This window comes from Enterococcus sp. DIV1083b (genome assembly GCF_051713705.1).
GTDB lineage: Bacteria > Bacillota > Bacilli > Lactobacillales > Enterococcaceae > Enterococcus_D > Enterococcus_D casseliflavus.
This window is the reverse complement of record NZ_JBIOQJ010000001.1, coordinates 3177700-3235370: the sequence shown is the minus strand read 5'-3', so window position 1 is coordinate 3235370 and position 57671 is coordinate 3177700. Positions and strand designations below refer to the sequence as shown.

Below are 57671 nucleotides of genomic sequence, written 5' to 3'. Positions count from 1 at the left end.
GCGTCTTTGTCTGGGGCATTAGCGCTGGCTGAAAGCATGGATTCCTTGCTGCAGCTGCGAAGCCAAGCTTATTGGGAAGGAATTTTTGGACCATTAGAGCAATTCAAAGGGTCAGAAAATGATTTGATCCATCTGATTGAGACCATCGATCCAAGCACAGCGCCGCGCTTTTTTATTAGCTGCGGAACCGAGGATCAGCTGTATCCGGCAAGTGAATATGCGGTGGATAAGCTGCAAAAACGCAAACTAGCCGTAACGTTTGAATCGGGAACTGGGGATCATGATTGGAATTTCTGGGATCAATGGATCCAACGAGTCCTGCAATGGCTTTTTAGTGAATAAAAAAAACATCAGTCGATCGACACCTTAACGTGCCGAGGACTGATGGTTTTTTCGTTCGATACAAAATAAGATCGGCGGCTGGTTGCGCTGATTGATAAATTGATAGGAAAGGACATTGAATGCCTCTTGCGGCAGCTGCTGACAAAAGGAGTGGACTTCTTTCAGCTCTGCTTCGCCGCCAGCGTGTCCATAATAGCAGACGAGGATGATTCTACCTTTCGGGGCTAAACGTGTCAGTAAAGCTTCTAAAGCCGTTTTCGTTGTATCAGGCAGCGTGATGATCGCTTTGTCCCCTTTCGGCAAGTAGCCTAAATTGAAAATGGCGGCGTGAACCGGACCACTCACAACATCTGCCAACGTCTCATGGCCTTGATGGATCAGCTGGACTTGCGCCAACAGCTCTTTTTCAGCCAACCGCTTTTTGGTAGCTTGCAGGGCTTGTTCTTGAATATCAAACGCAAACACCTGACCAGTTGGGCCAACTAAGGAAGCCAGTAATTCCGTGTCAAAGCCGTTGCCCATCGTGGCATCAACGGCGGTTTGTCCCGGTTGTAGAACTTCTTTTAAAAGGGTGTGGCTATAGCGCATGGCGGTCGGCAGCATTGACAGGCTCCTTTCGCACGTTGAATTTTCCTTGATAGGAGTTGCGGCGCAGCATTTCTTGATCGATCTCATTCAAGACTTCCCATTTTTTCAAACTCCACATTGGACCTACCAGAGAATCCCATGGTGCATCGCCTGTCAAGCGATGAATGATGATCTCTGGGGGGATCATTTCTAACTGATCGCAGATCAATGACACATAGGTATCGCGCCGCATCAATTGCAAACGTCCTTCATGATAATCCCGCAGCATCCGAGTATTGCGCATCAAATGCAGCAGGTGCAGTTTGATGCCTTGGATATCAGAATCTTGAATGGTGCGGCGGACATTTTCTTGCATCATCTCGATCGTCTCGCCTGGCAGGCCATTGATCAAATGGGTACAGACACGAATATTGTGTTTGCGCAGGCTGGCGACGCCGTCTAAGTAAGTTTGGTAATCATGGGCGCGGTTGATGGCATTGCTCGTGGTTTCAAACGTCGTTTGCAGTCCTAATTCGACCCATAAATAAAAGCGTTGATTGAGCTCTGCTAGATAGTCAACGACATCTTCTGGTAAGCAGTCTGGTCGGGTCCCAATGGAGATTCCAACAACACCAGGTAGTGTCAGCACTTGCTCGAAGCGCTCGCGGATCACTGCCACCGGTGCGTGGGTGTTCGTAAAATTTTGAAAATAGACAATGTATTTGTCCACTTGCGGCCACTTTTTGTGCATCATGGCGATCTCTTTTTCAAACTGCTCTGGCAGTGGGGCTTCAGGAGCTACGATCATATCGCCAGAACCGGACACACTGCAAAATGTACAGCCGCCTTTGGCAACGGTGCCGTCACGATTGGGGCAGTCGAAGCCCGCATCGATGGGGACTTTAAAGATTTTTTCGCCAAATTCTTGCCGCAAAGCAAAGTTCCACGAATGGTATCGTTTGTTTTTATCTTCTGCATAAGGAAATGGATTCATTTTTTTACCTTCTTTTATAATTGTTTACGCGTGAAGCGCCAGACAAAGCGTTTTTGCAAGTAGTAAGGATAGGTCAACAGCAGCCAAGACAGGCCAACACAAAAACCACCTAACACATCGCTGGGAAAATGCACACCAACATAAATACGGCTGATGCCGATGCAGCCAATCAAAAGGCCCAGCAAAAGGCGGATGCCCCATTGCCCAAAAGGCTGCTTAAAGAAAACTGGGACCAAGAAGAGCAAGGTTCCATAAAAAATCATACTGCCCGTTGAGTGTCCACTGGGGAAACTGAAACTTGATTCCGTGACTAAGTGTTCAAGAGTTGGGCGCTCCCGTAAAAAGACCAGTTTGATCAATGGATTAAAGAGCCCAGCAATCCCGATGGTACCAATACTGAGCCATAGAGCTTCAGCATAATACTTGTTGATCACTAAGACAGCTAAAACAGCGAGAAAGAGCAAGATGATCGTGGTAGGATTCGCAAATTTTGTGACCCATAGAAAAAACGGTGTCCAAAACGGGTAGCCGCTGCGGATGATGCGAGTCAAGGTTTCGTCAAAGGAGACCAACCAAGTAGGGTAAAATTTCACGACATAGCCGAGAAAAACGAACAGCAGTAAAAAGCAACTGCCTGCAAATTGAAAATAAAGTTTTTTATGCATGGATAAGCCTCGTTTCTAGAGAATTTCTGTCAATTATTGTCATTAAGTCAAAGAGACATCTAGAAGGTATTATAGCATTTATCACAAGTCGGAAAAAGCAGGGAACGAGCAAGGGGTTACTCGTCTGAGCAAGCGATACGTTTATCGGGAGCAGGCCAATTGCTTCATTGCAATAAATGTTCGTTTGATTACAAAGAGTTTACAGTTTCTGAAATCGGCTCAAATACCTTTTATAAATTCTTAAGAAATTGTATACTAAACCTACGTTCACTATAAGGAAAAAACGGAGGAATAACGGACATGAACACGAGTCAATCAAGAAAAGTACATCGTCAAGCAGACCAATCGGGCGATAAGTATCGAGTGATCAAAAAAAGTGCAGTTGTTTTAGGAACAACACTGACTGCTTGCTCTGTTGTAGCTCCATTGGTGTCATCGGTTCAAGCAGAAGCCGTAGAGACCTCGATTGCCCAAGTTTCTACTAGCAATTTTGCCGCGCCGAATACTTCCGCGTTTATTGCTGAAATCGCTACGTACGCCCAACCTGTGGCAAACGCCAACGATCTATATGCTTCTGTGATGATCGCGCAAGCCATTTTAGAAAGTGGTTGGGGCCGAAGCAGCTTATCAAAAGCACCGAATTACAATCTTTTCGGAATCAAAGGCAGCTATAACGGTCAAACCGTTTATATGAGTACCTTAGAATATTTGAACAACCAATGGTTGACTATGAATGAACCCTTTAAGCGTTACCCATCTTACACGCAATCATTTGAAGATAACGCACGTACTTTACGCTCAACTTCTTTACAAAGCGGTGTCGCGTATTATTCTGGCGCTTGGAAAAGCAATACGACTTCATATCTTGATGCAACCGCATGGCTAGCAGGCCGTTATGCGACTGCACCAAACTATGCCTCTTCACTGAATGCCGTGATCCAGCAATTTGGGTTGACGAAATATGACACGCCAGCTTCTGGCAATGCCGGTGGTGGCGCCACAGCCAGTGCTTCAACGAGTACGACGACCACGACATCAGCTGTCAGCATGAGCGGCAGTCAAACCTATACAGTCGCTTCGGGGGACTCGGTCTGGTCGATCGCCAACAAACATGGCATCTCCATGGATCAGCTGCGCAGTTTGAACAATATCAAAAACGATTTTGTTTATCCAGGACAAACCTTGAAAGTCAACGGCAGCGCCCAAAGTACTTCGGCAACTTCAGCGGTATCGATCGTCAATCGCAATGCTTCAGCAACTACATCAGGCAATACCTACACCGTAGTTTCTGGCGATTCCGTTTGGTCGATCGCCAATAAGCATGGCATTTCGATGGATCAATTTCGCAGTTTGAACAACATCAAAAATGATTTTGTCTATCCAGGGCAAAAAGTTGTCGTTAGCGGTGGTTCGTCTACGAATACCAGCAGTACTACGACCGTCAGCACAGCATCAACGGCTAGCCAAAGCAGTGGCGGCACCTACACGGTAGCAGCTGGCGATTCAGTCTGGTCGATCGCTAACAAGCATGGCATCTCGATGGATCAGTTCCGCAGCTTGAACAATATTAAAAACGACTATGTTTATCCAGGTCAAAAGGTGGTTGTCAGCGGTAGTTCTACCCGTACAAGTACAACGACGAGCACGACCGTCAGCAGCCAAACCAGCAGCAGTGCTGCAGGCAACACCTATACGGTGGCTTCTGGTGATTCAGTCTGGTCAGTTGCCAATAAACACGGGATTTCGATGGACCAATTCCGCAGCTGGAACAACATCAAAAATGATTTTATCTATCCAGGACAAAAGGTGGTCGTCAAGCAAGGCGGCACGGCAGCTACTACCAGCACTTCAGCGACAAATGGTACGTACAAGGTCGCATCGGGGGATTCTGTTTGGGGGATCGCAGATAAGTTCGGCATCACGACGGATCAATTTATCCAATGGAACAATATTCAAAATAACTTTATTTACCCAGGACAAACAGTTAGGGTAAAATAGATTGCTATTCCTAATGATTTTTGTTAGGATAAGTGCAAAGAAACTTTCACGTTTGAGAAGGAATAGTAGAAGTACGGTGGGACTTTTAGAGAGTGCATGGTTGGTGGAAATGCACAGCACACCTTTCGAACTCGTCTTCGAGTGATATCTGACTGAACCTGATTTGGCTAGGCAGATACGGCGATGGCCGTTAAAACATCGAGGTCTGCTTTTTTGAGGAGCAGATAAACTTAGGTGGTACCACGTTGATAACGTCCTATAAAAATCATAGCGATTTTTATAGGACTTTTTTTAAGTTTTGCTGGTTGATTTGACGAGCAAAACACCAATTTTTTAGGAGGAGTCCATCGTGAATTACAATCACAAAGAAATCGAAAAAAAATGGCAAAAATATTGGGCAAAGAAAAATGAATTCAACACCCATGATGAGCCGGACAAACCAAAATTTTATGCGCTAGATATGTTCCCATATCCATCTGGACAAGGATTACATGTCGGACATCCAGAAGGCTATACAGCTACGGATATCTTGAGCCGCTTCAAACGCAGCCAAGGGTACAATGTACTGCACCCAATGGGCTGGGATGCCTTTGGTCTGCCTGCCGAACAATATGCACTAGACACTGGAAATGATCCAGCGGAATTCACGAAGAAAAATATTGAGACCTTCCGCCGTCAAATCAATGCGCTAGGATTCAGCTATGACTGGAATCGTGAAATCAATACGACAGATCCCGAGTACTACAAGTGGACGCAATGGATCTTTACCAAGCTTTATGAAAAAGGGTTAGCTTATGAAGCCGAAGTTCCAGTAAACTGGGTACCAGAGCTTGGGACCGTGATCGCCAATGAAGAAGTCATTGACGGCAAAAGCGAACGGGGCGGCTACGATGTGATCCGCAAACCGATGCGCCAATGGATGCTGAAAATCACAGCGTATGCTGATCGTTTGTTGGACGATTTAGAAGAAGTTGATTGGCCAGAAAGCATCAAAGAAATGCAACGCAATTGGATCGGACGTTCGGTCGGAGCCAACGTTACGTTTAAAGTGGCAGGGATGGAAAAAGACTTTACCGTCTTTACGACTCGCCCAGATACCTTGTTTGGTGCGACCTACGCCGTATTGGCACCAGAACATGAGCTAGTGGCCCAAATCACTACACCAGAACAAAAAGCAGCCATTGATGCCTATGTAGAAGAAGCGTCGAAAAAATCTGATTTGAACCGAACAGATTTGGCCAAAGAAAAAACTGGTGTATTCACAGGTGCCTATGCCATCAATCCCGTGAATGGTAAAGAGATCCCGATTTGGATCGCCGATTATGTTTTGGCTTCTTATGGAACAGGTGCGATCATGGCGGTTCCTGCCCATGACGAACGTGACCACGAATTTGCCAAAACATTTGGCTTAGAGATCATTCCTGTATTGGCAGGGGGCAACGTGGAAGAATCTGCCTATACCGAAGATGGACTGCATATCAATTCAGACTTTTTGGATGGGCTAGACAAAGAGACAGCCATCGAAAAAATGGTCGCATGGTTGGAAGAAAACCACGTTGGGAAAAAAGAAGTCAGCTATCGTCTTCGCGATTGGTTGTTCTCTCGCCAACGGTATTGGGGAGAGCCAATCCCAATCATCCATTGGGAAGATGGTACGACTACGACGCTTCCTGAAGATCAGCTGCCGTTGCGTTTGCCAAAAACCGACAATATCAAACCAAGCGGTACTGGTGAATCGCCATTAGCCAATGTCACAGATTGGGTCAATGTCACCGACCCTGAAACTGGAAAAAAAGGACGTCGTGAAACCAATACGATGCCGCAATGGGCTGGAAGTTCATGGTATTTCTTGCGCTTTATCGATCCTCATAATAAGTCTGTTTTGGCAGACTACGACAAATTGAAACGCTGGATGCCAGTCGATATTTATATCGGTGGCGCAGAGCACGCTGTCTTGCACTTGCTTTATGCTCGCTTCTGGCATAAATTCTTGTATGATATCGGTGTCGTGCCAACGAAAGAACCATTTGAAAAATTGTTCAACCAAGGGATGATCCTTGGGGAAAACAATGAAAAAATGTCGAAATCCCGTGGCAACGTCGTCAATCCAGATGATGTCATCAATCAATACGGTGCGGATACTTTGCGTCTATATGAAATGTTTATGGGACCATTGGATGCATCGATCGCTTGGAATGAGAATGGCCTTGAAGGCAGTCGTAAATTCTTGGATCGTGTGTGGCGCTTGATCGTCGATGAAAATGGCAAAATGCGTGACCGCATCACGACATTCAACGATGGCAAATTGTCGAAAGTTTACCATCAAACCGTTAAGAAAGTGACGGAAGATTTTGAGCAGCTGCACTTCAATACGGCGATTTCCCAATTGATGGTCTTTGTCAATGAAGCGTACAAAGCCGATGCCTTGCCTTACGAATATGTCGAAGGATTTGTGCAGCTATTGGCTCCAATCGCACCACATATCGGTGAAGAGCTCTGGTCGATCCTCGGAAATGACCATGGGATCTCTTATGTGCCTTGGCCAACCTATGACGAAAGTGCCCTAGTGGAAGATGAGATCGAAGTCGTCTTTCAAGTCAACGGCAAAGTTCGGGCTAAAGCAATGGTGCCAGCGGATGCCGAAAAAGCAGTGCTTGAACAATTGGCGCAAGAAAACGAACTTGTCCAAGAACAGCTCCAAGGAAAAACGATTCGTAAAGTGATCGTCGTACCGAACAAATTGGTCAATATCGTTGCAAACTAAACGCTAAAAAATAGCTGCCTAGCAGATCGAGGGTCTGTTAGGCAGCTTTTTGGTGACGACAAAGAAAAAAAGTGTTACTGAGTAGTTCTCAGCAACACTTTTTTGTTATTTTTTGCGAATGATCCCATAGAACAAAGCGGCTGTTGCGACCAATGGAATCAAGATCACTAGTAGAAAGCCGTTTGGATACGTAGCGCGAGTGAAAATTTCTGATGAAGCATCACTTCCGCCAAATAGATGATTGGAAATCATGAACTGAGCCATCATAGCAACGATTGCGACAAAACCAATTGCAGCACCAGTACCGACGAAAATTTTTTTCTTTGCGTTGTTCATTACATTTGCCCCTTTTATAGTCTCTATGTATCATTATACAAAATTTGGATGCGTGTTCAATCTGATTTTGTCAAATAATTGATTCGTAATACACTTGAAATGTTTCTGACATATTTAAGCACCAGAAGAGTAAAAATTCCCCTGTAGACCGATCATATTATTCGCTGATCCTCACGGACTCTCGTATAATAAAGTAAGAGAAAAGAAAGAGGGGACTTACATGGAGTATCAATCATTTGAAGGCCAGTCGGCTTTTTTTGAAGATTATTCACGGATTGCCAAACCTGGCTATGAGGAAGAGGCAGTCACTGCCGATGTCTTAGAACAGTTGAATCAACAATTAACAGAAGAAGAGCTGTTTTATCGTTTAGCAGCCGAAGATGCCAAAGAAGGGCAAGTCTTTTTGTTTCCTTTCAGCAAACGAATGTTTACCGAAGACCTTGACGCCGCCATTTCAACAGAATTCCGTTATGATGGCGCACCCTATGTCTATGAGACTTACGAAGACGAACAACCTTAGTCACGCAGAAAAAAAGCTTTCAGATGATCTGTTAAATCATCTGAAAGTTTTTTTGTTGAGGCAACTTGTTGCTATTGGTGTTTGGCTTGCTGCTGCGCTAAGGTCAAGTCACCGATGTAAGGGACTTTTTTTCCAGCGACTTTCAAGTATTGTTCGGCACCTTTGCCCGCAATAATCACGATATCCTTACTGTCTGCTTCAGCAATCGCCGATTTGACGGCTTGAGCCCGATCCATCTCATGAATGATGGCAACTTCAGGATTGGTGATCGCAGCTGCGATTTCTTTTGCGATCGCAGCTGCTTCTTCAAAATCAGGATCATCGCTGGTCAGGTAGACTTTGTCCGCATATTCTCCTAGCGCTCGTCCCATATCTGCTCGGCGAGATTGGGCTTTGCCGCCAGCACTGCCAGTGACAAAAAGCAGGCGGCCTTCTGGGCGCAATTGGCGGGCAAGTTCACTTAATGATTGGAAGCTAAGGTAATTGTGGGCATAGTCAACGATCATGACTGCGCCATTTTCTTTTTCTAAAACGATCATTCGTCCAGGGATGATCACTGTCGGCAGGACTTTCTGAGCGTCTTCACGAGAGGCATCCGCTAAGCAGGCAGCTAAAATCGCAGCTGCAGCGTTCTCATGGTTGAAAGAACCTAAGATCCCCAGTTGATATTCACCAGAGACTTGCAAGACATCAGAAGCAGCTGACAGCGCAAAGCCTTTTAGATCTGTCCCTTCTTGGACGACATAATCGGCGTCTGAACGTCCGTAGGTAATATAAGGAACTTGATGGACTTCACAAGTTTCTCGCAGCAAGTGGTAGTGATCGCTTTGGCGATTTAAAATCATCTGTTTGCTGTTGCGGATCAGTTCTCGTTTGCAGTAAAGGTAATCGTCATAAGTTGGATGTTCCACTGGTCCAATGTGATCAGGCGAAATATTCAAGAACGCGCCAATATCAAAGGTAATACCGGCGACCCGTTTGGTTTTATAGGCTTGGGAAGAAACCTCCATCACAAGATGGGTCATGCCGTTTGCGACAGCCTCGGCCATCATCTTATAAAGATCCAGTGTTTCGGGGGTCGTCAACACTGCTTCATTAAAGGTTTTTCCGTCGACTGAGTTTTCCTCAGATGAAAAGAATGCTACTTTTTGACCCGTCGATTCTGCTAAAATCGCCCGAGCAAAATAGGCGCAGCTGGTTTTGCCTTTTGTTCCCGTGATGCCGATGGTCACCAGCTGTTCTTGCGGGTTACCATAAAACGCTTGAGCGATCACTGCCATCGTTTCTCGAATGTCGGTGACGATGATTCCATAAGTTCCAAAGTTGTCATAGGGCGTTTCTGAAATGTAGCACTGAATCCCTTGGTCAATGGCGGCAGCCAGGTAGCTTTCTTTAAAAGAAGCCCCTTTACAGAAAAAAAGCGTCGCCGCATCGGCTGTTCGCGAGTCGTAGCTTAATGAGGTAAAGGCAAGATCAGTCATTTCTTGCGGCACGGTATAAACCCAATCAGTGGGGGTGATGATTTCTTTCAATAGGTTTTCCTGCAATAAGAGCTTGCGGATCTGTGGCACGGTAATGAGTTCCTTTTGCATCGTTGTTCTCCTTCATTCCTCTAAAGATTTCTCTTATTATAGCATAACTCCTAAAAACCGCCGTTTGGGAGGGAAAAGTTTTCTTTTTTTTCTCCTTATTTTGAAGAAACTTTAAGATGTTGCAAAAATAGATTGCGACCAACCCTTTTTCGAATTAAAATGGAAGGGATATGTTTGTAGAAAGTTGGAGATAATGGCGATGGATAAACACATGCGTTCAGTGTCAAAAGAATTAACTACACAAGAAAAAATGGCTCAAGGATCTGCTTGGATGACGATGGGAAATATCGGCTCACGCTTGCTTGGCGCTATTTACATTTTACCCTGGTATTATTGGATGGGCGCAAATGCGGATAAAGCAAATGCGTTGTTTGGAATGGGCTATAATGTTTACGCCTTATTTTTAATGATCTCCACTGCGGGGATCCCTTCAGCAATTGCCAAACAGATTTCTTTTTACAATTCTCGCCAAGAATACCGCACGAGCCAGAAGCTCTTTTTACGAGCGTTTCAATTGATGGCAGGTTTTGGCGTGGTGACCGCTGGAATCATGTATTTGGCAGCCCCATGGTTGGCAACGGCTTCAGGCGGAGGCGCAGAATTGATTCCTGCAATGCGCTCATTGAGTATTGCTTTATTGGTTTTTCCTTGTATGAGTGTCATGCGAGGGTATTTCCAAGGAAACCAAGACATGAAACCTTTTGCGATCTCGCAAGTCGTTGAACAAATCGCTCGTGTCTGTTATATGCTTTTAGCGACCTTCATCATTATGCGGGTCATCGAAGGCGAATACACGGCAGCCGTGACGCAATCGACCTTTGCCGCCTTTATCGGTGTCTTAGCCAGCATTTTGGTATTAGGCTATTACTTCCAAAAGCAGCGGGTGCGGATGGATGTTTTAGTCGATATGAGCAAAGAAGAAACGGTGCTGCAAACCAAAGAGTTGGTTTTAGCGACCATCAAAGAAGCGATCCCTTTTATTATCGTAGGCTCAGGGATCACGATTTTAAAATTGGTGGATCAGTACACCTTTGTTCGAATGATGAGCAGTTTTACCGAATTTTCAAATGATCAGCTCTTAGAACTAATGGCGATTTTCGGCAGCAATCCTGATAAGTTGACGATGGTGGTTATCGGATTAGCTACTTCCATGGCTTCAACGGGCCTGCCTTTGATCAGTGAAGCAGTCGCCAAAAAAGACAAAAAGAACTTAGCCAAATTGATCAGCAACAACTTGCAATTGTATTCCTTTGTAATGTTTCCAGCGACCTTTGGGATGATCGTACTGTCTTATCCCCTATACACCTTGTTTTATCGTCCAGATGCGTTAGGGGCGAGCGTCTTAGTCGCTGCCTGTCTGTCTGGTCTGGTCTTAGGCTTGTTTATGCTTAGTTCGAGTATGCTGCAAGGGATGTACCACAACAAAGAAGCGGTTGTTTTCTTCTTTGTAGGGTTACTGGTGAAAGTGATCTTGCAGTATCCAGCGATTCGTTTGTTCCAAGTCTACGGTCCATTGGTTTCTACCACGATTGCCTTAGGGATCGTCTGCTGGTTAAATATTCGCAAAATGATTCGCAAAGGCCATTTCAATGTAAACTTAACGTTGCGACGGACATTATTGATTGGCGCGATGACGATCATTATGGTGATCGCAGCGTTGATCGCTCGCCAACTCTTTGGGCTTGTCTTGAGCTCTGAAAGAAAAGTCCAAGCCTTTATCTTGAGCTTGCTAGTAGCAGGAGTCGGCGGCAGTGTATACATCTACATTGCGCTGAAATTGCGTTTAGCTGAAAAATTACTCGGCTCATCAATGGTTCGTTTACGCCAGAAATTACACATCAAATAAAACTAGAAGCAGCCGCTGAGCCTCCTTTGTGAGACCTTGGCGGCTGTTTTATATGAAAGGAAGAAACCGATGCGTTTAGACAAATTTTTAGCGGATATGGGCTATGGCTCCCGCAAAGAAGTGAAACAGTTGATCAAAAAAGGGCTCGTGACCGTCAATGGACAAGTCATCAAAAGTGACAAAGCACAAGTACAAGAAACACAAGATACCGTTTGTTTTGAGGGGGAACCCATCGCCTATCAAAGCCAGTTTTATTATTTGCTGAATAAACCCGCCGGCGTGATTTCGGCAACCGTCGATTCCTATGAAGAGACGGTCTTAGATTTGTTTTCTGAAGAAGCATTTCGCGAAGATCTGTTTCCAGTAGGACGGTTGGATAAAGACACCGAAGGCTTTTTGCTGATTACGAACGATGGCGGATTGGCGCATCAATTATTGTCGCCTAAAAAGCATGTGGAAAAAGAATATTATGCCCAAGTTGAGGGAATCATGACAGCGGAGGATCAAAAAATCTTTGCCAAAGGCATCAAATTAGACGGCGAGTGGACTTTGCCGGCTGAGCTGCAGATCCTCAACGTCGATGAAGACGAAATGCGCAGCGAGATCAAACTGATCCTCCATGAAGGCAAGTTTCATCAAGTCAAACGGATGGTCCATGCAGTAGGAAAAGAAGTCGTTTATTTGAAACGGATTCGCATGGGAGGCCTGTCCTTGCCAGATGATTTGGCATTAGGCGAGTATCGGGAATTAACGTCTGAGGAATTGGCGAAGCTGCAAGAGCGAGGATAAGTATACGCTTTGATAGAGATACTAAATGATTAAAAGCCTCAAACTCATTGCAGAGTTTGAGGCTTTTATTAAAATAGTGTTTTTTTCATCAAAATTTTGTTTACACCTTGGTGTCCCACATGAACAAAACCGAATTTTTGATAAAATTCTTTGGCTTGTTCGTTTGAGGCGTTGATCGACAAAGTTATGTCTGGTACTCCTCGATGGAGAAAGTGATTGATGATTATAGGCATTACTTTTGCAGCATAGCCTTTACTTCGATCACTTTTCTTAATAGTATACTGGCATAACCAGTTTCGATTCTCTGATTTTAAATCAGTTTCATCGAAAGCAAGAGAAGTATAACCGACCACTTCGTTATTTAAGCAAATCAAGTATGAGATCATAGTAAGATTTTTACTCGCTTCTTTGATTGCCTCGGGTACGGATAATGCAAAAGTAGCATCTGTTTGTTTTTCTGAAAGAATCAGTTCACTTCTCGATAAATTATTTACTCTTTCAAAAGGCAGCAGAAGGACAATATCCTTCTCATGAAATGAATAATTTTTTTGTAGTTCAAGTTCTGTTGAAAACGACCCAATTTCGTCGGGCTTATAAACATCGATGATTTTGTCAAAACCGACTGATTGCCAGAACTTTAGACCAACAAAGTTTACGCCAGATACGACCAATTCAGCTGTTTTTAATTGTTGATTGTAGTAGCTGTTTTCAAGTTCCCTAAGAGCAAGTTTGCCAAAACCTAAATTTCTATATTGTTCACTGATATAAAAATGCAGAATATAGAAACTTGTCGGAGAGTCATCAAATACCCATAAATAACCGATCAGTTGCTCAAAGTAGTAAATACTCAAACAGTGGCAGGCTTCTTTGGGAATCTCGGGAATGACTTTGTTAATATCAACTAAGGGAGCAAGAGGCTCGCGTCCTTCTATTTTAAAAAAATGTTCTTTTGATTCAATAAACAATCGTTTTAATAATTTATTCTCAGATAAAGTAGATTCATTAAGTGTTATCAGTTTCATGTCGTTTCTCCTTGTTAAATAATGTGGAATTATTTAACAGAAAATGTTGGTCTATCCATATTTTTCTCCTTTCAACGTGATCTCTTTCCCCATTCTACGATACCCACGACCTTTTGAAAACCTTTTCTTTTCCAGGTGTTAGAATATTCGTTTTTTCATCGATAAGAAAGACCATTAGGCGAGCTAAAGAAATTCTTATAAAAGTTGTTATTCGGCTGCAATATTTGTAAAAAAAGCCCGTTTTATAGGTAATTTACATGAAAATTTGCAACAATAGACTTTAAACTGTTGGAAAAACCCTCTTTTTTTTCATGAATAAGCATGTTAAAGTAGCCAAGCTACTAAAAAAAAGAAGGAGTTGCCTCATTGAAGAAAAAGATTTTTTTATTGCTCGCCCTTACGTTGCCGCTTTTCCAGCCAGCTGTCAGTTATGCTGCTGAAACGAAGAGCACTGAGGAACTGACGGTTTTGACTGCAGAACTTGCAACGTATGAAGAGGAAGTCACCACTAGCCAACAGAAAGTCACAGCGCTGGAAAGTCAATTAGCGGATTATCAGGAAGAATTAACCCAATTAGCACAAGAAAGCCTGGAAGTTCAAACGCAGATCGCTGCTCTGAATGACCAAAAAGCCCAGCATCAAGAAAGCCAAGCGCTAAGCAGCCCAGTAGTCGACGGACCACAAGCCACGATCCAACAACTACGCAAGTTTAGTGAACAACAAGCGGCTTTACGGGAAGTGAACCAACAATTGGCGGAAAAAGAAGCCCAACAGCAACGAATCACTTCGTACCAAACCTTGACGCAAGCCCAATTAGTACATAGTAAAGAACAACTAGCAACAGCAAAAGAAGAATTGCAGAGCCAACAAGAGCAGCTGCAGCAAACGCAAACGCAAGTACAAGACTTGCAAGAAAAAGTGGACAAAGAAGCAAAAGCCGCTGAAGAAGCAAAACAAAAAGCCAAAGAAGCAGCAGAGAAAGCAGCAGCCAGTGAATTTTCACTGCCAATCACGGGCGCCGTGTCGATCTCCAGCGGGTTTGGCACTCGAGCTGACCCAACTGGTTTTTCTGGGACGCAGCATGACGGGATCGACTTCACAGGTCAAGCGGGGGAGAAGATCGTCGCCGCTCGGGATGGTCAGGTAGAAGATGCTGGTTATGGTCCAAGCACGGGGAATTACGTGATTTTGGCTCATGATAACGGCTTTTACTCGTATTATTTTCACTTAACAGCTGTCAGTGTCTCGAAGGGGGCAACCGTTGCAGTTGGCGAGCAAGTAGGTACGATGGGGACGACTGGAAACTCGACTGGCGTCCATTTGCACTTTGGATTGAGTAAGACGTTGTGGTCGGATTTCGTTGATCCAGCAGCTTACTTACCGCTATAAGCCGAAGCACCGAGTAGAAACATTGAAAAAAACATCTGAAACCAAAAAGCATGACTGACAAGAGGGGGTCCTCAAGTCGTCATGCTTTTTTTGTTTACCACAAGCCCGGTTGAGCGATGATCACTAACTGTTCTTTGGTAAAGGGATGCTCCAGATGCAATTCATAGCCATGCAGCAGCAAACGCGGCGCTGGTTTGTTTTGGTAAAGCGGGTCACCGACGACTGGATGACCGATACTGGCAAGGTGGACGCGAATTTGGTGGGTCCTCCCCGTATCTAACACACAATACACATCGGTCGTCTTTTGTTGGGTGTGGGCGATGGTTACATGGGTGACGGCTGACTGACCGTTGCGGGGGTCAATGATTCGCTTGCGACGATCGTGACGGTCACGACCGATTTTTTTGGCGATCGTTTGATCTTGCGTAAGTTTGCCCCAAACTGTGGCTTGATAGCGGCGGAAAATCTGTTTGTTTTCCAACATTCGACCCAAGATCGGCAACACCAAAGGATTTTTTGCGAATAAAACGACACCGCTGGTTTCTTTGTCTAGACGATGGACCACATAAGGCTGCTGCTGTTTCGGCGCAAGGTAAGCAGCTGCATCATTCAATAGGGTATCTGCTTCTAATGGCTGATTGGGGTGCGTCTTGACCCCCGCAGGCTTGTTCAGCACCAATAAGTGCTCATCTTCAAAAAGTACGTCGACTTTGTCTGCTTGGCCTAACTGGATCGGCTGATAGCTGTAATCACTGTCTTCAATGATCAAAGTGATTTGATCGCCGCCACGAACTTCTTGATGAAACATCGCGGGCTGCTGATTGACGGTAACATTTTTCCGTGTGCGCAGAAAATGGCGCACTTTTCGTGGGACGAGCCACTCTTGTTCCAACAACTCGCGAAGCGGCATGGGCGGGTGATTTTCGGGTAAAGTCATGGTGTATTCCATAAAAACGTCCTTTCTTTGCTGTTCGTTATCGACTATTATAGCATCTTTAAGCTTTTCTTATAAAAAAAACAATAAAAAACAGAGCATTCAATGCTAGAATAATAAAGCATTCTTTTCGAATGAAATTACGTCTAGAGCCGTATAACAAAGAAAGTCATTTATGCTACACTTAACCAAAGGAGCGTGAAGTAATGGATTGGAAACACATCCTTCACAAAATAAAGACCGGTTGGCTGACCTTTTGGCGCTGGTTAAAACCGTATTTGCAGCAATTTCATCAATGGCGCAAGCGGGTTTGGAAAAAATACCACGTAAATAAAATTTTTATTTTACTTAGTTTAGTTGCTATCTTAATCATGAGCGGGTATTTGTTTTATATCGCCAAAAATACGAAAGTCAGTGAATTAGAGTCAGGTCTGAAAGAATCGACGGTGATTTTTGATGCCAATGGCGATGAAGCAGGGCAGTTGTACTCGCAAAAAGGCACGTACGTTTCTCTTGATGCCATTTCCAGTGATGTGGTCAACGCCTTGATCTCAACCGAAGACCGCAACTTCTATAATCACCACGGGTTTGATATCAAGGGGATCGCTCGAGCAGCCCTGCGCATGCTGGTCAACCGCAGTGCCGAAGGCGGTGGGGGAAGTACCATCACCCAGCAGCTTGCCAAAAATGCCTATCTGTCCTTGGATCAAACCTTTAGTCGAAAAGCCAAGGAGCTTTTCTTAGCGATCGAGATCGAGAAGAAATATTCTAAAGATGAGATTTTGGAAATGTATTTGAACAGTTCCTATTTTGGTAACGGGGTTTGGGGCATTCAAGATGCCTCGCTAAAATATTTCGGTGTCAATGCTTCTGAACTAAGCGTGGGAGAAGCTGCGACGTTGGTGGGGATGCTCAAAGGTCCTTCGATCTATAACCCGATCGACAATCTGGAAAACGCCACGAACCGTCGCGATACCGTCTTGAGTTTGATGGTGGATAACGGCAAGTTGGACCAGTCCGTTGCTGACCAAGAATCACAAGTTGCCTTAGCCAATTTACTGTATGATGGATTTGGCAATTCAGAATCTGGCTATAAGTATCCTTATTATTTCGATGCGGTCATCGATGAAGCCGAATCCTATGGGTTGGACGCCGATGATGTCATGAATCGCGGCTACAAGATCTATACAGCACTGGATCAAAACTACCAAGCGCAAATGGAAGCTGCCTATAAAAACGATGCCTTGTTCCCTGAAAATGCGGCTGATGGCACGATGGTGCAATCAGGCTCTGTCGCACTTGATCCGAATACCGGTGGGGTGCAAGCGGTGGTGGGTCGTCGTGGCGAGCACGTCTTTAGAGGCTTTAATTTTGCCACGCAAATGAAACGTTCACCAGGCTCCACGATCAAACCGATCAGCGTCTTCGCCCCTGCCCTAGAAGCTGGGTTTGAACCCGACAGTATCCTGAAAGACGAGCCCCTCGATTTTTATGATGCTCAAAACTTTGATGGGACCTATGCTGGCGAAGCAGTCATGTATCAAGCCCTCGCCCAAAGCCTGAATCTGCCAGCAGTTTGGCTGTTGCATGAGATCGGCTTAGATCGTGGGTACAGCAAAGCACAAGAGTTTGGACTTTCCTTGACCGAATCCGACAAATATTATGGCTTAGCCTTAGGTGGTTTGGAAAAAGGGGAATCACCCATGACGATGGCAGCAGCGTATGGCGTTTTCGCAAATGGCGGGTATTACTACAAACCGCATTTGATCACCAAAATCGTTGATTCAACTGGTGCCGTGATCGTTGACAATACGTCTGTGCAAGGCAAACGGGTGATTTCTAAAGAGACCGCTGATAAAATGACGAGCATGATGCTCGGCACCTTTTCTAACGGGACGGGTGTTAGTGCCAGTCCGTACGGCTTTACGATCGCCGGTAAGACGGGTACGACAGAGACCAACTTTGATGCTTCTAAGGTCAATGACCAATGGATCGTCGGCTATACCCCTGATATGGTTCTTTCAACCTGGCTAGGATTTGAACATGTGAGTGAAGATCATTACTTAACGGGAACTAGCGGACAAGTCGTTGGGAAAATATTCAAAGCAGAGGCCGAAAGCTTACTGCCTTATAGTCAAGGCACCCAATTCCAAGTTGCAGACGCTTATTGGACAGGTGGAAAATTGATGGCAGCCGATGAAGTACCAGATCCTGAGAGCAGTACGTCACAAAATGGCAATGATTGGCAGAAAACCATCGATGACTTTGCCGAAAGCGCCAAAGAAGGTATGAAGGAATTCGGCAGCAAGATCAAAGAAGGAACGAAAGAACTGTTTGGCGGCTTGTGGAATTCCATCAGCGGAAATTAAAGGAATTAGGCAACTGCTAGTCTAGAACCTGAGAAGAATGGTATACTAGAAAAAAAGAGGAGGCGTCAAAATGGCAAATATTTATGATACAGCAAACCAATTAGAACGTGAATTACGCGAGTCAGAACAGTTTCAAGATTTGAAAGGTTCTTTCGACCGCTTGAAAGCAAATGAAGAAGCGTATGCGTTATTCAAAGAGTTTCAAGAGTTGCAACAAAGCCTGCAACAAAAAATGATGGCTGGCGAAGAAATGACAGAAGAAGAAGCGCAAAAAGCCCAAGAATTATCGCAAAAAATTCAACAAGACGGCATTGTTTCTGACTTGATGCAAAAAGAGCAAGCCTTCAGCTTAGTAGCCAATGACTTGAACCGCATCATCATGGGTCCTGTAAGAGATCTATACGAAGCGTAATCGCCAACAAACAAAGACCAAAGAAGCAAGTGAATCTTCAGAGCAATCGGCTGCAACTGCAAGAGCCTTTTCCAAAGAAGTTTCAAAATCGCTTCTTTGGTTTTTTTTATGAAAAAGGCGAACAAATTTTCGTATTTTGCTGACGAAATGCCTGAGAAATGTTATGATAGAAGCATTAAGGAGGGAGAAAGAAATGCGATTTTTACATAGTGCAGACCTGCATATCGACCGGTCATTTGAAGGGGTTCATTTGTTATCTGAAAAAGTGAAGACCCAACTCCCTGCCATCAATCAAAAAATCATCCGTAATTTGGTGGATGTTGCCTTAGAAAAAGCGGTCGATTTTGTTTTGCTGGCTGGGGATACATTCCATCAAGCACGGCCGAGTCTAAAAGTGCAGCATGACTTTTTTGCCCAACTGCAACGACTAGGGGAAGCACAGATCCCTGTCTATATGATTTTCGGCAACCATGATTATTATGATCCGCAACGGTATTGGTTTGCTTTTCCAGAAAACGTCATTCTCTTTTCATCAGAAGAAGTTCAAACGGTTCAAGGAACAACGAAAAACGGTGAAACCTATGCAATCAGTGGATTTAGCTACCAACATCCTTGGATTACTGAAAATAAAGTAACAGAATTTCCTGCAAGAGCAGCGGTGGATTACCATATTGGGCTTTACCACGGGGACCAAGCTGGTGAACGGTATGCCCCCTTTTCAATCAGTGAAATGAAGCAAAAAGGCTATGATTATTGGGGCTTGGGGCACATCCATGTACCTAAGACGCTCTCAGAGCAGCCACCGATTCTCTATCCCGGCACACCTCAAGGAAAGACCAAGAAAGAACAGGCGACTGGGGTGATTTTGGCAGACTTATCACCGCAGGGACCAACGATCGAGCGCTTGGAGATCGCAGAGATCGCTTGGCAAAAGCAAGTGGTCTCCTTAGCGGATGTGACTGCCTCGAATGCCGTATTGCCAGCGATCATTGAGCGCTTAAAAAGCCCTCGTTCGCGCTTGCTGCATCTGGTGTTGACCGATGTGCAGCAGCTGCCGCCAGATTGGTTTCCAGCTGCGGAAAAAAATGAATGGCTGACCTACCTCAATGAACGGTTGGCACAAACAGAGCCGCTGCAAGTGATCTATGCCCTTGAAGTCGAGCAAGCCAATGAAGACAAGATCGCATTGGCGGTATCAGAAGATTATATGCTGCAGTTTTTAGCGATGTATGAGTCGCCAGAGATGTTTGCGGATCGATTGTCGGATCTATTGCAGCATCCACTGATCCAGCGGGGGATCACCCATGAATCATTTCAAGAAGAAGTCTTGCAGCAAGCCAAGCAATTGTTGAAAGACGACTTTCAATGGGAGGAGCAGTCATGAGAATTTTAAAAGCAGAGATTACCGGTTTTGGGAAATACCATGAACAAAGCTTTGCCTTTCATCCGCAAAATCAGCTGCTCTTTGGGCACAACGAGATCGGAAAATCGACGTTGTATCAATTTATTGCCTCCATTTTGTTTGGCTTTCCGAAAAAGACAGCCAAGAAAAAAGACTATACCCCCAAAAACGGTGCTGCTTACGGTGGCAAGTTATGGTTGGCGCTGGAACCCTTCGGCGAAGTGATCGTGGAACGCTATCGGCAAGTGGACCGTGGTCGTGCCAAAGTCCATGTCGCTGGCCAGACGGTCGATGAGCAATGGCTGGCACAACACCTGCAGCCCCTCAATCGAGCATTGTTCTTCGATGTCTTTACTTTTCAGCAAGAGCAATTGACCCAGATCGATAAGCTAGAAGAAAATGAGCTGCACCAAGCGTTGATTTCTCTAGGGATCAGCGGCAGTCAAAAAATGCTGCAGCAAGTGGCGCAATATGAAACCATCAATCAGCAGCAATACAAGCCACGAGGGCAAAAGCTGCCTTTGAATCAAGCGTTAAAACAATTAGAAAAACTGCAAAAAACGATTGCGGAAAAAGAAAGCGAAGAAAGCCGCATCCAACAGCAGTATCAGCAGATCGCCCAGCTGCAAGAACAGATCCAAGACTTGCGGCACCAGTATCAAGCATTGAATGACGCTTATCAGGAAAATCAGCAACAGCTGAGTCACTGGGGCCTTTATGAAGAGTGGCAGCAAATGGCACCAGCAGATACGCTAGCCGATCCTCAGCAAGTCCAAGCCATCAAACAGTTTTATCAGCAGTATCAGCAGCTGACGGAAGAAATTCGCAAAAAAGAAGCCGAATTAGATCAGTTGGAGCAAGGAAAAGAATCAGACAAGTATTTCTTTTACCTTGATCACGAGCATCAGATCAATCACTTGCTGCAGCAACAAGTGACGATGGCGCGTTTGGCAGATCGTGAAGCAGCAGCCAATCAACAAGAAACTGTCGCCATCACAGAGTTGAATCGCTTGATTGAAAAGCGCCAGTGGAGCAGAGAATCGCCGCCGCTAGTAACGGCTTCGATCCATGAACAAACCACACGTTTACTGCAAGAACGTGTGCAGTTAGAAGAGCTCGAAAAGCGCATGAGGCGTTTGGAAGAAAAAGCGCAACCTTTGCAAGCTACCGCGGCCCGCTTAGAACAGCAGCATCCTCAATTGATTGGCCGCAAGCCCGTTTCTCGCCCGCTATGGCCGCTAGGGATCGTCGGTGGGCTAGTCACAGTGATCGGTATCTTTTTGCCAAGTCCGTGGCGCTGGCTTGCATTAGGTGCGGGGATCTCAGCGATCATCGGCAGTATTTTGCCGCTGATGAAAGCAGCACCAAACAAGCAGCAAGGCGTCAAGCAAGAATGGCAGACGGTCCTCATGCAGCTGGATCTACTGGGCGAAGAGTTGGCACAGCTGGAAAATGAGCAGCAGCAAAAGCAGCAGCAGATCAGCCGTGCCCACCAAGCGTTGACACCCTTTTTTGGTGATTTGCCGGTGGAAAACTGGCAGTCGTATCTATTCGCCTATGATGAAGATGTTGCTAGCTATCAAGCCTACTCACAGCAGCGCAAGCAAGCCTATCAAGAACGGCAAGCTGTCACGGAAGAATTGGCACCCTTTGAGGAGCAATTCCGTCCGTATGCGGAGTGGCTGCCGCTGCAAAACAAAACCTTGTTAGAAAAAGCGGCGATGTTGCAGAAGTTTCATGAAGAGATGCAAACGATCAAGCTTTCACGGTTGCAACAACCTAGCACGTTATTGGCCCAACAATTGACCCGTACCCGCAACGAACGCGACCAACTGTTTGCCCAAGCCAGTGCGCTCTTGCAGCAGCAAGGGTTAGATCACCCTGCAGAAATCAGCCTCTGGTTGAAGCAATGGGAAGCAGCGCAGCGCACGCAGCAGCGAGCAGAAGAATTGGCGGGGATGTTAACACCGATCTATCCCAAACCAGTCACACAAGCAGAATTGCTGCAGCAAAAAGACCAGATCAAGCAGCAGCAAACACAGCTTCAGGCACAAATGCAGCAGTTGACGGAGCACAAACAACGCTTGGAATTAGAAGCAGCAGCCAGTCAAAAAAACGGCACCTTGAATCAGCTTTATCAAGAAGAAAGTGAGCTGAAGGCGGTCATTGAAGAACTCGCTGTGGCATGGGGCAGTCGTCAGTTGGCGGCTTCAATTTTGACGGATGTCACGACTGAATTGTCAGAACAGCAATTGCCGCAGCTATTGTCAGCCGCTTCGACTTATTTTGAACAGCTTTCAAACGGACGTTATCAAAAGATTCTTCTGGAAAATGGTCTGTTAGTAGCGGCAAATGCCAGCGAGACCTTTTCGATCATTGACTTGTCCACAGGAACGAAGGATCAGTTGATCATGGCGTTACGTTTCGGTTATCTAGCGCTACAAAAAAATCATCCGTTGTGCCCGATCATTATTGATGATGGTTGGTTGCATTATGACAGTGTTCGTAAGGAACGCTTCGCAGCACTATTAAAAGAGTTTGGACAAAGTTATCAAGTAATTTGTTTGTCTTCTGACCAAGAAATGGTAAGCTATTATCAGAAGTACCAGCAGCCTATCGAGGATCTGAGTAAAGGAAGTGAAAGATTTGGCTGATCGGCCAAATAAGCCCATGAAAAAAATTCGTGAATTAACTGTTGATGAAACGTTTCAACTTTTCTTACTGATCAAAAATGCCGATGTACGGATCGCGAAAAACGGCAAAAAGTTTATTGCCTTCACGTTTCAGGATACATCTGGCACGATTGATGGAAAGTTTTGGGATGCATCAGATGAAGAAATCGCCCGTTTTGAACCCGGGAAAGTGGTACTACTAGATGGGAAACGAGAAGTTTACCAAGGCAATCCGCAAGTCAAAATCATGCATTTGCGTTTAGCGAAGCCGGAAGAACCCCACGAACCAAGCCAATACATGGAAAAAGCGCCCTTGCGAAAAGAAGAGATGGAAGAAGAAATTAGTCAAATCTTGTTTGAGATCACAAATCCTCACTGGAATCGCATCGTCCGTTTCTTGTTGAACAAGTATAAAAAGGAATTCTTTGATTTTCCAGCTGCGAAGCGCAATCACCATGCCTTCGCCAGTGGATTGGCGTATCATACGACAACTATGCTGCGCTTAGGAAAAGCGATCGTCAAAGAATACCCTGAATTAAATGCGTCACTGCTGTATGCGGGCATTATTTTACATGATTTAGGAAAAGTGATCGAGTTGACAGGTCCCATGACGACAGAGTATACCTTAGCGGGGAATCTAGTAGGGCATTTGGTCTTAGTGGATGAAGAAATCACGCAAGCCTGTATTGCTTTGAAATTTGATGACAAACAAGAAGACATCGTTGTTTTGCGGCATATGGTCTTAGCCCACCATGGCTTGTTAGAATATGGGTCACCTGTTCGGCCCCGCATAATGGAAGCGGAGATCCTCCATCAGATCGATAATTTGGATGCTTCCATGCAAATGATGCTGACCTCGATCCGCCTGACAGAACCTGGTCAATACACAGACCGAATTTTTGGCATGGACAATCGGAGTTTTTATGTACCGAAAGAAGTGTAGCAGTGATGTTGCAGCTTGATCGATCAAAGTGAATGATAGAAAGAACAAAAACCACGTTAGGCTTGCTTAGCGTGGCTTTTTTAGCTGCTGGAAAAAGCAGTTGAATCGTAGATAGAAATCTAATCGGCACAAAAAAAGAAGCACCGCTATGACGGCACTTCTTTGTTCGTTTATTCAGCAGAAGAATCTGTAGCACTTTCACTTGTTGCAGTAGAATCATCGGTTGCCTCAGTAGCAGAAGAATCTGCTGCAGAGCTGTCTGTTGCATCCGTTGCAGAAGAGTCAGCAGTTGAATCTTCTGTTTCGGCAGCTGTGATGTAATCAGAAAGCAAGTCTGCTAAGTCAGAGTCTTTCATCTTCACGTTGGCTGCTTGCAATTCTTGACCGATCGTTGCTGCCATAAAGGTTGAATCATTCAACAACGTGTTTTGAGCAATTTCAGTCAGTTTATCTTTGTATTTATCCATATCGTTGCCTTTGTCTTGGTTTTTCACCATTTTCACGATATAGTATTCCGTCGTATAAGTCGACGTGTTGGTTGCAGAAATCACTTCAGAAATTTCACCATCTTTTAAATCAAAAGCGGCTGTTTTCACTTCGTTTGGCACAGCAGTTGACGTAGAATCGAATTTGATCGTTCCGCCATCTTCTTTTGTTGCTGCATCCGTTGATTTTTCTTTAGCGATTTCGCCAAAGTCAGCATCATCTTTTTTCGCTTCTTCTAAGACATCTTTGGCATCATCTTCACTTGCTACTTTGATGATTTGTGCTTCTACTTCTGGGTGGAAAGAATCCCAAGCAGTTTTCATTTCTTCATCAGTAATATCCATGTTGGCTTTTAAGCCTTCACGTAACGCAAGCTGTTCTTTCAATTCTGCACGGTAAGATTTTACCGTATAACCAGAAGCAGTCAAGGTTGATTCAAAGGAATCACTACCGCCGTATTGTTCAGCCACGTTGTTAAATTGTTCGTCGATCATTTCTTCAGTCACGTCATCGCCATATTTTTCATTAAAGACTTTTAAGACGATCATTTGACGCAACGCTTGTTGGTTTTCTGAACTTGTTTTTGCTTTGTCATAAAAATCTTGAACAGTGATTTTACCGCCCTTCATTGTTGCGATTTCCTCACTTGAGTTTCCACAAGCCGCTAATGCAAAAAGACTCATTGCACTGACTGCTACTAAAAGTAATTTTTTCTTCATTCGTTTAAGCACTCCTAATTCTAAAAAGATTCATAATAATCACTGCACCTACTATACCACTTCTAGAAATGGTTGGGAAGAAAACAGTGGATGTTTCAAACAAAATTCATAAAAACTACAAATTTTCGATTTGTTTGTCATCCTCTGCGCTTTGGGCTTGAATCGTCGTAATGTGTTGATTCAATTGCTCCATTTGGGTCTTGATCCGAGCAAGGCGCGGTTGTGCTTGGAATTTGAAGGCTTCCAAATCTTTCGTGAAAGACTCCGTAACAACAGGGATCGTTTCGTCGATCGTTTTGCGGGTCACCATTACGGCATCTTTTAGCTGTTTGACGCTGTCATTGAATTCTAAGGTCGCTTCTGTTGTGTCATCTAAATAGCGAATCAATTCTTCACGGGTTTCATTGCCGCTTTTCGGTGCAAAAAGCAAACCGCCTAAGCCGCCGGCGATGGACCCGAATAATAGTCCTTTAAGAAAATTGCCGATCATTTAGTCCACCTGCTTTCCAATTTTTTCGGCGATTGCCGCTAGTTCTTCCCCCGTGTAATTGTCTGCGTGATTGCCAAAATGGATCTTGAAATCATCGTCTTTGCTATAACGAGGAATCAAATGGACATGGGAATGGAAGACCGATTGGTACGCCAATTCTTTATTGTTGTTGATGATATTTAAGCCTTCGATCTCAGGGAATGCTTTTTCGATCGCCCGAGCAATCTTAGGGATGCGGGCAAAAACCGCTGCTGCCAACGTTTCATCGTACTCAAAAATATCCGTCACATGGGTTTTGGGAATCACCAATGTATGACCAGGGGTGACTTGGGAAATATCTAAAAAGGCATAAACTTGCTCATCCTCGTAGACTTTGTAGCTAGGGATCTCACGATTGTTGATTTTACAAAAAATACAATTTTCCATTGTAAAAAAACCTCCTTGATCTATTACCTCTACTTTACCATATTTTGCTTTTTTTCGTCTGGTTTCCTCTTTGAAAAAGTCGGAACAAGGCAACTGTTCCTTCAACAAAGGCGCTTTTTTAAAGAAATGCGAAAAGCGAGCGAGAAACGCTTGCATTTAGATTCCAACAACCCTAGACTTAATATCAGAAATCAATTGGAAAGAAGGAACCTATGAAACCGATCATCAAAGAAACCTTACAGAAAAAAACAACGACTTCAGCGAAGCTCCGCTACTTGGCTTATGCCTATAAAGAATGGTTGATTGCGATCACGCTGTTCGTGGTGTTCGCAGGTTCGATCACCTATTCGCTAACGCGTCCAAAAGAAGAAGTAGTCAATGCCGCCATCGTCACTAAAACAGCGATGGACCCTACGGTGCAGAGTGAATTGGAGACAGCCGTTGAGACCTGGGCGATCGACCAAGGGTATCAAAAAGAAGAGTTGAGGATCAGTCTGGTTTCCTATGCTGAACCAGCTGCTGTTCAAGCCTTTACCACCCGTCTTGCCGCCGGTGCGATCCAAATGGTCATTTTTCCAGCGAGTGATGCACAACTGTGGCAAGAACGCTTTGGTAGCCAAGAATTGCCGCAAGAAACCATTACAGTGGGAGAAAACGAATTTATCTTACAAGTCACGAATAAAGAAAAATAAGCAACGGTTTTGCTAGCGGATTGAAAAAAAAAGCCTACGTTGATAGAAAGCCGTAATTAGGCGAATCGGAGGAAAAGAATGACTTTACAAGTAGCGAATGTGACAGGCGGTTATAACCAGCTGCCAGTCTTAAAAAATATTGATTTTACGATCGGCGATGGTGAGCTCGTTGGTCTGATTGGCTTGAATGGGGCGGGGAAGAGTACGACGATCAAAGAAATCATCGGGTTACTGCAACCTCACAGCGGGACGATCACGATCGACGGCTTGACCTTGAAGGAGAACCCAGAGCAATACCGCAAACAAATCGGGTATATTCCCGAAACCCCATCTTTATATGAAGAATTGACCTTAAGAGAGCACATTGAAGTGACAGCGATGGCCTATGACCTTCCGCAAGAAGAAGCCATGAAGCGAGCGGAGCGTTTGTTAAAAACCTTTCGCTTAGAAAACAAACTCGATTGGTTCCCAGCAAACTTCTCAAAAGGGATGAAACAAAAAGTCATGGTGCTGTGTGCCTTTTTGATTGAGCCAAGCGTCTACATCATTGATGAACCTTTTCTAGGATTAGATCCTTTAGCGATCAATGCGTTATTGGAACTGATGAATGAGATGAAACAAACCGGGGCATCAATTTTGATGTCCACCCATATTTTAGCAACCGCAGAGAAGTATTGTGACAAATTCATCCTACTGCATAACGGTGAGATCCGCGCACAAGGCACATTGGCGCAGCTAAGAAGCCAATTTCAAGCACCAGAAGCCTCCCTTGATGATCTGTACCTCGCACTGACAAAGGAGAGTCAAGCATGAAGCAGTTTTTCTCGCAACGCTTACAGCGGCATCAAAAACAGATGACACGCTATTTGCGCTATGTCTTCAATGATCATTTTGCTTTGATCAGCACCTTCTTAGTGGGAGGTCTGGGGCTCTATTATTCGGAATTGCTAAAAACATTGCCGCGGCCGTTTCCATTAGGCGGCATCATCGTGGTCGCTGTTTGGCTCTTTGTTTTACCGCTGGGACGCTTAGCGACACTGACGAAACCGGCAGATTTGATTTTTCTGTTAGCCAAAGAAGGGCAAATGAGAAGTTACCTCAGTCAAGCCCTGCGTTATTCCCTCTGGCTGCCCTTTGGGGTCTTATTTTTAGCCGTAGGAGCAACGATGCCTTTAGTCGTGGTCACAGCAAACAGTACATTTGCTTCCTTTCCCTTCTTTTTAGGAATGATGTGGCTGTTAAAACTGGGGGATCTTTCACTACAACGGATTCGTTTGTATCAAGAAACTCAGCAGCAAGTCAAACAGCAGCGAGGCATCTGGTTCGCAAGTACGTTAGCTGCCACACTTGCCAGTATTTATGTAGCACCTTGGCTAGGATTGGGGATCAGCATCCTCCAAGCAATCTGGTTCCTCTTTGGACTGAAAGCCAATAGCCAGCTTTTGGATTGGGACTATATGATCCAAGTCGAACAGTCGCGCTTAATGCGTATCTATCGTTTTATCAACTTATTTACAGATGTTCCCCAAATCACGACGGAAGCCAAACGGCGCAAATACCTCGACTGGCTGCTGGCAAAGATCAAACCAGTGCACAGCAATACGTACCTCTATCTTTACTTGCGCCGAGTGATCCGTGGGGGGCAATATGGCGGGCTTTATGTCCGTTTGACTTTGATTGGTGGGTTCGTCTTATTCTTTGTCGATGAGCTTTGGATCAGTCTGCTGATCGGCTGCTTGTTTCTTTATCTGATCGGTTTCCAACTGATTCCTTTGATCAATGAGTTTCAATACATGGTTTTGACACATCTGTATCCCGTGCCAGAAAAACAAAAAGCCGCAGCGATCAAAAAAATTCTTGGGGCACTCTTACTGGTGACCGCAGTTCTTTTCGGTGTGATCTGTTGCTTGCGCTTGCCTTTTGTTTGGCAAGGCGGTATCGCGTTTCTTGGCTTCTTAGGGTTTGCGGGTCTTTTTTTAGGCATCTACTTGCCAGGGCGATTAAAGAAAATGCACGCCTGATCCACAAGTGGCCTCTCTTACAAAAAGCGAACGCATATGCGCTTGACGGCGACCCATTAGGAAGCTAGAATAAGAGGTACTGCGAAATAAGGAGAGAAGCTAGGATGGATATTCGCTTGGATCAAGATTGGCGTATGCGGCCAATCAAAGGCGACACCGGGAAAGCCTATATCGGGCTCAAGGACAACGACAAAGTCTTTATCAAACGAAATACGACCCCGATGCTTGCGGCACTCTCTAAAGAGGGCATTGCACCCAAACTCGTCTGGACGAAACGGACGGGAAATGGGGATACGCTCTCCGCACAAGAATGGCTGGATGGACGGGTCTTAGATCCCGATGAAATCGGCCAAAGAAATGATGTCATTGATGTGTTGTATCACTTGCATCATTCAAAAACGTTGGCACAGATGCTAAGCAAAATCGGCGGACAAGTCAGATCGCCTGAACAGATGCTGATGGATTATCAGGATCAGCTGCCTTCTGCGGTCGCCCAGAACCGTTTTATTCATTTGGTCACCGAGTATTTAAAAACCAATATTCCAGCTTTTGACGAGCAGAAAGCCGCGGTCGTCCATGGCGATGTCAATTATCGAAATTGGCTAGTTTGTCAAAACTATTTGTATTTAGTCGATTGGGATTCCGTGATGTTTGCAGATCCGGCAATCGATATCGGCACTATTTTAGGTCACTATGTGCCATTATCTGGCTGGTCTCATTGGCTCGTGCGCTATGGTATCCACAGCAGCAGCGAAGTGATCGAAAAGATTTATTGGTACGCATTGTTGAGTATGCTGCAAGAGGTCAAAAAATATTATCTGCGAGGCGATTACAAAGCCATGAATGCAGAGATTTTACAATTAAAACGAATTTATAGCGAATGAAGAGAAGATGGAGCGAGGCAATTTGGTTCCATCTTGTTTTTTCGGAAAGGAAGAAACATGAGAGTAAGAAAACGTGCAGGTGCAAAAGAGCTGATTGACGCTCATCCAGAATACGTCGTGGCAGAGCCTACTGAATGGAAAGGGCGTTGGCATGAACGCTTTGGCAATGATCACCCGCTGCATATCGAAATTGGAATGGGAAAAGGCCAATTTATTACGGAAATGGCGAAAGCTCATCCCGAGATCAATTATATTGGTGTGGAAATGCAGATTAGTGTCGTTTCGATCGCATTGGATAAAATGATCGAGCAGGAGATCCCGAACTTGCAACTGCTGCATGTCGATGGTTCCGCATTGACCAACTATTTTGCAGACAATGAAGTAGACCAGATCTATTTGAATTTTTCTGATCCATGGCCTAAGAAGAAGCATGAGAAGCGCCGTTTGACTTCCAAAGCCTTTTTAGCAGTCGACGAGCAGATTTTACGTCCCAACGGCGAGATCCATTTCAAAACGGATAACCAAGGATTGTTTGAGTATTCCTTAGCGAGCTTTTCTCAATACGGCATGATTATCAAACAAGTTTGGTTGGACTTGCATAACAGTTCCTTTGAGAACAATATCATGACTGAATATGAAGAAAAATTCTCAAGCCGCGGGCAGCGGATCTATCGGGTGGAAGCCCAATTTGTGGCAAAAGAACCACAGAAATAAACGAATGATGAAAGATGAAGCAAATTTGCTTCATCTTTTTTTTCTATTCTCAAAGCGTTTGCGTATTTCTTTTTAGGAGGGATAAGTCGTGGATATTCGAGCATTCTCAGACGAGTTGATTCTTTATGGAAGACAAGAACGCATGCAGGATCTGGCCATTTTGCCTAGCGGTACACAGATGGAGGTGATTTTCAGTAAAAGCTATCTCAGAAAGACCTATCAAGTACTGACCAACGAAGAAGCTCAGCAGCTGATCACCCGCTTCAAATTTTTAGGAGGAATGGAGGTGGGAGAACGGCGCAAAGCTCAGTTAGGCGCAGTCAGCTATCTGTTAGGCGATCAGCTACAGCGGTTGCGCATCTCAACGGTGGGTGATTATCAAGGGCGTGAAAGTCTCGTGATGCGGTTTCTTTATCCTTTGAACAAGGAGCATCTGCGCTATTTTTTTGCAGAAGACGTCCAGCAGATCCAACAGACAACCAAACAAAGAGGCCTATATTTATTTTCTGGTCCCACTGGCTCAGGAAAATCGACCCTCATGTATCAATTAGCACGGGCAACCAAGGGACAAGTCATTACCATCGAAGATCCTGTGGAGATTGAAGAGCCGCATTTTTTGCAGCTGCAGACCAATTTGAAAATCGGACAAGACTATGATGAATTGATTCGCTTGTCTTTACGGCATCGTCCGGACCTGCTTTTGATTGGCGAGATCCGTAACAAAGAGACGGCGCAAGCCGCTGTACGAGCCGCTCTGACAGGTCACCGAGTATTTGCCACGATCCATGCACGAGGCGTAGCAGAAACCAAGACACGGCTGCTGGAATTGCTAGGGGCAGACGATCTTCTGGCGCACGCGTTGCAAGGGATCGTTTATCAGCGATTGTTGCCGAATGAAGTCAACGAACCCCATGGGTTGCTGGCGTATCACTTTTATGAGGGGCAAGTGGAAAAACAGTGGCAGCACGTATTAAAACGAGTGAAAGAAAGTGGGTGGATCACCGATGAAGTTTATGAAAAAGAAGCCCCAGCTACCACGCCGTGCAACTGAAGCCCTCTTGGTCACCTTCACGGTGTTATTGGAGAGTGGCTTTTCCCTACAAGAAAGCCTCCAAGTGTTGCTGCGCAGTCGCCAGTTTTCTGAACCTGTGATCGAACAGCTGATTGCCCATCTTGCCCAAGGGCAAAGCTTGGCAGCAGCAGTAGCGCCGTTGTCTTTATCGGCTACCGAAAAAAATCAGCTTTATTTAGCAGAAAGTCATGGGAATCTCACGACGACCTTGCGGCGGATGGTCGACTACCACAAATTGGTCAACAAGCAAAAACAGCTGCTGTACAAAGTAGCGGCCTATCCGCTTTTGCTACTGGTCTTTTTAGTGGCGGCTCTCTTTGGCATGCATCGCTTTTTAATGCCTCAATTGTTAGCCTCTGGCATGATCGACGAAGGTCATTGGGGCATTCGCGCCATCACTTGGGCACCAGCAGTACTTATCCTCTTCTTGTTGGTAAGTGTGCTGCTTTTTGTGATCAGCCGCTGGGTGTTTGCCCGCCGCACTGCCTTGCAAAAAGCTGTATTCTTCAGCCACCTGCCATTGTTCGGAGCATTGTACACGAGTTATCACACGAGTTTTTTCGCATTGGAATGGGGCAAGTTGTTTCAGCAAGGGTTAGATATCCAACAGATCATTGAGTGTATGGAGCACACCAATAAAGCTACCTTGATCCAAGAATTAGCGCGAGAGTTGCGAGTGACCTTGACACTTGGCGGAGAACTCCCAGAAAAACTTCGTCATTTCTCGTTTCTCACACCAGAATTTTCTTTGATCGTCTTTCAAGGAGAAGTACGGGGAAAGTTAGGAGAAGAGCTTTTTTTATACAGTCAATTATTGATGGATCGCTTGTTTCAACGAATCGAAAAAGCTATTCACTGGGTTCAGCCTCTGATTTTTTTGTTGGTTGCTTTAATGATCGTTGGGATCTATGCCGCTATGTTTTTACCAATCTATGGAAATATCCAAGGAGTGATCGAATGATAGAAAAGAAAGTCGCATCTTCTCGCAAGCAGGGGATTTGGCGTGTCAAAAAAGGCTTTACATTGGTTGAAATGTTGGTTGTTTTATTAGTGATCAGTATTTTGGTTTTGTTGTTTGTCCCAAATCTTGCCAAGCAAAGAGGAATCATTGATGAGAAAGGAAATGCGGCCATCGTGAAAGTGGTGGAAACCCAGATCGAACTCTTTCGTCTGAATGAAAATCGGGAGCCCTCGAGAGAAGAATTGATCGCTGAAGGGTATGTATCTGAGGAGCAATATGCGATTTATGAGCAGGGAAAGTGAGAACATTGGCACTAGGGGATTTTCTGGGTTTACCTTGATGGAAAGTCTCTTGGTACTCTTGATCAGTAGTCTCTTTCTCTTTTTCCCCGTCGTGGCTATCGAGTACTATCAACGATCTGCGGAAGTTTTCGGCTTTTGTGCTCGCTTAGAAAAAGGACTCTATACCTTGCAGCAATCGGCCATCATCGATAACACACAAACCCGAGCAATCTATCAAGCAGAGCCAACACCAACTGTTTCATTTTACGGCGCTGCAACTGAGCCAGTCACCAAGATCGACGTTCCTCCTCAACTAGCGATGCAGGCGTTTCCCGATATTCTTTTTAGTAGTCAATCCGGCAACAACAGCAGTCTGCGAAAAATCATTTTCTATTGGCAGGAGAAAAAGCAAACCATCAGCTATAAGTTTTTATTTGGGAGTGGCCGTTATGAAAAAATCGTTGAATAGTGGGTTCATCTTAGCAGAAAGCCTGATTGGTTTTGGGGTCTTGGCAACTTGTGTGTTACTGTTTTTAGCAATGCAGACCGCTTCACTGACGCAAAGTGCGGCATTGCAAGAAAAAGCCCAAATGCTGCGGGTGCTGTATGAAGAAGTCCAGAACCACTCCTTTGATGCGTCAACCATTACCTACACGACGCAGCGTCAGGCAGTCTATCAAGTTCGCTTTTGGCAAGCAGCGCAGCATCAACAGGCACGCATCCAAAGCTGCGAGCAGCTCTGGGAGATCGTGTATGAAGAGTAAAGGCTTTACTTTGTTGGAGTGTCTGTTGTCTTTATGGGTATTGGCGATCTGCTTATTGCTGATCAGCGGGATCGTCAAGCACCTCGCACCCGTCAATCAGCAGATCATGGCTCGCAAAGATCAAGAATGGCATGTGTTTTTGTTTCAGCTGGAACGGGAATTAAGTACCTGTACCTATCTATCGGTCAGTGAGACCACACTGTATTTGAGAAGCAGTCAAAACAATTCGGTCACCATCGATCGCATCAATCGCGTGCTGCGAAAGCGGGACAACAATGGGTATCAACCACTATTGACAGAAGTAACGGATGTGTCTTTTGAGAAAATTGGCGCAGCGATCCGCTTTACCGTTTCCTTTGAGAATGGAGAGCAGAAAATTGGACAATGGAAAATTCACACACAAGAGGCGGCATAAAGGCGGTATTTTACTCACAGCATTGTTGTTTGTGCAGCTGTTGAGCTTGATGTTATTGCTAGTGTTAGAAAACAGCCGCACAACAGCCCTTTTTTATACAAAAACCATTGAAACCTATGAAGCCCGCATCATGAGCGAACTGTTTCATGCGGAATTCTTGCAAAACGAATTGGCAGATCAAGGGTCACGACTTTATAATGTAGGAAAGTTAACCTATGAACGGCAAGGACAACTCTTACAGATCGAGTGCCATGTCAAAAGCCGCCGCTTTACATTTACCTTTTTGTTACCCGAAGAAGAGCCTGAAATAGACACAGATGACCAAGAAGAATAGTACAGGAAAAGGATGGTTGTTTCGACCATCCTTTTTCATACAGAAATAGAAAAAGAATGTTTACAGCTTCACAAATTATTCTAAACGAAAGCGATTGATTATTTTGGATGAATCGGCTAAAATTAAACAGGTATATATGTTGTTATAGTTTTGAAAAGAGGTGCAAGATGTCCGCAGAAAAAATGGAAACGTCTTTTCATTTGACCGTTGAAGCGATCCAACTGCTTCAAAACGCATTGGAAACGTCTTTTTTTGATGCTTACGTAGAGACGATCGAAAATTTTGTTGATCAATACCAAGTTCGCGTGATCGATGGGGTACCAGATGAAGCAACTGCTGCTCGTTTAGAAACCATCTATCAAGAAATTCGAGCAATGGAACTATCGGCAGAAGAAAAACGCAAGCTTGCGCAGTTGGTTTTGTTGAAAGGCAGCCAAACGGAGCGCCTGCAGGCCAATCACCAACTGACACCAGATAGTCTTGGGTTTTTATTCGTCTATTTGATCGAGCAGTTGAGTAGTGCCGACCAACCAGTGAAACTTCTTGATTTATCGGTAGGCATGGGGAATCTCTTATTGACAGTCTTGCTGAATCTGCAATTAGCGAAGCGTCCAGTAGAAGGAACCGGTGTGGATATTGACGAAACCTTGTTGGCGATCGCAGCTGCGACTGGCGAATGGACCAAAGCGCCCTTGCATTTGTTCCATCAAGATGGCTTGCAAGAGCTTTTGATCGAACCGATGGATCTGGCGATCAGCGATCTACCGGTGGGCTATTACCCACAAGATGACAAAGCCCGCAGCTTCATTACGGCGGCTCCAGAAGGGCACAGTTACGCCCATCATTTGTTGATGGAACAAGCGATGAACTATGTCAAAGCTGGCGGTTACGGTTTGTTCTTAGTACCAAGCAACTTTTTGGAAACGGAACAGAGTGAATTTTTGAAAAAATGGCTGAAAGAAAAGGTTTATTTGCAAGGAATGATTCAGCTTCCTGAAGAACTCTTTAAAAATGAACATTCACGTAAAAGTATTTTGCTTTTACAAAACCATGGAGGGACAAGCAAACAAGCAGACGAAGTCTTGCTGGTCAAGCTAGCCTCACTGAAAGAACCAAAGAACATCACAAAACTTTTTGAACAATTTGCGGCTTGGAAAGCAGCAAATCTGTAATATAATTCGGATAAGGAGATCATCATGTCAAAAACAATCGCAATCAATGCTGGAAGTTCAAGTTTAAAATGGCAATTATATCAAATGCCAGAGGAAACAGTTGTCGCTAAAGGAATCGTTGAACGAATCGGTTTGAAAGATTCTATCTTTACTATCAAATATGGGGAAGATCAAAAATTCGAACAAATCATCGACATCAACGATCACGAAGTAGCTGTAAAAATGTTATTGGATCAACTGATCGAATTAAACATTTTAGGTGCCTATGATGAAATCACTGGCGTCGGTCACCGCGTCGTTCACGGTGGAGAAGACTTCCCTGATTCAGTTGTGATCACAGACGAAGTGATGGAACGCATCCAAGCATTGGCTGAATTTGCGCCATTACACAACCCAGCAAACTTGATGGGGATCACTGCTTTCAAAAAAATCTTGCCTGAAATCATCAGTGTCGCTGTTTTTGATACTTCTTTCCATGCAACGATGCCAAAACACAATTACCTATACAGCTTGCCATTAGAGTACTATAACGAGTTTAAAGTACGTAAATACGGCTTCCACGGTACAAGCCACCGTTATGTTTCTGAGCGTACGGCAGAAATGTTAGGCAAACCAATCGAAGAATTAAAAATCATCACTTGCCATCTAGGGAACGGTGCGTCGATCACTGCAGTTGACGGCGGAAAGTCAGTAGATACATCAATGGGCTTTACGCCATTAGCTGGTGTAACGATGGGCACACGTTCAGGTGACATCGATCCTGCTGTTTTGCCTTACTTAATGGAAAAATTAGATTTGAATATCGATGAAATGGTGGATGTTTTAAACAAAAAATCTGGTTTATTAGGTTTAACTGGTATTTCCAGCGACATGCGTGATCTAGAAGCAAACTACGACAAAGAAGAAGTCAAAGTTGCTTATGACGTCTTTACTGACCGCATCCGTAAATACATCGGTGGCTATGTCACAACCATGAACGGTGTTGATGCGATCGTCTTTACTGCTGGTATCGGTGAAAATGATGCCCACGTCCGCAGCGAAGTTATCAAAGGCATGACTTGGTTTGGTTGCGAATTAGATGCCGATCAAAATGCAAAACGCGGCGAAGAATTAGTGATCTCAACTGAAGAGTCAAAAGTCAAAGTACTTTTGATCCCAACAGATGAAGAATTAATGATCGCTCGCGATGTGGAACGTTTACGCGGCTAAGCGAGAACCTTCCTAAGAATAGAAGCTGAAACACATGCAAGAGAAATGCTTGCATGTGTTTTTTTGGGCTCTTCGACATTTAGTGTTGGTAGAGAAAGATACAACTGAAAATTTAGTCATAACCAGTTAGGCAGAGTGCTTAACTGGTTTTTGTTTTACTTGGAAGATCAATCCTTGAATGAGATAAATTCTTGCTCGAAAGTTATGGAAATTTCGATAGCCGTAGGCTACTCGTTTTATCACTTTTATCTTGTTGTTTGTTCCTTCTAATGCACCATTACTATACCTGGTTTTTAAAGCATATTGAATCCCTAATTTGTATTTATTTAAAAACGTCAGCTTCTTACAAAACCATTGTGGGAGGCGTTGATCTAAGCTGTTGATCGTATCGAAAAAGCTTTGGCTGTCCTTGTGTTTAAGGTGATAGAGGAGGAGCTGACAGGTCTCGTAAGCCCTTGTTAATTGCTCGTCATAACTCAAAAGTTCATCGACGATCGCTTTTTGCGTCATTGGTCTACGAAAGGATCGATCATATTGATAATTGGAACTATCCAGATCATAGGCATGCTTAAGGAGTAATTTCCAGAATCGCTTCAATCGTCGATACTTTGTCGGTTCCGTTTTTTGAAAGCTATTCATTGTTTTAATTCGCAACTGATTTAACGCACGAGTGATTTGTTGGACAATGTGAAAGCGATCGGTCACGATTTTGGCGTTTGGGAAGACCGCCTTTACAAGTTCAAAATAAGGGGCATTCATATCCATCACGACGTATTTCACGTTCGCTCGTGCTTTTCGAGTGAATTTAAGGAAATATGGTTTTAAGAAAGCCAGGCGACGATTCTCCAATACACCGATTAATTGCTGGGTCTGCCCATTCATAAAGACAAAACTCATTTTTCCACTGCAGGACTTCATCGATTTGAACTCGTCAAAACAAAGGACCGAAGGTAATGTATCAAAACGAGGATGATACGTTTTTAAACAGGTGTGTAGGACACGCAGAACGGTTACGTCAGAGACAAAATAGCGATCGGCAATTTCTTTTCTTGTTGTATTCTTCGCCAGTTCCAAGGCAATTTGAACCTTTAATTCCTTTGAAAGATAGCAGTTTTCATCCACCAAATTGGTCTGAGCGTTGAATGTCGACTGACATTCTTTACAGTAAAAGCGCGTACGTACCAAGCGTAATTCTGTTTTGATGTCTCGATAAGGCAAAAGTTGGACTTTTGTTTTATGTGAGCCATTCTTGATGATTTGTCCTTCATTTTTGATACCACATTTACGGCAATGGCTTGGTATATAGCTAAGTTTGGCATGGATAAGATTGGTGCGAAACCCCTCTTCTTCTATAGTCTCTAACCATTCTTCTTCGAAGAATAAATTTTCATCTGTTAAACCTAACAAGTTTCTAGTACAATGATCCATGGAGATATCCTTTCTTGGTGTGGTTTTGTTTTAGTCGACTAAATTCTACCAGTTAGGCTATCTCTTTTTCTATCTTTTTTTACAAAAAAAGTGTCAGTAGAAAATCCGTAGATTTTCCACCAACACTAAATATTGTAGAACCTTTTTTTGTAGGAAAGTCCGCAAAATGGGGCTAGAGAGAAAAATTGGTGAAGACCATTTTCTAATTTTTTAAACAGAAAATTTAATAATTATACATATGAAAATTGGCTCATACTGCACCTAGGTGGAGTGCTTCTCATTTTGCTTTCATTTGAATTTAAATTTCCCTCCTTTTTTACAAGATGTTCTCAGGGAAATACCCTTGTAAAAGTTGCCAAATGGGAATAAACTGGCATTTGTGAATTTTCAGAAAAATTCCGCTATTTTATTTTCATTAATTTTTATAAGGGGCCATTACATATGGAAAAAGAAAAAACATTCTTAGGTCAGCCGCGAGGGCTGTCGACGTTATTCTTCACGGAAATGTGGGAACGATTCAGTTATTATGGTATGCGGGCGATTTTGGTGTACTTCATGTACGATGCAGTTGCCAACGGCGGCTTAGGGTTGCCAAAAGGAACGGCTGTGGCGATCATGTCGATTTACGGTTCCTTAGTGTATATGTCAAGTATTGTTGGCGGTTGGATCTCGGACCGTCTGTTAGGATCAAATAAATCCGTCTTTTATGGTGGGATCTTGATCATGTTAGGACATATCGTTTTGGCAACACCTTTAGGGATTCCAGCGTTGTTTGTGTCCATGATGCTGATCGTCATCGGAACCGGACTCTTGAAATCCAACGTGTCGGGTATGGTGGGGCATTTATACAGCAAAGACGACATCCGTCGGGATGCTGGTTTCTCGATTTTCTACATGGGGATCAATATTGGCGGCTTGTTAGCACCGATCATCGTCGGGATCTTAGGACAAGAGGTCAACTACCACTTAGGCTTTTCGATTGCTGCTATCGGGATGTTCATCGGGTTGGTGCAGTATTATGTGCAAGGAAAAACCACGTTGAAAAGTGTAGCGATCGCGCCAACGAATCCCTTATCGGCAGCCGAAAAGAAAACCTTCTTCCGAGCAGTCGTTCTGGTTCTTCTCGCATTGGCAGTGTTGTTTGGCGCAGCAGCTGCAACTGGCCATCTGACGGTGGATTTCTTCATCAACTTTATCAGTGTTCTAGGTATTTTCTTACCGATCTACTACTTTACCAAAATGCTCCGTTCGAAAGATGTCACACCAGATGAAAAGAAAAAAGTGTTGGCCTACATTCCGCTGTTTTTGTCAGCGATCGTCTTTTGGTCATTGGAAGAACAAGGCTCATCGATCTTGGCATTGTTTGCCGCTGACCGTACGCAATCAACGTTATTCGGCATCAATATTCCAGCAAGTTTGTATCAAACCTTAAATCCACTTTTTGTCGTCTTACTGACACCTGTCTTTGTCTGGTTGTGGACCAAACTAGGCTCTCGTCAGCCACGGACAGAAGTGAAGTTTGCCATCGGTTTAGTCTTAGCCGGTTTGTCCTTTCTATTGCTAATGCTGCCAAGCCTCTTGTTTGGAGTAGAAGAACGGGTCAGCCCATTATGGTTGGTATTGAGCTTCTTCATCATGATTGCAGGGGAAATGTGTCTTTCACCGGTGGGCTTGTCGGTGACGACTAAACTTGCGCCGAAAGCCTTCGAAGCACAAACCTTGGCGATTTGGTTATTAGCAGACGCTTCTTCACAAGCCATCAATGCGCAAATCGCTCGGTTCTACACACCGCAAACAGAAGGGATGTACTATGGCATCGTCGGCGGAGTAGCCGTTGTTGTCGGCATCATCTTGTATTTAGCTAGAAAACCGATCCGCAACTTGATCGGCAACATTCATTGATCAAAAAATAAAAACTTGATTTTCCGCCTATGCATGGATTGAACAACCCATGCATACGGTAGGAAAATCAAGTTTTTTTGTTGCGAATCAATCTCTTAGTCAATCAAGGGGCTCAGGGACTGGCGCGTGATCTGCTGCTGTGCAATGACCAGAGCTTCTTGGAAGTGCTGCTGTAAAAAGTAGCGGTCATGGCTGACCGCCAACAGGGTCCCTTGATAATCTTGCAGCATTTCTTCAATTTCTTCTCGGGCATAGCTGTCGAGATGATTGGTTGGTTCATCCAAAATCAGGACCTTGATTTTTTCTAAAAAGAGTTTCAGTAACGCCAAACGGATTTTTTCACCACCAGATAAATCTTTGATTCGTTTGGCCACATCACTTTGATAAAACCCACTTTTGGCCAATTGCCGACGAGCAGCCTCTTCGTTTCCTGTCAACGTCTGTACGTAGGCCAACAAGCGACTCTCAGGATCGGCAAACTGCAGCTGTTGGGGCAAATAGCCGATTTGTAAGCTGCTGCCGCGCTTGATAGTGCCGCCGCTAGGAAGCTCCTCACCGAGAAGTAATTTGAGTAAGGTTGATTTTCCAGTACCATTGTCGCCGATGATGGCTAGATGCTCCCCACGGTAGATTGCAAAACTACTGTCTTTGAATAGGAGCTGATCGGCATATTGCTGGTGCAAGTCGCGAACGATGAACACCTCTTTGCCTGATTTTCCGCCATTTGCCAAGCCTTGCAGCCGATTTTTCGGGGGCGCTGGCGGTTTGACCAGTGTAAGTTTCGCTAGGCGGCGTTCCAATTCTTTGGCTTTTTTGAAGAAGGATTCATTGTCTCCTTCATGGCCCCACTGACGAAACCGACGAATCATGACTTTCAGCCGCTGGACTTCTTTTTGCTGCAGTTCGTAATTTTTGGTCAGCTCCGCCAAGCGAGCTTCTTTTAAGACACGAAATCGGCTGTAATTTCCAGGATACTCAACCAAGGCGCCTTCTTCCAGTTCCCAGGTCTTGGTGGTGACTTGATCGAGAAAGTGCCGATCGTGCGAAACGACTAGAACCGCTTTTTTCGTGTTCTGTAAATAATTTTCTAACCAGCGGATACTGGAAAGATCCAAGTGATTGGTTGGTTCATCCAGTAACAGCAGGTCAGCATCGGCAACTAACACTTTAGCTAAAGCGACTTTGACCCGTTCACCGCCGCTAAGCTCTGTTAAGCGTGCGTCCTGTCGATGGGGAATTCCTAAGCCTTGTAAGATCGCGGAAATTCGGTCTTCCAATCCATAGCCGCCCAGCTCTTCAAAGCGCTGCTGCAGCTCGCCATAACGGATCAGACACTTCTCTAAATCAGTATCGGGTTCTGCCATCAAGGCTTCGTAATGGCTCATTTGCTGCTTGAGTTCTTGAATGGTAGCAGCAGAATGGAGCAGGTAGTGGGTAACGGTTGCTTCAGAAACTGTCAGCTCTTGCTCGACCGTCCCGATCCTCAAGCCTTTTTGGCGGCTGATAACGCCGCTATCGACGCCTTCACTGCCAGTCAAGATTTGTAAAAAGGTTGATTTGCCCGTTCCGTTGATGCCGACTAGGGCAATTTTTCCCCCAGCTTCGATTTGGCAGGATAACTCCTCAAATAACGGATTCCCGCCGATGGTTTTTTTAATAGCAATTGCTTGTATGATCATGATCTCTCTCCTTGAGACCACTCAAAAAGGCCATGGATATCCATGGCCAGTGTTATTTAAACTCAGATTCTCTTGAGAAAAATACCTTGAGATGGCCATTGATTTTACGTAAATTTCACTGTTTTGGACAGACTCGTCCCGTCAACAGCAATTGTAAAACCAATTGCATGGCTAAATGCGATATGGTATCGTTGGTAATTTTCATTACTTGTTATTTTAGTCATGCGCATCATGGTAGTTTCCCCTCCTTTGTGTCTTTGTCTTTTCAGTGTACCTGAAAGTATCAGAAAGTTCAACCAGTACTGGCGGTGTCTTAGCGTTCCTCGATGCGTAATTCTGTCAGAGAGCTTTCTTTCATCTGTCCGATGACTAATGGAACGGTCTCATGAACCACATCGCTGTATTCTAAGCCGAACCAGCGTTCAGGTGAAATGGTATGGCGTTTGATAAAAAGCTTCGTCTGCATGACTTGCTTCTGCCATTTGCTTAATGCAGTTGCATTCGACAGCTCTTCTTCGATCATCACGAATTGGAAATCGCCCACATTGCGTCCAGGCGTTAAAGAATAGCGTTGCGGCTGCAGCGGCAAGCGACCATCTTTCATTAATTCTTGAATGATTTGGCGAATGTAGAGATTGACTTCTTGCGGCACCCGAAAGCCGAGATAAAGCTTTAGTTTAACGATAAAATCGGTATCTGCCATCGAAACTTCATATTTTTTCGTATAGGGTTCATCGGTGACTTCCACATTGACGAACCAATACACTTTGGCACGTTTTGGCCGTTTGTCTAAAATGGAATAGATGAACTGCTGACCGATCTGATCGTCTTGCAGCTTAGGAACCATGAAGACGACGTTCGTCTGAGATAACGGCAAAGAATCATCTTCCCGCAACTGTTTCAATTGAGGGATGTAGGTAGAAAGTGCAACTTCTTCGGCAGCATTTTCTTGAATACGATTGCCCCATTCCCAAATCAGCATCACGCCGATGATCACGCTGGCTAACAAGATGGCAACGTAACCGCCATGGAAAAATTTGGTCGCACTGGAGATAAAGAAAATCCCCTCGATCGCTGCAAAAAAGAGCGTGATGAACGGTGCCAAGAAACGGGTCTTCTTGTTTTGATGCAAGTAGAAATACAGCAAAATAGTGGTCATCAACATCGTTACCGTAATGGCCAATCCATAAGCAGCTTCCATCCGAGTAGAGGTCTGGAAGAACAAGACCACGCCAGAACAGGCGATCCACAGCAAGGTGTTCAAGGCAGGAATATACATTTGCCCGATAGACGCCCCCGGATAGATGATTTGCATCCGCGGCAATAGTTTCAACTTGATGGCTTCAGAAACCAGGGTAAAGGAGCCAGACAGCAGGGCTTGCGAAGCTATGATGGCAGCGAGGGTGGCAAAGCTGACACCAAAGACTGTCCACCCTTGCGGCAACGCTTGGAAGAATGGATTCAAGTTTTCGATTTCTTGATAAGTCGGGTTTTGATAGACTTGCAGCAACCACGCCGCTTGACCAAAGTAATTTAGCATCAAGCAGATTTTGATATAGGGCCAGCTGGCATAAATGTTTTTCTTGCCCACGTGACCTAAGTCTGAGTAGAGGGCTTCCGCACCAGTCGTTGCCAAAAAGATATTGCCGAGAATAAAGAGACCGGCACTGTTATCGGGACTAAAGAGCAAATTGATCGCATAACGGGGATCAAGGGCGCGAATCACCGAAAGGTCACCAGCAAAGTTCATCACACCGACGATGCCTAAGAAAGTGAACCAGCCTAGCATGATCGGTCCGAAGGCTTTGCCGACAAACTCAGTCCCAAAGCGCTGCAGGGCAAAGAGGACCAATAAGATTGCTAAGGTGATGCCGACGATGATCGATTGGTCATTGCCGAAGCGATCAAAAAAGACTGGAATCCCCCGTAATCCTTCGATGGCAGTGGTCACCGTCACGGCTGGCGTCAACACGCCATCTGCTAGCAGGGCTGCGCCCCCGATGATTGCTGGAATAATCAAATAGCGGCTGTTTTTACGAACTAGAGTATAAAGGGAGAAAATCCCGCCTTCTCCATGATTATCCGCGTTTAATGCGATCAAGACGTACTTGATCGTCGTTAACAGCGTTAGCGTCCAAAAGACGAGCGAGACGCTGCCTAAGATAAAATCGGGTGTTAAGGTGCGTAGTCCGCCATTGTCCTCCACCAGGGCTTTCATTACGTAAAGCGGGCTCGTACCGATATCACCGTAGACCACCCCCATGGCGACTAAAAGTCCGCCGGCGGTCACTTTTTTCATTTTACTTGAACTCATTGACTGTTTTCCCTCCATTTTAAACTGCAAAAAGACCTAAGCGGCCCCTTGCCACTTAGGTCTTGCAAGAAACATCTTAAACCAGCGGATTCCCGCTTGCTGTTGATCTAAGATCATGGAACGATCCATGTGCTACTCCCCTAAAGTGCTCTTATTATCTTTGTTTTTGCAGCTCCTGTCAATTGATTTGTTAAAAATGGCAATAAACATTTTTCATTTCCTGCTTTTCAGCGTAAGATAACAATAGGTATGGAATAAGGAGGCAGGAAAATGATTGAGATCAAGAATCTGACGAAACAGTATGGACCAAAAAAAGCGTTGTCTGATCTTTCCCTGACGATCCGTCAAGGGGAGATCTTTGGCTTTCTGGGACACAACGGAGCAGGGAAGTCGACCACGATCAAAAGCTTAGTGAGTATTTTGCAACCGACGAGTGGGGAAATCTATTTTGATGGCCAATCCCTCGTGGAACATCGCGAAGCGATAAAAAAACAAATTGCTTATGTGCCGGACACGCCAGATTTGTTTTTACAGCTAACGGCAGGGGAGTATTGGGACTTGATTGCCGCCGCGTATGAGGTGCCAGCAGCGGAAAAGGCCGAGCGTTTGCAAAAATTAGGGCGCTTGTTTGATATGCTGTCTCATGAAGAAGAGACCATCGCCAGCTTTTCCCATGGAATGCGGCAAAAAACGCTGCTGATTGGGGCATTGATCCCCGATCCAGACATTTGGATCTTGGATGAACCATTACAAGGCTTAGATCCCCAAGCGGCGTATGATTTAAAAGAAATGATGAAACAGCACGCTGCCAAGGGCAAGACCGTGATTTTTTCCACCCACGTCTTGGACACCGCCCAGCAGTTGTGCGATCAATTGGCGATTTTGAAAAAAGGTGAGCTGCTGTACAATGGCTCAGTGGCAGATTTGCTGGCACAGCATCCGTCGCTTTCTTTGGAAACGATCTATCTGCAAATGACTGGGAGAAGTCAAGAAGAAGCGATTCTTGCAGAAGCGGAGGAAGCGTAGATGCGAAAACAACAATTTCTGACTCTGACCTCCGTTAATTTGCGGTATGCCAATCCCCAACTGACAGATAAAGCCCGCAAAAAAGGCAAGGCTGGTTCGACTTTGACCAGTTATTTGTTGTTTCAATATGCGTTTTCTGGGGTAGTATTTCTGCTAGTCTATGGGTTGACGATGATTACATTGGATTTTAGTCAGATGCCAGGCTTTTTTACCTATTATGTCGCTTTGTTCGGGATCTTAGGCTTTTCCCAAGGGATTTCGTCCATTTACAATGTCTTTTTCGAGAGTCAAGATCTGCCAGCGTATTTGCCGCTGCCTTTTCGACAGAGTGAAATTTTTCTGGCAAAGATCGTGGTGGTGTTTCTCACCGTTGCGCCGTTTATTTTTCCTCTGTTGGTCTTATTTCTCCTGACAGGGATTCGGGCAAACGTCTTTTTCTTGTTGACGATCTTATGGGCGTTCTTGCTGTTCGGCTTGTTTTTAGTCTTGATCTTCAGCATTTGCAGCTTGATCGTCTTCAGCCTGACCCGCACCAAGTTTTTCTTGAAGCATAAAAAATTGGTCACTAGTTTATTGCTAGGCGTGACGATGCTAGTTGTTGTGATCGGGGTCTTAATGATGAATCAGGTGAATACTTATGAGACAGACGTGGTAGATCGGGGAGCGATCAGCTTTTTATTGCCCTTTTATTATGTGATGGTGGCACCGTTTCAAACGACTGGTTTGCTTAGTTTGCTAGGGATCATCGTCACAGCAGGCGTGTTGCTTTTTGCCCTCTATCGGTTGATCTTGCCGAAGTTTTATGAGCAAGTGGCAGCCGCGGCGCCCAACCAAGGGAGTGTTCGTCGGAAGCATAAACCCAATCAAGGCTTGGGCCAGCTGTTGTTTAATTACAATTCGCAGTTGATCCGAGATCCGAATTTGATCATGCAAGTCTTTTCTTCTTCGTTGCTGATGCCCATCATTTTCTTAGTGTCCTTTGTGTTTACAGGAGCGATTCAGTTAAGTGAATTGGATGAGCGGTTTATCGGTGTCGTTTTTGTGGCTGGGATCGCCTTGGCAGCATTGATGGTCAACCCGACTTCTTTTATCAGTAATTTGATCTCACTGGATCAGGAGAATTTCTTGTTTGTCCGCTCCTTGCCGCTATCGATGAAGCGCTACTTGCGGGAAAAATTCCGCTTTGGTGTCGTTTTGCAGCTGAGCTTAACGGCAGTCATCGTGCTGGCAGCAGTCCTTTTGTTCAAAATGCCGCTGATTTTGGCTGTCTCTTTTCTAATCGGGGCACTTTGGAGCAGTTTTCTTTTGTGCTTGAAATATTTTGCTCGTGATTATCGGCTGCTGCTTTTGGATTGGACCAACATCAGTCAATTGTTTACGAGAGGGGCGGGTAGTCTTGGGTTAGCCATTGGAACGATCGCAACGCTGTTTCTTTCCATCATTGTTATCATCCTTTACGGCTTTGCTGCGACTTCGGTTGATTTTTGGTTATTGAATGGTCCGGTTTTCTTTGTGATCCTCTTGACCAGCGTCCTTTGGATAGCCCATTATCACCATAGATTTTGGCGTCGTTTTTCCTAAGGGAAGCGACGCTTTGCTTTTTTTATTTAAGGATGGGTAAATTAACTATTTATTCAGAAAATTCAGAAAAACTATTTACAATCAAGCGGAAACATGGTTAGATAGGAGTACCTATTACTTTGCTTTCATTTTTTGCTGTACAAGTTTGGATAACCGACTTGTCAAAGAGCTGTGACCAAAGTCAAAAAGACCAATGAGACCTGAGCGCTCGTTGCCTCTTTTGCTTTTGTCACGGTTTTTTTTGTACAAAAAAACCTGCCAAGCAGCGGCAGGTCGTCTCACTATTAAGCTTTCGTGTGGTCTTTTGCTGGGACTTTGTTTTCTAGGTCTGTCCGTACAACTAACACATCACAGCCGGCATGGCGAATGACATATTCAGAAACGGAACCGATAAAGATTCGTTCCACGGCATTTAAACCAGTGGCACCGATCATAATCAAATCGATGTCGTGATCTTCGGGCAATTGTTTGGCAATGATCGGTTTTGGCGAGCCGTATTCGATCACAGTTTTGACCGCAGTTACTTGATGCTTGCGGGCATAATCCTCATAGTCTTTCAAGGTTTGTTTGGCCATTTCGGTTGCTTGTTCAGCAAGCATGCCGTCAAAAGAAGAAACGGTTTGAAAGGCACGAGTGTCGATCACATGTGCTAAAACCAATTCAGAATCATTCCGCTGTGCCACGTTCACGGCTTTTTTGAAGGCTAATTCTGACTCGCTAGACCCATCGACGGCTACCATGATTCGTTGATATTGTTGTAACATAAGAAACACTCCCATCTGTTATCTTCTACTTTTATTGTAATGCTTTTTTCTGGAAAAAGAAAACCTAATCTTCCTTTTTTTTCATTTTTTGTGCCAGCAAGATGCTGAAAGATGCGGAAGAGAGCAGCAATAAAGCCAAATAAAACAAGGCAATCAGCTCCTTATCGACAAAGCCTACAACCAATGCCACCACGCCTAAAAGGAAATGAATGAGACTATAGGTTTTTAAGAAGACCTTATTCGCCTCGGTGGTAGGGATCAAAGTGAAAAAAATCGCTTGTTTGGCATAAAGCAAATAACTGGTGCCGAATAATACGAGTGCCACGATCGTAAATAATAGAAGAATCATAAACATACGCCATCCTGTCCTAAGTTGATAGGTTTAGTATAGCGAACCCTAGAAAGAATAGCAAAAGCCACCCTTACTCTGATGTCAGGCAAGGACGTTTCACTGTTGCTATCAGTTAGAGAACGCAAAAAAGCCATCTGTTAAAAACAGATGGCACATTCTAAAAAGAATGGGTAATATCCGTTGATGCCGTTCTTTTTCCCATAGTATTGATCCCGCAAATTCTAGCAGGTGGGTTCCACGGTCTAAGCTTCGAACTACCAAAGGAAAAGGCATGTTACCAGCATTGACACAAGACGGATCCCAAGATATCAATAAAAATGTTCGGTCAACACACAAAAGGGACAACTCGTACATCACAGAATTCCCACCCTTATAGTAGCATAGGAATGACGAAGGTGCAATAAAGTTGTTTGAAAACGATACCAAAAAGTCACTATTTTTTCTAAGCACCTAGTTTTTTTTCTTTCGCTGCTGCAACTGCTGGTACCGTTGACCTAATGCTTGCTCATATTTCCCGGTGGCTTTTGGTTGGTAATAATGAGTATTTTTCAGCTTATCAGGTAAGTATTGCTGATCGACCCAGGCATCATCAAAATTATGTGGGTATTGATAGCCGACACCCCGATTCAAGCTTTGGGCACCCTTGTAATGACTGTCTCGTAAATGATCCGGGACATCGCCAGCTTTACCGCTGCGAATATCTGCGATCGCTGCATCCAATGCCATGTAGGCAGAGTTGGATTTTGGTGACAGACATAGATCGACCACTGTATCGGCTAACGGAATCCGAGCTTCTGGCAAGCCCAAACGTTCAGCGGCTAACACAGCATTGACGGTTCGAGCAGCGGCTGCTGGGTTAGCTAAACCAATGTCTTCATAGCCGATGACCATCAAGCGCCGACAAATGATTGCCAGATCGCCTGCCTCTACTAAACGACCTAAGTAATGCAGCGCACCATCCACATCGCTGCCGCGAATCGATTTTTGAAAAGCAGAGATCACATCATAGTGCGCATCCCCATCTTTATCGTGGGTCAATGCTTTACGCTGGACGCACTCTTCGATGATCGTTAAGGTCAAATGAATAATACCGTCTGGTCCTTTTGGGGTGGAACGAGCAGCGAGCTCTAAGCCGTTTAGCGCACTTCGTAAATCACCGTTGGTCGCTCGCGAGAGATGCAAGCGGGCATCATCGGTCAATACGATGGTTTCTGATCCAAGTCCGCGAGTTTCATCTGCTAAGGCTTGATCAATGGCGGTCAAAATGTCTTCTTCTTGGAGCGGTTTGACTTCAAAAATCTGTGTCCGACTGCGAATCGCTGGATTGATCGTAATATAGGGATTTTCCGTCGTGGCACCGATCATAATGATCTTGCCGCTTTCTAAATGGGGCAGTAAAAAGTCTTGTTTTGTCTTGTCTAGTCGATGGACTTCATCAAGCAATAAAATGACAGTACCGCTCATTTTGGCTTCCTCTGCCACGATCTGCAGGTCTTTTTTTGTATCCGTGGCGGCGTTCAGCATGCGAAACGCATAGCGTGTCGAGCCGGCGATCGCACTGGCAATGCTGGTTTTTCCGGTTCCCGGCGGTCCGTATAGGATCATCGAAGAAAGCATTTTGGCTTCGACCATTCGGCGAATGATTTTCCCCGGGCCAACCAAATGCTGCTGTCCGACGACTTCATCTAAGTTCCGTGGCCGCATTCGATAAGCAAGTGGCTGCTGCATAAAACGATCCTCTCCTTTTCCTGTAAGTATAACATAAGAACGTATATTCTCATAAACAAGCTGATTTGCGTCTTTACAGAAACAACAGGGCGCTTATTTTCCACTCAGTCAGCAAAAATCAGGTTCGTTGAAAAGAAATCGTTGAGATCGTCGTAACTCTGTAGTCAAAGATAGTAAGTTCGCCGAGAATTGTGTAGAATAAAGAGGGTGATGAGAATGGATGAATTAATGGCACTTTTTGCGACACAGCCGACAACGACCATCGCACGTGCCTTATTAGGAATGTATTTGGAACATGAGACCCCAGAAGGAACAGTAGGTGGGTATATCGTGGATTGTGAAGCGTATCTAGGTCCCGATGATTTGGCGGCTCATAGTGTGGGCATGCGAAACACACCAAGGGTTCGGGCGATGTATCAGGAACCAGGTACGATTTATTTATATACGATGCATACGCATCGAATCGTCAACTTTATTACGCAGCCAAAAGGCATCCCGCAAGGAATCATGATTCGCGGGCTAGAACCGGTGGATGGGATCGCCTTGATGGAACAACAACGACAAAAAACAGGACCGGATGTAGCCAACGGCCCCGGGAAACTGGTACAGGCACTGCAGATTCCCGCTGAGCTTTATGGAGAATCGATTTTTACAAGCCCACTGCATTTGGTTCCTGAGCGCCGACGTACCCCAAAAGAAATTTTGGCATTGCCTCGGATCGGTATCCCAAATAAAGGGGAATGGACCCAGATGCCGCTTCGTTTTGCGGTGGCTGGCAATCCGTATTTGACAAATATACGAAAAACCGCTGTTCAGCAAGACCATGGATGGTGTTAAGAAAGAAGGAATAGTGATGGCGAAAGAAACGATATTGACTTACTTAGATCAGCGATTAACGAAAAAAATCACCGACTATGATGTGGCGATCGATTGGGATGCCAAAAATCATACGATCGAATTGGTGCTGCGCTTGTTTGCTGAAAATCCTCACCACGTGCAGATCGACGATGCACAAGGTGTGGCATCAGAAGAAGCGATCATTGAATTTGAAGATGGGATTTTGCTGTATGATCCACAAAAATCAACGTTTGATGAAGAAGATTATTTAGCGACGATCCCTTATGCAGGGAAAAAAGGGATCCAAAAAGCCTTGTTAGACGGATTGGTTGATTACATTCAAGAAATTTTAGAAGAAGGCCAAAGCGATCTGCTTGATTTCTTGAACGATGACAGTGAAGAAGCGATCTTTGAATTGCGATTCAACGAAGAAGAATTTGTGGAGAAAATGACGAACTATCAAGCGGGAGCTGGGGAAACTATGATCCCGTACCCTAGTTACTAAGTAAGGAGAACGAACATGAAATGGAATGAAGTAACCGTAGCGACAGCTAGCGAAGCAGTGGAAGCAGTCGCCAATATTTTAATGGAACACGGAGCAAGTGGGGTAGCGATCGAGGACGTTTTAGATATCGAAAATTTTAAAAGCGATGCGTATGGCGAAATTTTGGATAAAGAAACCTATACGACCTTAGAAGAAGGCGCCCAAGTCAGTGCCTATTTCCCAGAGACGATCTTTTTACCAGAAGTGCTGCCGACGATCAAAGCAGCCATCGACCGTCTGCCAGAATATGGTTTGGCGATCGGCAAAAACACCATCACAACGAGCGAGGTCGTGGAAGAAGCATGGGCGACGGCCTGGAAAAAATATTACCATCCAGTCCGTATCTCCCGCTATCTGACGATCGTGCCGAGCTGGGAAAACTATCAACCGCTGCAAGAAGATGAAAAGATCATCACCCTTGATCCGGGGATGGCTTTTGGAACCGGCACGCATCCTACGACACGCTTGACATTACAAGCCCTAGAAGTCTACTTGCGAGGCGGTGAAACCGTCTTAGATGTCGGGACGGGCTCAGGCGTGTTGAGTATCGCCAGTAAATATTTAGGTGCCAAAGACGTGTTCGCTTATGATCTAGATGAAGTCGCTGTGAGGTCCGCCCAAGAAAATATGGCGATGAACCCTATTGCTCACGATGTGACCGTGCAGGCCAATGATCTCTTGCAAGGAGTGACGGTCCCTGCTGATCTTATCGTTGCCAATATTTTAGCGGACATCATTCTATTGATGATCCCTGATGCGTGGCGTCTATTGAAGCAAGAAGGGACCTTGATCGTTTCTGGGATCATTGAGACGAAAAAACAATTAGTGATCGATGCCATGATCGCACAAGGCTTTGAGATCGATCAATTGTTCAATCAAAAAGACTGGTATGCGATCGCCTTTAAAAAACCAGAGGTAGAGTAAGATGCAACGATATTTTTTACAGGAGCCTTATGAAGCAAAAGCGGTGTTTGCCGTTTCAGGTGAACCCTTCCACCATATGATCCGAGTGATGCGCATGACTCCCGGGGCAAAAGTCGGTTTAGTGTTTGAGGATCATTTGGCGATCATTGCCAAGATCAAAGAAGCCGATGAAGAAACGGTGTACTTAGAGGAAGTCGAAAAAGAACAGCAGGACAAGGAATTGCCGCTGCAGGTCACGATCGCTAGCGGCTACCCGAAAGGCGACAAGCTGGAATTGATCGTTCAAAAAGGAACGGAGCTGGGGGCGGCAGCCTTTATCGGTTTTCCTGCACAAACTTCGGTCGTGAAATGGGATCAAAAGAAATTACAGAAAAAGCAGCAACGGCTGCAAAAAATCGCCCAAGAAGCGGCGGAGCAGTCCCAACGGCAGATCGTACCAGCCATCACGCTGCTGGATAACGCCAAAGCATTTTGGCAAAGCCTCAGTCAGTATGATGCGGTCCTAGTGGCTTATGAAGAATCAGCCAAGCAAGGAGAAGCGGCGATGCTGCTGCAAGTGATCACCGCATTGCCTGTTGGCAGCAAAGTTTTAGCGATCTTTGGTCCAGAAGGCGGTCTGACCCCCTCCGAAATCGAAGAAGCCCAGCAAAACAATGCCAAATTATGCGGGTTAGGCCCTCGAATTTTACGAACAGAAACAGCCCCGTTTTATTTTTTAAGTGCTGTCAGTGTGCTAACGGAATTAAAGAGGATGTGAGTTGATGAATAAGAACCAAGAAGCAATCAGTGTCCGTTTGTTGACGGCCGATCTGACCGACTGGGTCTTGAAGGATTTTATCAATCAATATAAGACGACCTTAAAGGAAGTCGTCGTTTTGCCTAGTGCCATTCGGCGAGCGAAAATCTTGGCACAAGGCTCTTCCCTACAAATCGGCGCAGTGATCGATTACCCCCTTGCCCAAGGAACACTGGCAAAGGTGGCGTTTGAAATTGGTCGGGCGTTTATGGAAGGCGCCGATTTTTTGGAAGTCTGGCTGCCAGCTTCTTCCTTCATGGAAAATGATCGTGGCTTTGCGGAGCTGACTGAAACGATCCGCTCCTTGACCTTGACAGGAGGAGAGATCCGCTTAGCTGTGCAAACCGAGATCATGAATGAATTGACGAAGATCCAAGTAGCACAACGCTTGAAAGAAGAAGCTTGGCCAAAGATTGTGTTAGGGCAAAAACAACCACTAGCAGAAGCATTGCATGACGTGAGCTTGTTTTCCTTAGATGGCGGCAGTCAACTGTCGATCCAGATCAATCCTGACACAGTCGATGAACAAGCGCTGCAATCACTACAGGCTGCTGGCGCTGAGAAAATCGGGCTCTCGTATCATGTTTTTGAAGAATTGCTTAAGGACCAGCCGTCGCCCGATGTGCTTTGAACAACAGCGATTGAAAAATAGCTGAAAAATTTGTATAATAATACTACTAAATAAGAACTGCAGGTTAGACAGGAGTCCCATGCTTAGAACGTTTGTCCGCAAGGCTTTGGGTGCGTGACGAAACGTTAACAGCGACTTCTGTCTGCCTTTTTGATAGCACAAAAAAGAAAAGCAGGAGGCGGAATGAATGGCAAAAGAAGTTATATTGACCGGGCCCAATGTCATCAAATTGGTCGCTCATTATATGAGTGAAGAACATGTTGCCTTTGTCCAAAAAGCATTAGATTACGCGACAGAAGCCCATAAAGAACAATTCCGTAAATCCGGCGAGCCTTACATTATTCATCCAATCCAAGTTGCGGGGATCTTGGCAGAATTGCAGATGGACCCTCATACCGTTGCAACTGGTTTTTTGCATGATGTCGTCGAAGATACCGATGTGACGTTAGCCGATCTGAAAGAAGAATTCGGTGCCGATGTAGCGATGCTAGTGGATGGCGTGACCAAGCTGGGTAAGATCAAGTACAAATCTCATGAAGAACAATTAGCAGAAAATCATCGGAAAATGTTGATCGCCATGGCGCAAGATTTACGGGTCATCATGGTCAAACTGGCTGACCGTTTACATAATATGCGTACGTTGAAACATCTGCGGGAAGACAAACAACGCCGCATCGCCCAAGAAACGATGGAAATCTATGCCCCATTGGCTCATCGTTTAGGGATCAGCCGCATCAAATGGGAATTAGAAGATATTTCTTTGCGTTATTTGAATCCACAGCAATATTACCGAATCGTGCATTTGATGCAGACAAAGCGAGAAGAACGGGAATCCTACGTTTCTGAAACCGTAGAAGAGATTCGGATCGCCACCGAGGAACTAGATATCTATGCTGAGATCTATGGCCGACCAAAGCATATTTACTCGATCTATCGCAAGATGAAAGACCAAAAGAAACAGTTCAATGAAATCTATGATTTGTTGGCGATCCGAGTGATCGTTGACTCCATCAAAGATTGTTATGCGGTTTTGGGAACGATCCATACAAAATGGAAACCAATGCCTGGGCGGTTCAAGGATTATATCGCGATGCCAAAAGCCAACATGTACCAATCGCTGCATACGACGGTCATTGGTCCCAAAGGTAATCCTGTCGAGATCCAAATTCGGACCCATGAAATGCATGAGATCGCTGAATTTGGGGTTGCCGCGCACTGGGCCTATAAAGAAGGCAAGACCGAAAAAGTCAGAGCCGACAAGATGACCCAACAAGTTGGCTGGTTCCGAGAAATCTTGGAACTACAAGATGAAAGCTATGATGCTTCTGAATTTATGGAAGGTGTCAAAGGCGATATTTTCAGCGACAAAGTCTATGTCTTTACGCCAAAAGGTGATGTGACGGAGTTACCTCAAGGCTCCAGTCCACTGGATTTTGCCTATAGCATCCATACCGACATCGGTAACAAAACCACCGGCGCCAAGGTCAACGGCAAGATGGTCCAATTGGACTACAAGCTAAAAAATGGTGACATTATCGAGATCTTGACCTCACCAAATTCCTTTGGTCCAAGCCGCGACTGGGTCAAACTAGTGGCTACCAGCAAAGCGAAGAACAAAATCAAACGATTTTTTAAAGCCCAAGATCGTGATGAAAACATCATCAAAGGGCATGAGGCAGTGGTCCGTACCTTGCAAGATATGGGCTTTGTGCCAAAAGAATTTTTGACGAAAAGCAAAATGGCGGAAGCCTGCGAACGGTTCAATTATCAAACAGAAGATGACCTGTTTGCCTCTGTCGGCTATGGGGAAGTCAGTCCCACGACCTTAGCCAACCGTTTGACCGAAGAAGAACGGCGCGAGAAACAAATCGAGAAGCAAAAGCAGCAAGTCCAAGAGATGATCAATCAACCGGCGAAAAAAGAACCAGAAAAAATGAAGGTTCGTCACGAAGGCGGCATTGTCATTGAAGGGGTCGATAACTTGTTGATCCGCATCTCCCGCTGCTGCAATCCAGTCCCTGGAGATTCGATCGTCGGCTACATTACCAAAGGTCGAGGAATCTCGATCCACCGCAGCGATTGCCCCAATGTTCAAAACAAAGAGGCAGCGAACCGTTTGATCGATGTTGAGTGGGAAGATGCCACCGACATCAACAAAGAATACGATGCTGATCTTGAGATCTACGGCTATGATCGGTCTGGGTTGCTCAACGATGTCTTGCAGACTGTCAATAGTGTCACGAAACGCTTAGTGAGTGTCGAAGCCAAAACCAATAAAGACAAAATGGCAACGATCCGCATCACGGTGGCGATTCAGAATTTGACTCATTTGAAATCGATCGTTGATAAAATCAAGCAGATTCCAGATGTTTACAGTGTCAGACGTACGAAGGGATGAGAAAGAATGCGGGCAGTGATCCAGCGAGTCAGTCAAGCAAGCGTGTCGATTGAGGACAATATCGTCGGTGTGATCCAACAAGGGTTCATGGTTTTGTTGGGGATCACCCATGAGGATACAGGCGACGATGTGGCTTATCTCGTAAGAAAAATCAAAAATCTGCGGGTTTTTGAAGACGAAGAGGGCAAAATGAATCGGTCACTGGAAAGCATAAACGGTGCCGTCTTGAGTATTTCACAGTTCACCCTTTATGGGGAGACCAAGAAAGGCAATCGCCCCAGCTTCATTCAAGCGGCACCGCCAAGCATTGCGATCCCGCTTTACGAAGCCTTTAATGAAGGTTTACAAGCCGAAGGGATCACTGTTGCTACTGGAAAATTTGGCGCAGATATGCAAGTCGCCTTGGTCAATGATGGCCCGGTGACGATCGTGATCGATACGAAAGAAAAATAGGTGATACAAAACGAAGGATTTTCTCTCTGGGAAAGAGTGAGAGAATTCCTTCGTTTTTTTATACTCTCGAAAGCACCAAGCATTTTTGATGGAATTCAAGTAAAATTTAAGTTGAAATCGGGAAATCTTACAAAACTGTTAGCAAAAATACCATTCTTTTATTTGTTATTTAACATCTTTTTCTTGTTCTTTTATAGGGGTTTTTAAATGGAAATATCGTTTGTACTCGTTTTTTAATATTTAAAATTCGAAAAACGATCCTTTATTGCGATTGTTCTTGAGAGAGAAGTATGGAATAATTGTTAAAAAATAATGTCACTGGAGGAAAAAACAATGAACTTTTGGCAGCGTGCATTAAAGAGTATCACCAGAAGAAAAGGGAAATCATTTATTTTATTTTTAGTTCTATTTATTCTAGGCAATGTGATCGCTGGTGCTGTTGCAATTCAACAATCCACTGCCAACGTGGAGCGAGAGACGAAACGCAAAATGGGGAACGTAGCTACGGTGGAAATGGATTGGGAAGGTTTTGAAAAAGAGCATGCAGATGCTTCGGACGAAGAGCGGTCTCAAGAAGATTTTTATCCGAAACCACCAGCGTTGGATGTTTATGAGCAAATCGGTCAGTTAAGCTATGTGAAATATTTTGATTACCAAAATCAAGCTTGGTTAGAAACAACAAAATTGAAAGCCTATACGCCGGAGGATGGCTCGGTCGGCATGGGTGGCAACTATTTCTCTTTGAAGGGCGGAAATTTGGTTGAGCCATTAGACATGCAAGAAGGCTTGATTCGCTTGGAGGAAGGCGAGGGATTGACAGAAAAAGATGTCAGTGAGTTGACGAACGCTGTATTGATCAGTAAAGAGATCGCAGAATTGAATAACTTGAGTGTCGGTGATCAATTGGTGTGGGATACACGGGCAGAAGTGATGATGGAAGGTGGTTCAAGCGAGGGAGTGAGTGACGATAGTGAGGATGCGACGGGCGAAACAGCTGAAAGTGGCAATCGTGTCGCAACCTTTGATTATCCCGTGACCATTGCAGGGATCTTTTCTGTCGTTAAAAAGGATCAAAGCAATCAAGGCAGTTCATCAGATCAAAGCAATTCTCAAAACAGTGATCAGATATGGCAAGTGATGGATCAAATCAACACCTTTTATGCTAGCAATAATTTAGTACAAGATTTTAACAAATTGCAGTCTGAAAAGCTTTGGGGTCAAGAAGTGATCGAAGAAGAGTCAGACGCCTATTATCAACCGATCTTTGTCCTAAATTCAACGGATGACGTCGAAGCCTTTAAACAAGAAGCCGGTGCGTTATTGCCCCAATATTACCGCGTCGTTGCCAATACGGATCAATACGAGCAGATCGCCGGTGGTTTTACTCGTTTAGGAGTGATCGCAAATTACATCGTGATCATTGCATCGATCGCAACCATATTTATCATTTCCTTAGTGGTCTTGCTTTTCTTACGAGATCGGAAACAAGAATTAGGCATCTATCTCTCCTTGGGGGAAAGCCGTGGGAAAGTCATTGGTCAGATCGTGATTGAAGTCTTGCTGGTTAGTTTAGCCGCATTGCTATTGTCCTTAGTGACCGGGAACTTATTAGGTGGTGCCGTTTCAAATACCTTGATGCAAAACGATTGGATGAGCAATCAAAATGAGATGGGCGGTGTTTATTCTGGCGGTTTGATGGCAGCTAATATTGATTACATGGATATCAAGAATGCTTATCAAGTGTCCTTCTCAGCCGGCTACATCATCACGTATCTGCTGTTAGGTTTAGGAACTGTCTTACTCTCAGCGATTTTACCGCTATTGTATATTTTACGCTTGAATCCAAAGAAAATCATGATGTAGGAGGAACCAACGATGACTTTATTAGAAACCAAAGCAGTCGATTACTATTACCAAGACGGCGATCAGCGTCGCTATATACTGAAAGAGACTTCTGTTTCTTTTGAAAAAGGCCGATTTTATGCCATCTTAGGTCAATCTGGTTCGGGAAAAACGACGTTTTTGTCCTTGATCAGTGCACTGGATAGTCCGAAAAGTGGGCAAGTATTATATGAAGGCACCGATATCGAAAAAATTGGGCATGAGAATTACCGCCGC

At 44.7% G+C, this 57671-nt stretch carries 55 protein-coding genes, 1 other RNA gene and 1 other annotated feature (2 of these 57 only partly in view); of the genes, 38 read left to right on the top strand and 18 right to left on the bottom strand.

Annotated features, from left to right (window positions below; genetic code table 11):
• A protein-coding gene (locus IGI69_RS15205; RefSeq protein WP_005227672.1) for an alpha/beta hydrolase crosses the window boundary here: on the top strand, positions 1-342 show its end. The gene continues 438 nt to the left of window position 1, outside the view; 342 of the gene's 780 nt are visible here — the last part of the coding sequence; the start codon falls outside the window, past its left edge; it ends in the stop codon at positions 340-342.
• A gap of 24 nt (positions 343-366) precedes the next feature.
• Here the strand turns inward: IGI69_RS15205 and IGI69_RS15200 are convergent, their stop codons facing one another.
• From IGI69_RS15200 to IGI69_RS15190, 3 genes are read right to left on the bottom strand one after another with little or no spacing between them, the layout of a single operon-like run.
• Entirely contained in the window at positions 367-945 is a 579-nt protein-coding gene (locus IGI69_RS15200; protein ID WP_034857576.1) for a tRNA (mnm(5)s(2)U34)-methyltransferase, read from the bottom strand.
• Positions 920-1903, bottom strand: a complete 984-nt coding sequence (locus tag IGI69_RS15195; protein WP_010749006.1) for a TIGR01212 family radical SAM protein — start codon at positions 1901-1903, stop codon at positions 920-922. The genes IGI69_RS15200 and IGI69_RS15195 overlap by 26 nt, the downstream gene beginning before the upstream one ends.
• Positions 1904-1917: 14 nt before the next feature.
• On the bottom strand, positions 1918-2568 hold the full coding sequence (locus tag IGI69_RS15190; RefSeq protein ID WP_438741360.1) for a phosphatase PAP2 family protein: 651 nt from the start codon (positions 2566-2568) through the stop codon (positions 1918-1920).
• Positions 2569-2868: 300 nt separating this feature from the next.
• Between IGI69_RS15190 and IGI69_RS15185 the strand changes: the two genes are divergently transcribed.
• Positions 2869-4566 (top strand): LysM peptidoglycan-binding domain-containing protein, encoded by a 1698-nt coding sequence (locus IGI69_RS15185; protein WP_016609944.1) that lies wholly within the window; start codon positions 2869-2871, stop codon positions 4564-4566.
• Positions 4567-4608: 42 nt separating this feature from the next.
• Positions 4609-4828 (top strand) — a binding site (T-box leader).
• 87 nt (positions 4829-4915) lie between these two features.
• Positions 4916-7330 (top strand): leucine--tRNA ligase, encoded by a 2415-nt coding sequence (leuS, locus tag IGI69_RS15180; RefSeq protein ID WP_010749009.1) that lies wholly within the window; start codon positions 4916-4918, stop codon positions 7328-7330.
• A gap of 105 nt (positions 7331-7435) precedes the next feature.
• Here leuS and IGI69_RS15175 read toward each other — a convergent pair whose 3' ends face one another.
• Entirely contained in the window at positions 7436-7666 is a 231-nt protein-coding gene (locus tag IGI69_RS15175) for a hypothetical protein (RefSeq protein ID WP_005227680.1), read from the bottom strand.
• Between the two features lie 220 nt (positions 7667-7886).
• Here IGI69_RS15175 and IGI69_RS15170 point away from each other — a divergent pair, with 220 nt between their 5' ends.
• On the top strand, positions 7887-8186 hold the full coding sequence (locus IGI69_RS15170; RefSeq protein WP_118215435.1) for a DUF5960 family protein: 300 nt from the start codon (positions 7887-7889) through the stop codon (positions 8184-8186).
• A gap of 71 nt (positions 8187-8257) precedes the next feature.
• Here the strand turns inward: IGI69_RS15170 and murE are convergent, their stop codons facing one another.
• Positions 8258-9778 carry a UDP-N-acetylmuramyl-tripeptide synthetase gene (gene murE / locus IGI69_RS15165; RefSeq protein ID WP_438741357.1) on the bottom strand — a complete coding sequence of 507 codons (1521 nt, stop codon included), beginning with the start codon at positions 9776-9778 and terminating at the stop codon, positions 8258-8260.
• 199 nt (positions 9779-9977) lie between these two features.
• Here murE and IGI69_RS15160 point away from each other — a divergent pair, with 199 nt between their 5' ends.
• Both IGI69_RS15160 and IGI69_RS15155 read left to right on the top strand, forming a co-directional pair.
• Entirely contained in the window at positions 9978-11624 is a 1647-nt protein-coding gene (locus tag IGI69_RS15160) for a putative polysaccharide biosynthesis protein (protein WP_015510492.1), read from the top strand.
• 69 nt (positions 11625-11693) lie between these two features.
• Positions 11694-12413, top strand: coding sequence for a pseudouridine synthase (locus tag IGI69_RS15155; RefSeq protein ID WP_118215432.1), 720 nt, complete (start codon positions 11694-11696; stop codon positions 12411-12413).
• A gap of 68 nt (positions 12414-12481) precedes the next feature.
• Here the strand turns inward: IGI69_RS15155 and IGI69_RS15150 are convergent, their stop codons facing one another.
• The gene (locus tag IGI69_RS15150; RefSeq protein ID WP_438741354.1) at positions 12482-13435 is read right to left on the bottom strand and encodes a GNAT family N-acetyltransferase; all 954 of its coding nucleotides are present in this window, start codon (positions 13433-13435) and stop codon (positions 12482-12484) included.
• Between the two features lie 366 nt (positions 13436-13801).
• Between IGI69_RS15150 and IGI69_RS15145 the strand changes: the two genes are divergently transcribed.
• Entirely contained in the window at positions 13802-14824 is a 1023-nt protein-coding gene (locus tag IGI69_RS15145; protein WP_438741352.1) for a peptidoglycan DD-metalloendopeptidase family protein, read from the top strand.
• 94 nt (positions 14825-14918) lie between these two features.
• Here IGI69_RS15145 and IGI69_RS15140 read toward each other — a convergent pair whose 3' ends face one another.
• Positions 14919-15773, bottom strand: coding sequence for an RluA family pseudouridine synthase (locus IGI69_RS15140; protein ID WP_413135328.1), 855 nt, complete (start codon positions 15771-15773; stop codon positions 14919-14921).
• A gap of 191 nt (positions 15774-15964) precedes the next feature.
• Between IGI69_RS15140 and IGI69_RS15135 the strand changes: the two genes are divergently transcribed.
• The 5 genes from IGI69_RS15135 to IGI69_RS15115 all read left to right on the top strand — a co-directional run bounded on the left by IGI69_RS15135 (position 15965) and on the right by IGI69_RS15115 (position 23556).
• Positions 15965-18127: a PBP1A family penicillin-binding protein gene (locus IGI69_RS15135; RefSeq protein WP_005227705.1), complete on the top strand. Its 2163-nt coding sequence runs from the start codon at positions 15965-15967 to the stop codon at positions 18125-18127.
• 70 nt (positions 18128-18197) lie between these two features.
• A complete protein-coding gene (locus tag IGI69_RS15130; protein ID WP_005227708.1) occupies positions 18198-18539 on the top strand; it encodes a YlbF family regulator in 342 nt (113 codons plus the stop codon).
• A gap of 193 nt (positions 18540-18732) precedes the next feature.
• A complete protein-coding gene (locus tag IGI69_RS15125) occupies positions 18733-19923 on the top strand; it encodes a metallophosphoesterase family protein (protein ID WP_233619068.1) in 1191 nt (396 codons plus the stop codon).
• The gene (locus IGI69_RS15120; RefSeq protein WP_438741349.1) at positions 19920-22595 is read left to right on the top strand and encodes an AAA family ATPase; all 2676 of its coding nucleotides are present in this window, start codon (positions 19920-19922) and stop codon (positions 22593-22595) included. The genes IGI69_RS15125 and IGI69_RS15120 overlap by 4 nt, the downstream gene beginning before the upstream one ends.
• 16 nt (positions 22596-22611) lie before the next feature.
• Positions 22612-23556 carry a 3'-5' exoribonuclease YhaM family protein gene (locus tag IGI69_RS15115; RefSeq protein WP_115233095.1) on the top strand — a complete coding sequence of 315 codons (945 nt, stop codon included), beginning with the start codon at positions 22612-22614 and terminating at the stop codon, positions 23554-23556.
• 170 nt (positions 23557-23726) lie between these two features.
• On the opposite strand, the gene IGI69_RS15110 is transcribed toward IGI69_RS15115, so the two are convergent.
• From IGI69_RS15110 to IGI69_RS15100, 3 genes are all read right to left on the bottom strand, one after another.
• Positions 23727-24761, bottom strand: coding sequence for a peptidylprolyl isomerase (locus IGI69_RS15110; protein WP_438741347.1), 1035 nt, complete (start codon positions 24759-24761; stop codon positions 23727-23729).
• Positions 24762-24876: 115 nt separating this feature from the next.
• Positions 24877-25251 carry a YtxH domain-containing protein gene (locus tag IGI69_RS15105; protein WP_005227717.1) on the bottom strand — a complete coding sequence of 125 codons (375 nt, stop codon included), beginning with the start codon at positions 25249-25251 and terminating at the stop codon, positions 24877-24879.
• Positions 25252-25677: an HIT family protein gene (locus tag IGI69_RS15100; protein ID WP_005227719.1), complete on the bottom strand. Its 426-nt coding sequence runs from the start codon at positions 25675-25677 to the stop codon at positions 25252-25254.
• A gap of 212 nt (positions 25678-25889) precedes the next feature.
• Here IGI69_RS15100 and IGI69_RS15095 point away from each other — a divergent pair, with 212 nt between their 5' ends.
• The 14 genes from IGI69_RS15095 (at position 25890) to IGI69_RS15030 (ending at position 36196) form a co-directional block, all read left to right on the top strand.
• The gene (locus tag IGI69_RS15095) at positions 25890-26369 is read left to right on the top strand and encodes a hypothetical protein (RefSeq protein ID WP_438741345.1); all 480 of its coding nucleotides are present in this window, start codon (positions 25890-25892) and stop codon (positions 26367-26369) included.
• 78 nt (positions 26370-26447) lie between these two features.
• Positions 26448-27182 (top strand): ABC transporter ATP-binding protein, encoded by a 735-nt coding sequence (locus tag IGI69_RS15090; RefSeq protein ID WP_005227728.1) that lies wholly within the window; start codon positions 26448-26450, stop codon positions 27180-27182.
• Complete coding sequence (locus tag IGI69_RS15085) at positions 27179-28390, top strand: ABC transporter permease (protein ID WP_201690440.1); 1212 nt, start codon at positions 27179-27181, stop codon at positions 28388-28390. Before IGI69_RS15090 ends, IGI69_RS15085 begins: the two co-directional genes overlap by 4 nt.
• A gap of 104 nt (positions 28391-28494) precedes the next feature.
• Positions 28495-29274: a phosphotransferase family protein gene (locus IGI69_RS15080; RefSeq protein WP_005233409.1), complete on the top strand. Its 780-nt coding sequence runs from the start codon at positions 28495-28497 to the stop codon at positions 29272-29274.
• Between the two features lie 57 nt (positions 29275-29331).
• Positions 29332-29988 carry a tRNA (guanosine(46)-N7)-methyltransferase TrmB gene (gene trmB / locus IGI69_RS15075; protein ID WP_005233410.1) on the top strand — a complete coding sequence of 219 codons (657 nt, stop codon included), beginning with the start codon at positions 29332-29334 and terminating at the stop codon, positions 29986-29988.
• Positions 29989-30076: 88 nt separating this feature from the next.
• Entirely contained in the window at positions 30077-31039 is a 963-nt protein-coding gene (comGA, locus tag IGI69_RS15070) for a competence type IV pilus ATPase ComGA (protein WP_016620013.1), read from the top strand.
• On the top strand, positions 30993-32021 hold the full coding sequence (gene comGB / locus IGI69_RS15065) for a competence type IV pilus assembly protein ComGB (RefSeq protein WP_016612983.1): 1029 nt from the start codon (positions 30993-30995) through the stop codon (positions 32019-32021). Before comGA ends, comGB begins: the two co-directional genes overlap by 47 nt.
• Positions 32018-32323, top strand: a complete 306-nt coding sequence (comGC, locus tag IGI69_RS15060; protein ID WP_438741342.1) for a competence type IV pilus major pilin ComGC — start codon at positions 32018-32020, stop codon at positions 32321-32323. Before comGB ends, comGC begins: the two co-directional genes overlap by 4 nt.
• Complete coding sequence (gene comGD, locus IGI69_RS15055; protein ID WP_438741340.1) at positions 32307-32771, top strand: competence type IV pilus minor pilin ComGD; 465 nt, start codon at positions 32307-32309, stop codon at positions 32769-32771. Before comGC ends, comGD begins: the two co-directional genes overlap by 17 nt.
• The gene (locus IGI69_RS15050) at positions 32752-33066 is read left to right on the top strand and encodes a hypothetical protein (RefSeq protein WP_015510481.1); all 315 of its coding nucleotides are present in this window, start codon (positions 32752-32754) and stop codon (positions 33064-33066) included. Before comGD ends, IGI69_RS15050 begins: the two co-directional genes overlap by 20 nt.
• On the top strand, positions 33056-33481 hold the full coding sequence (gene comGF, locus IGI69_RS15045; RefSeq protein ID WP_005227741.1) for a competence type IV pilus minor pilin ComGF: 426 nt from the start codon (positions 33056-33058) through the stop codon (positions 33479-33481). Before IGI69_RS15050 ends, comGF begins: the two co-directional genes overlap by 11 nt.
• Complete coding sequence (gene comGG / locus IGI69_RS15040; RefSeq protein WP_015510479.1) at positions 33444-33815, top strand: competence type IV pilus minor pilin ComGG; 372 nt, start codon at positions 33444-33446, stop codon at positions 33813-33815. The genes comGF and comGG overlap by 38 nt, the downstream gene beginning before the upstream one ends.
• A 167-nt stretch (positions 33816-33982) precedes the next feature.
• Positions 33983-34987, top strand: coding sequence for a class I SAM-dependent methyltransferase (locus tag IGI69_RS15035; protein ID WP_008382040.1), 1005 nt, complete (start codon positions 33983-33985; stop codon positions 34985-34987).
• 24 nt (positions 34988-35011) lie between these two features.
• Entirely contained in the window at positions 35012-36196 is a 1185-nt protein-coding gene (locus IGI69_RS15030) for an acetate/propionate family kinase (protein ID WP_201690425.1), read from the top strand.
• 126 nt (positions 36197-36322) lie between these two features.
• Here the strand turns inward: IGI69_RS15030 and IGI69_RS15025 are convergent, their stop codons facing one another.
• Positions 36323-37624: an ISL3 family transposase gene (locus IGI69_RS15025; RefSeq protein WP_438740869.1), complete on the bottom strand. Its 1302-nt coding sequence runs from the start codon at positions 37622-37624 to the stop codon at positions 36323-36325.
• Positions 37625-38065: 441 nt separating this feature from the next.
• On the opposite strand from IGI69_RS15025, the gene IGI69_RS15020 reads away from it, so the two are divergent.
• Entirely contained in the window at positions 38066-39526 is a 1461-nt protein-coding gene (locus IGI69_RS15020; protein ID WP_005227746.1) for a peptide MFS transporter, read from the top strand.
• 95 nt (positions 39527-39621) lie between these two features.
• On the opposite strand, the gene abc-f is transcribed toward IGI69_RS15020, so the two are convergent.
• From abc-f to IGI69_RS15005, 3 genes are all read right to left on the bottom strand, one after another.
• Positions 39622-41205 (bottom strand): ribosomal protection-like ABC-F family protein, encoded by a 1584-nt coding sequence (gene abc-f, locus IGI69_RS15015; protein ID WP_438741335.1) that lies wholly within the window; start codon positions 41203-41205, stop codon positions 39622-39624.
• Positions 41206-41309: 104 nt separating this feature from the next.
• Positions 41310-41438, bottom strand: coding sequence for a hypothetical protein (locus tag IGI69_RS15010; protein ID WP_270266753.1), 129 nt, complete (start codon positions 41436-41438; stop codon positions 41310-41312).
• Positions 41439-41518: 80 nt separating this feature from the next.
• Positions 41519-43519 carry a KUP/HAK/KT family potassium transporter gene (locus IGI69_RS15005; RefSeq protein ID WP_005227748.1) on the bottom strand — a complete coding sequence of 667 codons (2001 nt, stop codon included), beginning with the start codon at positions 43517-43519 and terminating at the stop codon, positions 41519-41521.
• 270 nt (positions 43520-43789) lie between these two features.
• Here IGI69_RS15005 and IGI69_RS15000 point away from each other — a divergent pair, with 270 nt between their 5' ends.
• Together IGI69_RS15000 and IGI69_RS14995 are read left to right on the top strand one after the other, a co-directional pair.
• Complete coding sequence (locus tag IGI69_RS15000; protein ID WP_005227750.1) at positions 43790-44545, top strand: ABC transporter ATP-binding protein; 756 nt, start codon at positions 43790-43792, stop codon at positions 44543-44545.
• Positions 44546-46126, top strand: a complete 1581-nt coding sequence (locus IGI69_RS14995; RefSeq protein WP_060792567.1) for a hypothetical protein — start codon at positions 44546-44548, stop codon at positions 46124-46126. It abuts the gene before it with no gap.
• Positions 46127-46410: 284 nt separating this feature from the next.
• On the opposite strand, the gene IGI69_RS14990 is transcribed toward IGI69_RS14995, so the two are convergent.
• From IGI69_RS14990 to IGI69_RS14975, 4 genes are all read right to left on the bottom strand, one after another.
• The gene (locus IGI69_RS14990) at positions 46411-46890 is read right to left on the bottom strand and encodes a universal stress protein (RefSeq protein ID WP_010749033.1); all 480 of its coding nucleotides are present in this window, start codon (positions 46888-46890) and stop codon (positions 46411-46413) included.
• A 64-nt stretch (positions 46891-46954) separates the two neighbouring features.
• The gene (locus tag IGI69_RS14985; protein WP_005227757.1) at positions 46955-47245 is read right to left on the bottom strand and encodes a hypothetical protein; all 291 of its coding nucleotides are present in this window, start codon (positions 47243-47245) and stop codon (positions 46955-46957) included.
• Positions 47246-47412: 167 nt separating this feature from the next.
• A non-coding RNA gene (gene ssrS / locus IGI69_RS14980) (6S RNA) lies at positions 47413-47607 on the bottom strand.
• A gap of 85 nt (positions 47608-47692) precedes the next feature.
• Positions 47693-48970, bottom strand: a complete 1278-nt coding sequence (locus tag IGI69_RS14975) for a replication-associated recombination protein A (protein WP_270266754.1) — start codon at positions 48968-48970, stop codon at positions 47693-47695.
• A gap of 216 nt (positions 48971-49186) precedes the next feature.
• Between IGI69_RS14975 and IGI69_RS14970 the strand changes: the two genes are divergently transcribed.
• The 9 genes from IGI69_RS14970 to IGI69_RS14930 all read left to right on the top strand — a co-directional run.
• Entirely contained in the window at positions 49187-49807 is a 621-nt protein-coding gene (locus tag IGI69_RS14970; RefSeq protein ID WP_010749036.1) for a DNA-3-methyladenine glycosylase, read from the top strand.
• Positions 49808-49823: 16 nt separating this feature from the next.
• On the top strand, positions 49824-50312 hold the full coding sequence (locus tag IGI69_RS14965) for a DUF3013 family protein (RefSeq protein WP_005227763.1): 489 nt from the start codon (positions 49824-49826) through the stop codon (positions 50310-50312).
• A gap of 15 nt (positions 50313-50327) precedes the next feature.
• Positions 50328-51275 (top strand): 50S ribosomal protein L11 methyltransferase, encoded by a 948-nt coding sequence (prmA, locus tag IGI69_RS14960; RefSeq protein WP_010749037.1) that lies wholly within the window; start codon positions 50328-50330, stop codon positions 51273-51275.
• A 1-nt stretch (position 51276) separates the two neighbouring features.
• Complete coding sequence (locus tag IGI69_RS14955) at positions 51277-52032, top strand: 16S rRNA (uracil(1498)-N(3))-methyltransferase (RefSeq protein WP_005227767.1); 756 nt, start codon at positions 51277-51279, stop codon at positions 52030-52032.
• A 4-nt stretch (positions 52033-52036) separates the two neighbouring features.
• Positions 52037-52702, top strand: a complete 666-nt coding sequence (locus IGI69_RS14950; RefSeq protein ID WP_005227769.1) for a hypothetical protein — start codon at positions 52037-52039, stop codon at positions 52700-52702.
• Positions 52703-52889: 187 nt separating this feature from the next.
• A complete protein-coding gene (locus IGI69_RS14945; RefSeq protein ID WP_005233463.1) occupies positions 52890-55100 on the top strand; it encodes a RelA/SpoT family protein in 2211 nt (736 codons plus the stop codon).
• A 6-nt stretch (positions 55101-55106) separates the two neighbouring features.
• Positions 55107-55553, top strand: a complete 447-nt coding sequence (gene dtd, locus IGI69_RS14940) for a D-aminoacyl-tRNA deacylase (protein WP_270266757.1) — start codon at positions 55107-55109, stop codon at positions 55551-55553.
• Positions 55554-55865: 312 nt separating this feature from the next.
• Entirely contained in the window at positions 55866-57416 is a 1551-nt protein-coding gene (locus IGI69_RS14935; RefSeq protein WP_438741331.1) for an FtsX-like permease family protein, read from the top strand.
• 12 nt (positions 57417-57428) lie between these two features.
• A protein-coding gene (locus IGI69_RS14930; protein ID WP_010749041.1) for an ABC transporter ATP-binding protein crosses the window boundary here: on the top strand, positions 57429-57671 show its 5' end (the start). It continues 432 nt past the right edge of the window; the window shows 243 of its 675 coding nt (coding positions 1-243); its start codon is at positions 57429-57431; its stop codon lies off the right edge, out of view.

What these genes read in the sequence shown, in the direction of transcription:
- IGI69_RS15200 (WP_034857576.1), bottom strand. Translation starts at nt 945, where the DNA reads ATGCTGCCGACCGCCATGCGCTATAGCCACACCCTTTTAAAAGAAGTT.
- IGI69_RS15195 (WP_010749006.1), bottom strand. Translation starts at nt 1,903, where the DNA reads ATGAATCCATTTCCTTATGCAGAAGATAAAAACAAACGATACCATTCG.
- IGI69_RS15190 (WP_438741360.1), bottom strand. Translation starts at nt 2,568, where the DNA reads ATGCATAAAAAACTTTATTTTCAATTTGCAGGCAGTTGCTTTTTACTG.
- IGI69_RS15185 (WP_016609944.1), top strand. Translation starts at nt 2,869, where the DNA reads ATGAACACGAGTCAATCAAGAAAAGTACATCGTCAAGCAGACCAATCG.
- IGI69_RS15175 (WP_005227680.1), bottom strand. Translation starts at nt 7,666, where the DNA reads ATGAACAACGCAAAGAAAAAAATTTTCGTCGGTACTGGTGCTGCAATT.
- IGI69_RS15170 (WP_118215435.1), top strand. Translation starts at nt 7,887, where the DNA reads ATGGAGTATCAATCATTTGAAGGCCAGTCGGCTTTTTTTGAAGATTAT.
- murE (WP_438741357.1), bottom strand. Translation starts at nt 9,778, where the DNA reads ATGCAAAAGGAACTCATTACCGTGCCACAGATCCGCAAGCTCTTATTG.
- IGI69_RS15160 (WP_015510492.1), top strand. Translation starts at nt 9,978, where the DNA reads ATGGATAAACACATGCGTTCAGTGTCAAAAGAATTAACTACACAAGAA.
- IGI69_RS15155 (WP_118215432.1), top strand. Translation starts at nt 11,694, where the DNA reads ATGCGTTTAGACAAATTTTTAGCGGATATGGGCTATGGCTCCCGCAAA.
- IGI69_RS15150 (WP_438741354.1), bottom strand. Translation starts at nt 13,435, where the DNA reads ATGAAACTGATAACACTTAATGAATCTACTTTATCTGAGAATAAATTA.
- IGI69_RS15140 (WP_413135328.1), bottom strand. Translation starts at nt 15,773, where the DNA reads ATGGAATACACCATGACTTTACCCGAAAATCACCCGCCCATGCCGCTT.
- IGI69_RS15135 (WP_005227705.1), top strand. Translation starts at nt 15,965, where the DNA reads ATGGATTGGAAACACATCCTTCACAAAATAAAGACCGGTTGGCTGACC.
- IGI69_RS15130 (WP_005227708.1), top strand. Translation starts at nt 18,198, where the DNA reads ATGGCAAATATTTATGATACAGCAAACCAATTAGAACGTGAATTACGC.
- IGI69_RS15125 (WP_233619068.1), top strand. Translation starts at nt 18,733, where the DNA reads ATGCGATTTTTACATAGTGCAGACCTGCATATCGACCGGTCATTTGAA.
- IGI69_RS15120 (WP_438741349.1), top strand. Translation starts at nt 19,920, where the DNA reads ATGAGAATTTTAAAAGCAGAGATTACCGGTTTTGGGAAATACCATGAA.
- IGI69_RS15115 (WP_115233095.1), top strand. Translation starts at nt 22,612, where the DNA reads ATGAAAAAAATTCGTGAATTAACTGTTGATGAAACGTTTCAACTTTTC.
- IGI69_RS15110 (WP_438741347.1), bottom strand. Translation starts at nt 24,761, where the DNA reads ATGAAGAAAAAATTACTTTTAGTAGCAGTCAGTGCAATGAGTCTTTTT.
- IGI69_RS15105 (WP_005227717.1), bottom strand. Translation starts at nt 25,251, where the DNA reads ATGATCGGCAATTTTCTTAAAGGACTATTATTCGGGTCCATCGCCGGC.
- IGI69_RS15100 (WP_005227719.1), bottom strand. Translation starts at nt 25,677, where the DNA reads ATGGAAAATTGTATTTTTTGTAAAATCAACAATCGTGAGATCCCTAGC.
- IGI69_RS15095 (WP_438741345.1), top strand. Translation starts at nt 25,890, where the DNA reads ATGAAACCGATCATCAAAGAAACCTTACAGAAAAAAACAACGACTTCA.
- IGI69_RS15090 (WP_005227728.1), top strand. Translation starts at nt 26,448, where the DNA reads ATGACTTTACAAGTAGCGAATGTGACAGGCGGTTATAACCAGCTGCCA.
- IGI69_RS15085 (WP_201690440.1), top strand. Translation starts at nt 27,179, where the DNA reads ATGAAGCAGTTTTTCTCGCAACGCTTACAGCGGCATCAAAAACAGATG.
- IGI69_RS15080 (WP_005233409.1), top strand. Translation starts at nt 28,495, where the DNA reads ATGGATATTCGCTTGGATCAAGATTGGCGTATGCGGCCAATCAAAGGC.
- trmB (WP_005233410.1), top strand. Translation starts at nt 29,332, where the DNA reads ATGAGAGTAAGAAAACGTGCAGGTGCAAAAGAGCTGATTGACGCTCAT.
- comGB (WP_016612983.1), top strand. Translation starts at nt 30,993, where the DNA reads ATGAAGTTTATGAAAAAGAAGCCCCAGCTACCACGCCGTGCAACTGAA.
- comGC (WP_438741342.1), top strand. Translation starts at nt 32,018, where the DNA reads ATGATAGAAAAGAAAGTCGCATCTTCTCGCAAGCAGGGGATTTGGCGT.
- comGD (WP_438741340.1), top strand. Translation starts at nt 32,307, where the DNA reads ATGAGCAGGGAAAGTGAGAACATTGGCACTAGGGGATTTTCTGGGTTT.
- IGI69_RS15050 (WP_015510481.1), top strand. Translation starts at nt 32,752, where the DNA reads ATGAAAAAATCGTTGAATAGTGGGTTCATCTTAGCAGAAAGCCTGATT.
- comGF (WP_005227741.1), top strand. Translation starts at nt 33,056, where the DNA reads ATGAAGAGTAAAGGCTTTACTTTGTTGGAGTGTCTGTTGTCTTTATGG.
- IGI69_RS15035 (WP_008382040.1), top strand. Translation starts at nt 33,983, where the DNA reads ATGTCCGCAGAAAAAATGGAAACGTCTTTTCATTTGACCGTTGAAGCG.
- IGI69_RS15030 (WP_201690425.1), top strand. Translation starts at nt 35,012, where the DNA reads ATGTCAAAAACAATCGCAATCAATGCTGGAAGTTCAAGTTTAAAATGG.
- IGI69_RS15025 (WP_438740869.1), bottom strand. Translation starts at nt 37,624, where the DNA reads ATGGATCATTGTACTAGAAACTTGTTAGGTTTAACAGATGAAAATTTA.
- IGI69_RS15020 (WP_005227746.1), top strand. Translation starts at nt 38,066, where the DNA reads ATGGAAAAAGAAAAAACATTCTTAGGTCAGCCGCGAGGGCTGTCGACG.
- abc-f (WP_438741335.1), bottom strand. Translation starts at nt 41,205, where the DNA reads ATGATCATACAAGCAATTGCTATTAAAAAAACCATCGGCGGGAATCCG.
- IGI69_RS15010 (WP_270266753.1), bottom strand. Translation starts at nt 41,438, where the DNA reads ATGATGCGCATGACTAAAATAACAAGTAATGAAAATTACCAACGATAC.
- IGI69_RS15005 (WP_005227748.1), bottom strand. Translation starts at nt 43,519, where the DNA reads ATGAGTTCAAGTAAAATGAAAAAAGTGACCGCCGGCGGACTTTTAGTC.
- IGI69_RS15000 (WP_005227750.1), top strand. Translation starts at nt 43,790, where the DNA reads ATGATTGAGATCAAGAATCTGACGAAACAGTATGGACCAAAAAAAGCG.
- IGI69_RS14995 (WP_060792567.1), top strand. Translation starts at nt 44,546, where the DNA reads ATGCGAAAACAACAATTTCTGACTCTGACCTCCGTTAATTTGCGGTAT.
- IGI69_RS14990 (WP_010749033.1), bottom strand. Translation starts at nt 46,890, where the DNA reads ATGTTACAACAATATCAACGAATCATGGTAGCCGTCGATGGGTCTAGC.
- IGI69_RS14985 (WP_005227757.1), bottom strand. Translation starts at nt 47,245, where the DNA reads ATGTTTATGATTCTTCTATTATTTACGATCGTGGCACTCGTATTATTC.
- IGI69_RS14975 (WP_270266754.1), bottom strand. Translation starts at nt 48,970, where the DNA reads ATGCAGCAGCCACTTGCTTATCGAATGCGGCCACGGAACTTAGATGAA.
- IGI69_RS14970 (WP_010749036.1), top strand. Translation starts at nt 49,187, where the DNA reads ATGGATGAATTAATGGCACTTTTTGCGACACAGCCGACAACGACCATC.
- IGI69_RS14965 (WP_005227763.1), top strand. Translation starts at nt 49,824, where the DNA reads ATGGCGAAAGAAACGATATTGACTTACTTAGATCAGCGATTAACGAAA.
- prmA (WP_010749037.1), top strand. Translation starts at nt 50,328, where the DNA reads ATGAAATGGAATGAAGTAACCGTAGCGACAGCTAGCGAAGCAGTGGAA.
- IGI69_RS14955 (WP_005227767.1), top strand. Translation starts at nt 51,277, where the DNA reads ATGCAACGATATTTTTTACAGGAGCCTTATGAAGCAAAAGCGGTGTTT.
- IGI69_RS14950 (WP_005227769.1), top strand. Translation starts at nt 52,037, where the DNA reads ATGAATAAGAACCAAGAAGCAATCAGTGTCCGTTTGTTGACGGCCGAT.
- IGI69_RS14945 (WP_005233463.1), top strand. Translation starts at nt 52,890, where the DNA reads ATGGCAAAAGAAGTTATATTGACCGGGCCCAATGTCATCAAATTGGTC.
- dtd (WP_270266757.1), top strand. Translation starts at nt 55,107, where the DNA reads ATGCGGGCAGTGATCCAGCGAGTCAGTCAAGCAAGCGTGTCGATTGAG.
- IGI69_RS14935 (WP_438741331.1), top strand. Translation starts at nt 55,866, where the DNA reads ATGTCACTGGAGGAAAAAACAATGAACTTTTGGCAGCGTGCATTAAAG.